This is a genomic window from Nocardia fodinahabitans, from assembly GCF_052983615.1.
This window is the reverse complement of sequence record NZ_JBRJJC010000001.1, coordinates 2,286,604-2,344,087: the sequence shown is the minus strand read 5'-3', so window position 1 is coordinate 2,344,087 and position 57,484 is coordinate 2,286,604. Positions and strand designations below refer to the sequence as shown.

At 64.2% G+C, this 57,484-nt stretch carries 54 protein-coding genes and 4 pseudogenes (2 of these 58 running past the window's edge); 21 read left to right on the top strand and 37 right to left on the bottom strand.

Going from position 1 to position 57,484, the window contains the following annotated elements; genetic code table 11:
* The 4 genes in view from NV348_RS11015 to NV348_RS11000 are tightly spaced (at most 11 nt apart) and all read left to right on the top strand, a layout consistent with a single transcriptional unit that may run on beyond the window.
* Positions 1–767, top strand: the 3' portion of a protein-coding gene (locus NV348_RS11015; RefSeq protein ID WP_218019991.1) for an NAD-dependent epimerase/dehydratase family protein. Its footprint begins 187 nt before the window's first position; the window shows 767 of its 954 coding nt (coding positions 188–954); the start codon falls outside the window, past its left edge; it ends in the stop codon at positions 765–767.
* Positions 764–1,033 carry a MoaD/ThiS family protein gene (locus NV348_RS11010; protein ID WP_157125492.1) on the top strand — a complete coding sequence of 90 codons (270 nt, stop codon included), beginning with the start codon at positions 764–766 and terminating at the stop codon, positions 1,031–1,033. Before NV348_RS11015 ends, NV348_RS11010 begins: the two co-directional genes overlap by 4 nt.
* Entirely contained in the window at positions 1,030–1,935 is a 906-nt protein-coding gene (locus tag NV348_RS11005) for a formylglycine-generating enzyme family protein (RefSeq protein WP_062990355.1), read from the top strand. Before NV348_RS11010 ends, NV348_RS11005 begins: the two co-directional genes overlap by 4 nt.
* Before the next feature lie 11 nt (positions 1,936–1,946).
* Positions 1,947–2,864 (top strand): NAD-dependent epimerase/dehydratase family protein, encoded by a 918-nt coding sequence (locus NV348_RS11000; protein WP_062990353.1) that lies wholly within the window; start codon positions 1,947–1,949, stop codon positions 2,862–2,864.
* 152 nt (positions 2,865–3,016) lie between these two features.
* Here NV348_RS11000 and NV348_RS10995 read toward each other — a convergent pair whose 3' ends face one another.
* Positions 3,017–3,301: a WD40 repeat domain-containing protein gene (locus tag NV348_RS10995; RefSeq protein ID WP_101465726.1), complete on the bottom strand. Its 285-nt coding sequence runs from the start codon at positions 3,299–3,301 to the stop codon at positions 3,017–3,019.
* Positions 3,302–4,224: 923 nt separating this feature from the next.
* On the opposite strand from NV348_RS10995, the gene NV348_RS10990 reads away from it, so the two are divergent.
* Entirely contained in the window at positions 4,225–5,256 is a 1,032-nt protein-coding gene (locus tag NV348_RS10990) for a hypothetical protein (protein WP_062990351.1), read from the top strand.
* Positions 5,257–5,336: 80 nt separating this feature from the next.
* On the opposite strand, the gene NV348_RS10985 is transcribed toward NV348_RS10990, so the two are convergent.
* The 15 genes and pseudogenes from NV348_RS10985 to NV348_RS10915 form a co-directional block, all read right to left on the bottom strand.
* A complete protein-coding gene (locus NV348_RS10985; RefSeq protein WP_143876015.1) occupies positions 5,337–5,801 on the bottom strand; it encodes a hypothetical protein in 465 nt (154 codons plus the stop codon).
* A gap of 46 nt (positions 5,802–5,847) precedes the next feature.
* Entirely contained in the window at positions 5,848–6,234 is a 387-nt protein-coding gene (locus NV348_RS10980) for a hypothetical protein (RefSeq protein ID WP_143876016.1), read from the bottom strand.
* 118 nt (positions 6,235–6,352) lie between these two features.
* Positions 6,353–6,789: pseudogene (locus tag NV348_RS10975) on the bottom strand (ribonucleotide-diphosphate reductase subunit beta); the annotation flags it as partial.
* Between the two features lie 162 nt (positions 6,790–6,951).
* Positions 6,952–7,827 (bottom strand): SAM-dependent methyltransferase, encoded by an 876-nt coding sequence (locus NV348_RS10970; RefSeq protein ID WP_062990347.1) that lies wholly within the window; start codon positions 7,825–7,827, stop codon positions 6,952–6,954.
* An 84-nt stretch (positions 7,828–7,911) separates the two neighbouring features.
* The gene (locus tag NV348_RS10965; protein WP_062990345.1) at positions 7,912–8,709 is read right to left on the bottom strand and encodes a DUF8176 domain-containing protein; all 798 of its coding nucleotides are present in this window, start codon (positions 8,707–8,709) and stop codon (positions 7,912–7,914) included.
* Positions 8,706–9,998: a hypothetical protein gene (locus NV348_RS10960; RefSeq protein WP_062990343.1), complete on the bottom strand. Its 1,293-nt coding sequence runs from the start codon at positions 9,996–9,998 to the stop codon at positions 8,706–8,708. The genes NV348_RS10965 and NV348_RS10960 overlap by 4 nt, the downstream gene beginning before the upstream one ends.
* Positions 9,998–10,303 carry a hypothetical protein gene (locus NV348_RS10955; RefSeq protein ID WP_062990341.1) on the bottom strand — a complete coding sequence of 102 codons (306 nt, stop codon included), beginning with the start codon at positions 10,301–10,303 and terminating at the stop codon, positions 9,998–10,000. The genes NV348_RS10960 and NV348_RS10955 overlap by 1 nt, the downstream gene beginning before the upstream one ends.
* A 62-nt stretch (positions 10,304–10,365) precedes the next feature.
* A complete protein-coding gene (locus NV348_RS10950) occupies positions 10,366–11,067 on the bottom strand; it encodes a hypothetical protein (RefSeq protein ID WP_143876017.1) in 702 nt (233 codons plus the stop codon).
* Complete coding sequence (locus NV348_RS10945; protein ID WP_062990336.1) at positions 11,064–11,606, bottom strand: hypothetical protein; 543 nt, start codon at positions 11,604–11,606, stop codon at positions 11,064–11,066. Before NV348_RS10945 ends, NV348_RS10950 begins: the two co-directional genes overlap by 4 nt.
* Before the next feature lie 73 nt (positions 11,607–11,679).
* Positions 11,680–13,422: a cutinase family protein gene (locus NV348_RS10940; RefSeq protein ID WP_101465727.1), complete on the bottom strand. Its 1,743-nt coding sequence runs from the start codon at positions 13,420–13,422 to the stop codon at positions 11,680–11,682.
* Positions 13,419–13,889 carry a DUF4254 domain-containing protein gene (locus NV348_RS10935; protein WP_143876018.1) on the bottom strand — a complete coding sequence of 157 codons (471 nt, stop codon included), beginning with the start codon at positions 13,887–13,889 and terminating at the stop codon, positions 13,419–13,421. Before NV348_RS10935 ends, NV348_RS10940 begins: the two co-directional genes overlap by 4 nt.
* A 136-nt stretch (positions 13,890–14,025) precedes the next feature.
* The gene (locus tag NV348_RS10930; RefSeq protein WP_062990330.1) at positions 14,026–14,625 is read right to left on the bottom strand and encodes a DUF5753 domain-containing protein; all 600 of its coding nucleotides are present in this window, start codon (positions 14,623–14,625) and stop codon (positions 14,026–14,028) included.
* 85 nt (positions 14,626–14,710) lie between these two features.
* A complete protein-coding gene (locus tag NV348_RS10925; protein ID WP_062990328.1) occupies positions 14,711–15,163 on the bottom strand; it encodes a hypothetical protein in 453 nt (150 codons plus the stop codon).
* Positions 15,164–15,386: 223 nt separating this feature from the next.
* Positions 15,387–15,767 (bottom strand): hypothetical protein, encoded by a 381-nt coding sequence (locus tag NV348_RS10920; RefSeq protein ID WP_062990323.1) that lies wholly within the window; start codon positions 15,765–15,767, stop codon positions 15,387–15,389.
* 1,044 nt (positions 15,768–16,811) lie between these two features.
* Positions 16,812–17,012 (bottom strand): annotated as a pseudogene (locus NV348_RS10915) (cold shock domain-containing protein); the annotation flags it as partial.
* A 210-nt stretch (positions 17,013–17,222) separates the two neighbouring features.
* Between NV348_RS10915 and NV348_RS10910 the strand changes: the two are divergent.
* The 8 genes from NV348_RS10910 (at position 17,223) to NV348_RS10875 (ending at position 24,753) form a co-directional block, all read left to right on the top strand.
* Positions 17,223–18,629, top strand: coding sequence for a helix-turn-helix domain-containing protein (locus NV348_RS10910; RefSeq protein ID WP_143876019.1), 1,407 nt, complete (start codon positions 17,223–17,225; stop codon positions 18,627–18,629).
* Entirely contained in the window at positions 18,620–19,327 is a 708-nt protein-coding gene (locus tag NV348_RS10905) for a creatininase family protein (RefSeq protein WP_062990319.1), read from the top strand. The genes NV348_RS10910 and NV348_RS10905 overlap by 10 nt, the downstream gene beginning before the upstream one ends.
* Positions 19,328–19,505: 178 nt before the next feature.
* On the top strand, positions 19,506–20,780 hold the full coding sequence (locus NV348_RS10900) for a helix-turn-helix domain-containing protein (RefSeq protein WP_062990317.1): 1,275 nt from the start codon (positions 19,506–19,508) through the stop codon (positions 20,778–20,780).
* 31 nt (positions 20,781–20,811) lie between these two features.
* Positions 20,812–21,261 carry an SAM-dependent methyltransferase gene (locus tag NV348_RS10895; protein ID WP_447146866.1) on the top strand — a complete coding sequence of 150 codons (450 nt, stop codon included), beginning with the start codon at positions 20,812–20,814 and terminating at the stop codon, positions 21,259–21,261.
* 79 nt (positions 21,262–21,340) lie between these two features.
* Entirely contained in the window at positions 21,341–21,628 is a 288-nt protein-coding gene (locus NV348_RS10890) for a hypothetical protein (protein ID WP_062990313.1), read from the top strand.
* A gap of 196 nt (positions 21,629–21,824) precedes the next feature.
* Positions 21,825–22,400, top strand: coding sequence for an NUDIX domain-containing protein (locus NV348_RS10885; protein WP_062990311.1), 576 nt, complete (start codon positions 21,825–21,827; stop codon positions 22,398–22,400).
* A complete protein-coding gene (locus NV348_RS10880; RefSeq protein ID WP_062990309.1) occupies positions 22,397–22,906 on the top strand; it encodes a P-loop NTPase family protein in 510 nt (169 codons plus the stop codon). The genes NV348_RS10885 and NV348_RS10880 overlap by 4 nt, the downstream gene beginning before the upstream one ends.
* Before the next feature lie 476 nt (positions 22,907–23,382).
* On the top strand, positions 23,383–24,753 hold the full coding sequence (locus NV348_RS10875) for a hypothetical protein (protein WP_143876020.1): 1,371 nt from the start codon (positions 23,383–23,385) through the stop codon (positions 24,751–24,753).
* Positions 24,754–24,799: 46 nt separating this feature from the next.
* Here NV348_RS10875 and NV348_RS10870 read toward each other — a convergent pair.
* A protein-coding gene (locus tag NV348_RS10870; protein ID WP_447150999.1) for an IS5 family transposase occupies positions 24,800–25,718 on the bottom strand; the annotation gives its coding sequence in 2 pieces (ribosomal slippage) (positions 24,800–25,345 and positions 25,347–25,718; 918 coding nt in all).
* A gap of 313 nt (positions 25,719–26,031) precedes the next feature.
* Between NV348_RS10870 and NV348_RS10865 the strand changes: the two genes are divergently transcribed.
* Positions 26,032–26,757 (top strand): DUF4145 domain-containing protein, encoded by a 726-nt coding sequence (locus NV348_RS10865; RefSeq protein WP_084504680.1) that lies wholly within the window; start codon positions 26,032–26,034, stop codon positions 26,755–26,757.
* Positions 26,758–26,927: 170 nt separating this feature from the next.
* On the opposite strand, the gene NV348_RS10860 is transcribed toward NV348_RS10865, so the two are convergent.
* The 3 genes from NV348_RS10860 to NV348_RS10850 all read right to left on the bottom strand — a co-directional run bounded on the left by NV348_RS10860 (position 26,928) and on the right by NV348_RS10850 (position 29,641).
* Positions 26,928–27,422 (bottom strand): hypothetical protein, encoded by a 495-nt coding sequence (locus NV348_RS10860; RefSeq protein ID WP_447146865.1) that lies wholly within the window; start codon positions 27,420–27,422, stop codon positions 26,928–26,930.
* A gap of 29 nt (positions 27,423–27,451) precedes the next feature.
* Positions 27,452–28,584, bottom strand: a protein-coding gene (locus tag NV348_RS10855) for an IS3 family transposase (RefSeq protein WP_447145096.1) whose coding sequence is annotated in 2 segments (ribosomal slippage) — positions 27,452–28,323 and positions 28,323–28,584 — 1,134 coding nt in all. Because the reading frame shifts where the segments join, the coding sequence is not laid out codon by codon here.
* Positions 28,585–28,648: 64 nt separating this feature from the next.
* Positions 28,649–29,641, bottom strand: a complete 993-nt coding sequence (locus tag NV348_RS10850) for a hypothetical protein (protein WP_447146864.1) — start codon at positions 29,639–29,641, stop codon at positions 28,649–28,651.
* A gap of 323 nt (positions 29,642–29,964) precedes the next feature.
* On the opposite strand from NV348_RS10850, the gene NV348_RS10845 reads away from it, so the two are divergent.
* Entirely contained in the window at positions 29,965–30,189 is a 225-nt protein-coding gene (locus NV348_RS10845; protein ID WP_143876021.1) for a hypothetical protein, read from the top strand.
* Between the two features lie 279 nt (positions 30,190–30,468).
* Here NV348_RS10845 and mobF read toward each other — a convergent pair whose 3' ends face one another.
* From mobF to NV348_RS10815, 6 genes are all read right to left on the bottom strand, one after another.
* Positions 30,469–36,441: a MobF family relaxase gene (mobF, locus tag NV348_RS10840; protein WP_447146863.1), complete on the bottom strand. Its 5,973-nt coding sequence runs from the start codon at positions 36,439–36,441 to the stop codon at positions 30,469–30,471.
* Between the two features lie 254 nt (positions 36,442–36,695).
* Positions 36,696–37,124 (bottom strand): hypothetical protein, encoded by a 429-nt coding sequence (locus tag NV348_RS10835; protein ID WP_062990297.1) that lies wholly within the window; start codon positions 37,122–37,124, stop codon positions 36,696–36,698.
* A gap of 80 nt (positions 37,125–37,204) precedes the next feature.
* Entirely contained in the window at positions 37,205–37,696 is a 492-nt protein-coding gene (locus NV348_RS10830) for a hypothetical protein (protein WP_062990295.1), read from the bottom strand.
* Between the two features lie 50 nt (positions 37,697–37,746).
* The gene (locus tag NV348_RS10825; RefSeq protein ID WP_062990293.1) at positions 37,747–38,175 is read right to left on the bottom strand and encodes a hypothetical protein; all 429 of its coding nucleotides are present in this window, start codon (positions 38,173–38,175) and stop codon (positions 37,747–37,749) included.
* 76 nt (positions 38,176–38,251) lie between these two features.
* Positions 38,252–39,868: a hypothetical protein gene (locus NV348_RS10820; RefSeq protein WP_062990291.1), complete on the bottom strand. Its 1,617-nt coding sequence runs from the start codon at positions 39,866–39,868 to the stop codon at positions 38,252–38,254.
* A gap of 386 nt (positions 39,869–40,254) precedes the next feature.
* A complete protein-coding gene (locus NV348_RS10815) occupies positions 40,255–40,578 on the bottom strand; it encodes a single stranded DNA-binding domain-containing protein (RefSeq protein ID WP_447146862.1) in 324 nt (107 codons plus the stop codon).
* 143 nt (positions 40,579–40,721) lie between these two features.
* On the opposite strand from NV348_RS10815, the gene NV348_RS10810 reads away from it, so the two are divergent.
* The 3 genes from NV348_RS10810 to NV348_RS10800 all read left to right on the top strand — a co-directional run bounded on the left by NV348_RS10810 (position 40,722) and on the right by NV348_RS10800 (position 44,495).
* On the top strand, positions 40,722–41,846 hold the full coding sequence (locus NV348_RS10810) for a tyrosine-type recombinase/integrase (protein ID WP_447146861.1): 1,125 nt from the start codon (positions 40,722–40,724) through the stop codon (positions 41,844–41,846).
* Positions 41,847–42,403: 557 nt separating this feature from the next.
* A complete protein-coding gene (locus tag NV348_RS10805; protein ID WP_447146860.1) occupies positions 42,404–44,119 on the top strand; it encodes a tyrosine-type recombinase/integrase in 1,716 nt (571 codons plus the stop codon).
* On the top strand, positions 44,106–44,495 hold the full coding sequence (locus NV348_RS10800; RefSeq protein WP_447146859.1) for a DUF6262 family protein: 390 nt from the start codon (positions 44,106–44,108) through the stop codon (positions 44,493–44,495). Before NV348_RS10805 ends, NV348_RS10800 begins: the two co-directional genes overlap by 14 nt.
* Positions 44,496–44,541: 46 nt before the next feature.
* Here the strand turns inward: NV348_RS10800 and NV348_RS10795 are convergent, their stop codons facing one another.
* The 9 genes and pseudogenes from NV348_RS10795 to NV348_RS10755 form a co-directional block, all read right to left on the bottom strand.
* Positions 44,542–45,042 (bottom strand): single-stranded DNA-binding protein, encoded by a 501-nt coding sequence (locus NV348_RS10795; protein WP_447146858.1) that lies wholly within the window; start codon positions 45,040–45,042, stop codon positions 44,542–44,544.
* A 287-nt stretch (positions 45,043–45,329) separates the two neighbouring features.
* Complete coding sequence (locus NV348_RS10790; protein WP_447146857.1) at positions 45,330–45,887, bottom strand: Pycsar system effector family protein; 558 nt, start codon at positions 45,885–45,887, stop codon at positions 45,330–45,332.
* Positions 45,868–46,467 carry a type II CBASS E2 protein gene (locus NV348_RS10785; protein ID WP_447146856.1) on the bottom strand — a complete coding sequence of 200 codons (600 nt, stop codon included), beginning with the start codon at positions 46,465–46,467 and terminating at the stop codon, positions 45,868–45,870. Before NV348_RS10785 ends, NV348_RS10790 begins: the two co-directional genes overlap by 20 nt.
* The gene (locus tag NV348_RS10780; protein ID WP_447146855.1) at positions 46,464–47,267 is read right to left on the bottom strand and encodes an adenylate/guanylate cyclase domain-containing protein; all 804 of its coding nucleotides are present in this window, start codon (positions 47,265–47,267) and stop codon (positions 46,464–46,466) included. The genes NV348_RS10785 and NV348_RS10780 overlap by 4 nt, the downstream gene beginning before the upstream one ends.
* Positions 47,268–47,893: 626 nt before the next feature.
* Positions 47,894–47,986: pseudogene (locus NV348_RS10775) on the bottom strand (hypothetical protein); the annotation flags it as partial.
* 147 nt (positions 47,987–48,133) lie between these two features.
* Positions 48,134–48,346, bottom strand: a pseudogene (locus NV348_RS10770) (single-stranded DNA-binding protein); the annotation flags it as partial.
* Between the two features lie 119 nt (positions 48,347–48,465).
* Entirely contained in the window at positions 48,466–48,900 is a 435-nt protein-coding gene (locus NV348_RS10765; protein WP_062990287.1) for a hypothetical protein, read from the bottom strand.
* Positions 48,884–49,600 (bottom strand): hypothetical protein, encoded by a 717-nt coding sequence (locus tag NV348_RS10760; protein ID WP_218721761.1) that lies wholly within the window; start codon positions 49,598–49,600, stop codon positions 48,884–48,886. Before NV348_RS10760 ends, NV348_RS10765 begins: the two co-directional genes overlap by 17 nt.
* An 89-nt stretch (positions 49,601–49,689) precedes the next feature.
* Complete coding sequence (locus NV348_RS10755; RefSeq protein WP_062990280.1) at positions 49,690–50,802, bottom strand: DUF4192 domain-containing protein; 1,113 nt, start codon at positions 50,800–50,802, stop codon at positions 49,690–49,692.
* Between the two features lie 249 nt (positions 50,803–51,051).
* Here NV348_RS10755 and NV348_RS10750 point away from each other — a divergent pair, with 249 nt between their 5' ends.
* Positions 51,052–51,573: a hypothetical protein gene (locus NV348_RS10750; RefSeq protein ID WP_062990278.1), complete on the top strand. Its 522-nt coding sequence runs from the start codon at positions 51,052–51,054 to the stop codon at positions 51,571–51,573.
* Positions 51,574–51,946: 373 nt separating this feature from the next.
* Here NV348_RS10750 and NV348_RS10745 read toward each other — a convergent pair whose 3' ends face one another.
* Positions 51,947–53,680 carry a ParB N-terminal domain-containing protein gene (locus NV348_RS10745; RefSeq protein WP_062990274.1) on the bottom strand — a complete coding sequence of 578 codons (1,734 nt, stop codon included), beginning with the start codon at positions 53,678–53,680 and terminating at the stop codon, positions 51,947–51,949.
* Between the two features lie 79 nt (positions 53,681–53,759).
* Positions 53,760–54,044, bottom strand: a complete 285-nt coding sequence (locus NV348_RS10740; protein ID WP_062990272.1) for a hypothetical protein — start codon at positions 54,042–54,044, stop codon at positions 53,760–53,762.
* Positions 54,045–54,331: 287 nt separating this feature from the next.
* Here NV348_RS10740 and NV348_RS10735 point away from each other — a divergent pair, with 287 nt between their 5' ends.
* The gene (locus NV348_RS10735; protein ID WP_218721763.1) at positions 54,332–55,615 is read left to right on the top strand and encodes a tyrosine-type recombinase/integrase; all 1,284 of its coding nucleotides are present in this window, start codon (positions 54,332–54,334) and stop codon (positions 55,613–55,615) included.
* Between the two features lie 161 nt (positions 55,616–55,776).
* Positions 55,777–57,484 carry the 5' portion of a tyrosine-type recombinase/integrase gene (locus NV348_RS10730; RefSeq protein WP_245914564.1) on the top strand. 626 nt of this gene lie beyond the right edge of the window, so the window shows 1,708 of its 2,334 coding nt (coding positions 1–1,708); the start codon lies at positions 55,777–55,779; its stop codon lies beyond the right edge, outside the window.

Sequence of the window (57,484 nt, the reverse complement as noted above, 5' to 3'; positions counted from 1 at the left end):
ACGCACCGGTCAGCTTCGCCGCGATCACCGGGGCAACCCACCTCGTCCATCTTGCCTGCCCGGCCTCGCCCAAGGCGAACACCGCGATGCCACTGGCAACCCTGCGCACCGCCACCGTCGGGACGATGAACGTCCTCGAATGCGCGCACCGCGCCGGGATCCGAGCCATCGTGGCCTCGTCCTCGGAGATCTACGGTGACCCGTTGGTCCATCCGCAGACCGAGGACTACCGGGGCAACGCAGACCCGATCGGAGCACACTCGGCCTACACCGAAGGCAAACGCGCCACCGAAGCCGCCGCCGCGGCCTACCACCGGATGGGCGCTGATGTCGGGATCGTGCGCCCGTTCAATGTCTACGGACCATTCATGTGGCCCGACGACGGCCGGGTGGTCGCTGCGTTCTGCGCCGCGGCCCTGGCCGGTGAGACGCTCCAACTCCAGGGAGGCGGCACCCAAACCCGATCCCTGGTCTGGGTCGGTGATTTCGTGACCGGGCTGCTCGCGATGCTCGACAGCACCGAATTCGGGCCGATCAACCTCGGCTCCGAACACGAGATCACGATCCGCGATCTCGCCCAGCTGATCATCGACCAGGCCGGCTCAGGCTCCCTCGATATCGTCGCGGGTCGCAGCGACGTGGTCACGGTGCGCCGACCAGACACCACCCGTGCCCGCAAACTTCTGGACTGGCAACCCGAAACCCCGTTGGACGTCGGCGTCGCCGCGACGCTGGCGTGGATGCGCACCGTGGCGGTGCCGTCATGACCGTCCGATTCGTCTTGCCACCGAGCTGGCCCACACTGGTCGGAGCAGACCTGTCCGAACTGAGCACCCAGGCCACCACCATCGGGCAAGCCCTGACCTGGCTGGTGGGTCAGCACCCGATATTCGGTGAACGCATCTTCGACGGTGAGCGACTCGCACCGTGGACAATCGTGTGCCTCAACAACACTCACATCCTGGACCTCGACACCCCGATTCCTGCCGGAGATCACGAGCTCCAGATCATCCCGGCGTTGGTGGGCGGGTGAACGTGCCCGAGATGATCGCGATCCCGGCCGCCCAGGTGGCGGTCGGGTCACCCGAATCGCACCTGGACACCGTCGCCGCCTCCCAGCACTACCCTCGGACCTGGTTCGAGGACGAAACACCGCAGCACACCATCACACTGCCCGCGTTCGAGATCGACCGGACACCGGTCACCAACAGCATGTTCGCGGAATTCGTGACGATGACCGGGCATGTGAGCGCCGCCGAGCGACGCGGCTACGCCCTGGTCTACGGGCCCGACTACTGGACCACCATGGACGGCATCTCCTGGCGCCACCCCCGCCCCGACCTCGACGCGGTCACCGACCGACCACACCACCCGGTGGTGCACCTGGACCACACCGACGCCACTACTTACGCCATCTGGGCAGGCAAACGACTGCCCAGCGAAGCCGAATGGGAGTACGCCGCCCACGGCCCCCAGTGGCGGCCGTGGCCGTGGGGCCCGAGCTGGGACAGCGCCCGCGCCAATACCGCCGAACACTGGGCAGGCCAACCGATCCACGATCTGGCCACTTGGAAAGCGTGGTGGCGAACTCACTACGCCGAGCACGGGCCCGCCCCCGCTACCACCGAAGTCGGAGCATTCACCGACGGAAGTTCCCCTTTCGGGCTGGTGGACATGGCGGGCAACGTCTCCGAATGGACCGCGTCGTCGTATCTGCTCTACGACCGCCACCGCCGCTACGACCCCAGCTATCACGCCGTCGCCGACCACGGTCACATCACGGTGCGCGGCGGCGGTTGGAAGTCGTTCCGATGGCAAACCCGCACCAGCGAACGTATCGCGTGCAGCCCCGACTACTCCGGACCAGACCTCGGATTCCGTTGCGCCCGTGACCTACCCGAAACCACCACCAACGTGCTCTCACTCATCAGATAGGGTCTCCAGCCATGCGCGCACTCATCACCGGCGGTGCCGGATTCATCGGATCCCACCTGCTCGATCGGCTGGTCGCGGACGGGCACACCGTCACCGTCATCGACGACCTCTCCAGCGGCGACCGAACACGCATCCCAGACCAGGTCACGCTGCACACGGTCGACGTCGTCGATACCGCCGCGGTCACCGCGATCATCGAACAAGCGCGCCCCGAGGTGATCTACCACCTCGCAGCGCAGATCAGCGTCCGGTACTCGGTCGCCGACCCCCACCGCGACGCGCTCGTCAACATCAACGGCACCCTCAACGTCGTGGCCGCGGCCACCGCCGTCGGCGCCCGCGTCATCATGGCTTCCACCGGCGGCGCGATGTACGGCGACGGCGTGCAGATGCCGACGCCGGAAACGGTGCTTCCGCAAACCCAAGCACCGTATGGGATTTCGAAGTACTGCGCTGAGCAGTACTTGACTCTGCACAACCGGCTGTACGGCGGCCGCCACATCGCCCTGCGTCTGGGCAATGTGTTCGGACCGCGCCAGGACCCGCACGGTGAGGCAGGTGTAGTCGCGATCTTCTGCGGTCTCGCCGCCGCTGGTAAGGCACCCACGGTTTTCGGTGACGGCAAACAGACTCGCGACTATTTGTACATCGCTGACATTGTCGACGCGTTCGTGGCCGCAGGCAGCTACACCGGCACCACAGCAGTGTTCAATATCGGCTCTGGTACAGGCACTTCCGTGCTCGAACTGCTCGACGCGGTCAACGCAGCCGCCGGTACTGATCTCTCCCCTGAATTCGCTCCGGCCCGCGAGGGTGAGTGGTTGCACGGCGCACTCGACTCGACTGTGGCCGCAAGCGAACTCGGTTGGCGTGCCACCATTTCCATCCCCGACGGTATCGGGCGCACGTACACCGAACTGACCATGTAGGAAGCCACGGCCACGCTTGCCCGGGGCGCAGACCAAGCACAGTGCGAGGCTGCGTGTCGGCGGCGCGGCACAAACCGGCCGTCACTGATTACGTCACCGCAGCACCGACGTCGCCGGGCACAGACGTGAACTGCGGGCAGTCGGCCCAGGCGCTACGCGGGCCCGGCCACCCTCCAAATCCGCGCAGTGCGGTCATTGCTGCCGGTCGCCAGCTGGCTGCCATCAGGGCTGAACGCCACCGAATTCACGCTGCCTGTGTGTTCGCGGTAGGGCCCTCCGACCTGCCAATGGGTACTGAGATCCCAAATCCGCACCGTGCTGTCTTTGCTGCCAGTGGCGAGCTGGCCCCCGTCGGGGCTGAACGCCACCGAAACCACCCAGTCAGTGTGGCCGGTGAGGGGTCGCCCGACCTGATGATGGGTGCGCGCATCCCAGATCCGTGCTGTGCTGTCCCTTTCTCACAACGCCCAACTTGGCGATAGTGACAACGCTGTTAAGCGGAGGAACCTCGGCCAGCGCTCCCCTCGGTCACCATGGATAACGACGGTCATAGATCGTCGGAGGGCGAGGACGGTAGTAGTTCTCGGGGTGACCAGTTCTGATCTCGTGCGGGACCGGAAGGCCCGCACGCGGATTCACCTTACCTCGGCTTTCGTCGCGGCTCGCCCTGCCCACCTCGCTGCGTCGAACAACTCGTGGATACCGGTACGCGCTCCAGAAGGCGATGGAGAGGGGCACCGCCAACAGCAGGAGGTCAAAGCTCATCGGTCAAGTATCCGCATCGCCACCTCGGTGGCGAGCTGAATTCCAGGGGCCTGTACATGTTTGGGCGCTTGGGCCATGTCTCCCAAGACGGCGCGAGGGCTGTCTGCGGTGCGGAACCGGGCGGGCCGACCCAAGTCATTCACTGCTGCCAAAAGTAATGCGGCGATTGTTTCGACCCAGTTGTCAGTGCTGATGGAACCAAGGTTGCATTTCAATACTCGGATCACGGCGTGAAGGCGATATATGTCGTTAGTCGTTAATTCGAACGATGAATCTGTGTTCACAAGGCTCGATGTGAAGGGGTTGACCTCGGAACGATTGCGTTGTTGTATTGGATGTGATCCGGGATGCGGTTGAATCCAGGCAAGGAGCGGGTCGAGCCGGGGCGCCAAGCATTGGAGTCGTGGGGGACGATCTTGAACACGCTTGTGACCACGACTTGGCTGTCACGGTCGCCACGGCGCCGATTCTCGCACTCGCACTCAAGCTCTTCGCGGAATTTAGAGTGCTTTGTCACGGTGACGGCAACCAACCATGGTCATGCCGCCTGAAAATCAGATGAGGTATGGGATAGACGATCATGTACTGTCCATCCATGTCCAAGGCCCAAGACCGCGCGTTCCGCACGATAGCCGCCGCGGCTTGGCGCACGGTGCAGCAGAACGGTTCGCTCGCGGCTATTCTCAAGGCGCACGACGAGCGTATGCGGATGTTCACGCCACCACCACTATTCGACCAGTTGCGCCTTCCTCCGATGACTACCGCGATGAGCACGTACACCAGCGTGCTCCCCACTATTGACCTCGGTCGGCAGTTTTTTGAGCTGAACCACCTGCGCACCGCTGACTTCGACACCTACACATCGACCTTGTCGAAGCTGCGTATGGACCTTGCCCCGGTCATGAACACCTCACGCCTGTTTGTGGATTACTTTCCAAGCATCGGGTTGCCCGAGTCCATCGTCACGCCGGCCGTCAGCGATCTCCTACGCAGCCTGGCCAAGCGGTATCCGAGCAACTGGCCCGAGGACGACGCACTAGATTTCGAGCTTGCCCGCGAGATCGTCGAGGACGATGGAATCCCGATCGCGTACATCCCTCGAGCAGAGATAGTTGCTGATCTGGCTGAGGCGGATGATCGCGTCGGCCGCGTCGAAATACTGGTCGCCCGCACCGCGGACATCGTGGACGATTGCCGTGAAGCCCTCGATCGTCGAGTGCATCCCAAGGTAGCCGCCCAGAAGGTGCTGCTCGAACGGGCCATCGAAACCCTCGAGCAGGGACACCTCGAGTCGGCGCAAGCGCTCGCCGTCAATATCTGCGACACATTGATCACTGAACACATCAACGAATCGCACGGAAAGGCCAAGAATCAGTGCGTCGTCAAGAATCTGGCCGAGGCCTTCGCAACGAACACGCTGCGGTACACGTTGGGGGTTGCGCCGGTGGTGAACCTGCTGACTGAGTGGAGCCCAAAGAGCGGTAAGCCACGCCCGGCGCCGCTGTCCCGTCACGTCAGCGTCCACCGTGCGCATCCCGAGCACTACACGCCAGAGAACGCAGTTCTCGCGGTGATGGTCGCAACCAGCCTGGCCCTCGCTCTCAATGAGCGAAATTCCTGGGACTGAAGCCTAGATTCCGCGCCCCCGCGGTCTCGACAGCCTTCTCGATGACGTAACCCGCGCCGACGACCCCCGAGAAGGACCCGCTAGCCCCTCCCAAATGCCGCCACGCGAAATTCAATCCACCCGTAGGTCTGGCTGTTGCCTCCGATTACTCCGTCGGCATTCCCCCGCACGCCCGGCAGTAGTTTATCTCCGCGCACTACCCGGTCTTCTACTTTTATTAGCGGATGCTCATAAACAGCGAGATGCGCGCTTCCCGGAACATACGAAAGGGTGGTAGGTTTTGTCGAAAGGATTTTGCATCCATTCCATACTGTGATGGCATTGTCTGCGGAGAGTGTGACATTCAATACGGGATTGAAGACTGGCTTGGATTCGACCAGCAAGTCCATCCGAGCACCCCTTATGGCCTGGTCAGGGAGCGAACTGGAATTGTCAATCAATACCATAACTGAAATTTCAACATCGCCACTGATCGCGACCTCATCCGCGTACATGTTCTTGCTATCCGCCACACGGCAGTGCACATAATTTCGTTCGTCGCCCATCTGCTTATTGTCAGCAAGGCTATTGAAGACTGCGGTAGGGGAGGGTTCATTTTTGGTGTACATCTCCCGCATCGGCCCCCATCCATAGTTGTTGTTGCCAACGCCAATACCAGGTGCCGGATTCGCGGTGGATGCGATCGACGTGGTTGGCGAATTTGTCGCAGATCCGATCTTGAAGTCGACTGTGTCGCGAAAGAGCGCGAGTACGGCAGCAACGGCCCCGACCAGTCCCGCTACCCCGAGAACAACACTGTTCTTCCACCACGGGGTTGGTGGCGTGGCCGGCGAGGGTGTTGGCGACGACGCTGCGGGTGGAGGTGTCGACGAAGGCGGAGGTGTCGACGAAGAGGGGGGCGGAGTCGTCGGGTTCGACATACGGCCATTCTTGACGATTTTTCCGACGCGCATAACCCACTTGAGCGACATCGGCCATCGTTGGCGCCCTTCGCCAGGCCGACACGCTCGGCCTCCCTTCGCGAAGGAAAGATCCGCAGGGCGTCACCGAATAGCCTGGGCTACAAGCTCACCGGGAACCGGTAGATCGGTGACGGTCAAAATTCCCAGTCGTCATCCTCCGCCTCGACACCCTTCCTGATGTCGTAGCTCGACCCGGACCCAGAGAAGAAGTCGTGGTTCTCGTCGGCGTTGGGCCAGAGGGCGGACAGGATCGCGGGGTTGACCTCGCGGTCGTCGCGTGGGAACAGGCGTTCGTAGCCGAGGTTCATCAGGGCCTTGTTCGCGTTGTACCGCAGGAACTTCTCGACATCGCTGGTGACCCGATCGGGCCGTAGAGGTCGCGCGCGTACTCGACTTCGTTCTCGTAGAGCTCGTACACCAGTTCTTGCGCATCGGCTTGCTCGTCGTCGAGCTGGCCGACGCCGAGCTGGCCGACGCCGAGCTGGCCGACGCCGAGCTGGAACTTGTATCCGAAGTAGTAACCGTGGACTGCTTCGTCGCGGACGATGAGGCGGATCATGTCGGCGGTGTTTGGTGATCGTCCCCAGTCGTGGCTATTCAGAGTGGGGAACGAGGTAGTCGTCCAAGAGGACTGTCCTTCCGATGAACTCACGATGGGTGTGCTCCGCTGAACCATGCCGATGCTATCCATCACACCGGCAGAAGGTCCGTCCCCGGTTGCACAAGCCGCCGGTCACCGAGGACCCCTCAGGTGGAGCTGGCCGATGGCAGCGTAGGCGCTCAGGTCCCACGCCCCGCGATGGCGTGGTGCGGCGGGCGACAGCCTCCGTACTCTGTCGCGGTCGTCGCCCTCGCCGTCCTCGTTCCCATTCCGGTTGTCGTCGTCGCGGCTGAGGGCTGGTACCCACCGGTGCGGGGCGATCAGACCGGGCGCGAGGAGTTGGTACTCGGCGAGCATGGCCGTGATCTCGTCTCGTCCGCGTGGGTGGTACGGGATGCCCGCGCGGCGCAGGGTTTCGGCGGCGGCCTGGACGTGCTGGGGGTAGAACTCGTCGGTGACGTGGGTGAACACGAGCCATGTCCCGACCGGGAACCGGGCGGTCAACGCCGCGAGCACGGCAGGGGCGTCACTAATCCATTCTGCGGTGCCCGACACGCACACCGCCAACGGTGCCGTCATGTCCATCACGGCGGCGACATCGCCCACGATCGTGTCAGCGTCGGTGATGTCGGTATCGGTGAAGAACCGGGTAGGTGGTTCGTGCAGCAGCGCACGCCCATGCGCGGCCACGACGGTGTCGGAGTCGACATACAACGTCTTTGCGCTGCTGTTCGCTCGTTCGGCGATGTCGTGGATATTCGGGAAGTGGGGAATGCCGCACCCGAGTTCGACGAACTGAGACACCTCGTGATGGTCGGACAGGTACTCGACCGCGCGTCGGGTGAATCGACGGGATTCGGCGACCGCGGGCCGGATCGTGCTGCTCGCCAAGGCGTCGGCTAGCACCTTGTCAGGGTCGTAGTGGTCCTTCCCGCCGAGGAACGCGCTGTGCAGGCGTGCGGGGGTCGGCTGGTCGGGGTCGATCAGGTTTGGTGGACGGGTGGTCACGGTGGGGGCTCCTGCCGCGTTCGGTGCTCGTTCATCTCGGTGTCTGTTGGTGTCGGAGGTGTGGGGTGGTGGTTGTTGGGCGGGTCATGGTGCCGCGCTGATCGCGGTGATCGTGGCTGTGCCGTCGGGCTCGGTCGCGGTGGTGATGATCAAGGCCGCCAACAGCTCTGGGGTTTTGTTCGGCCATTGCTCACGGATCTGGACCTGCCACCGGCCCGGTGCGGTCGGCACGACGGTGGCGCAGTAGCGGGTTCCGACGGGCACGGAATCTATGCCGCCCTGAATGTGCTGCGTGGATGGGACTTTCGCGTCGGCGGTGACGTATTCGCGTGCTTTAGTGGCGGATCGTTGGACGTAGTAGGCGTATTGGAAGGCGAAGATCACGCTGACCGCGCTGGTGGTGTCGCCGGGGTCGGCGCCCGAAGACAGAGCGGTGCTGCGTTTGTGGGGGCAGTCGGCGATCGCGTGTGGCGCGGTGGTCGTTGTCGGGACCGCGTGGACCATCCCGGTCAACGGTGCGGGCAAAGGCGTGCTCGCAGCTGTGTTGGATTGTTCGTCGGTGTCGGGCAGCGACTCGAGCACGACCAACACAACGATGATCACGACCGCGAAGACCGCGCCGAGGGTGGCGATGACTCGTCCGGTGCCGGGCTGGTCGGGGCGTGCGGGTGCGTAGTTACGTCCGACCTGCCGAAACCCGGGCGGCGCCTTCGGTTCGTCGGGGTCGGCGTCGGTGGGGTCCATCCAGGCCGACCAGTCGCTGGAGCGGTCGTAGTCGTCGTAGTCGTCGTCCTCGTCGAACCCGTGGTCGGCGTCGCTACTGAGATCGTCAGGTCCGGTCGGAGGGTCGGGTCGGCGCAGATCGAGTGGGTTGTCGGTCATGTCCCCACAGCTCCGATGACGGGAACCACCACCGCGACAACGTCACCGGCGATTGCTGATGGTGAGGTCGTGCCGGCTTGTGCACGCGGTTTGTGCTCGCCGTCAGTCCCGGCGGCTTGACCCGCAGCAGGCGGCACCACAGCGCCGGTGCTCGAATTCTGGCCAGGCGACACAGCGGGGCCAGGCGCGGGGGAGGGCTGGGGTTTCTGGTCGCCGTCACTGGTGGGCGCGTCTGGTTTCGGCGTGATCGGCGCGGCACCGGTATTCGATCCTGTACCGGTACTGGCACCGTTCGCGCCAGTGGCAGGTTTGTCGGAACCACCGAAGTTGAACAGCGGTGCCCCGCTACCGGTGCCGCCGTTACTGGGCACGTTCGAACCGGTCCCGGTTCCGTTCGCCGTGGGCGCGGTGCCTGTGCTGTCACCGGTATTGCCGGTGAGTGCGGCGGTGATCGTTTCACCGGCTTCGTCGCCGAGGACGTCGATGGCGTGGGTCGCGACCCCGGCGGCTTCGGTGATCAGGGTGGTCAGCACTTCGGCCCCGGAGGTGATCAATTGGGTGCCGAGGGTGGTCGCGGCGTCGATGCCGGCGGTGGCGAGGGTTTGCTGCATCGCGATGACCGGATCGGTCGATGTCGAGCTACTGCCGGTGTCGTCGATGCCTGTGTCGGTGTCGTCGTCGCTGGTCAGGGATGGGTCGCCGGTGGAAGGGCCGCCGCCGGTTCCGAGGCTGGATTTCGGTGTCGTGTAGTCGGTTTCGCGCAGCTTGCTGGTGTAGGTGTCGTAGTCGGCTTGCGCGTTGTCGACTGCGGAGAGGGAGTTGCTGTACATCTGTCGGGCCAGCTCGATGACGGTGGTGACGCCTTGCTCGTTCGGTGAAGCTTTCAGAATCCGGCGGGCTCGGGTTTCGAAGTCGTCGAGTTCGGCATCGATCGCCGCGGCGGCGGTGGTGTTGGTGCCGACTGCGGCGTCGATCAGCGTGGCGAACTCTCCAGTTTGGTCGCTGCCCTCGACCAGGCTGGTGCGGGAGGCGCGGATCGCGGGGATCGCGGAGTTAGCAGCTGTGGAGCTCCAGCTCGATTCGAGATCGGTTGCCTGCAGGCGGTAGGGCGCCTCGGTCGAGTCGAGTTGGCTGATCGCGTTGTTGAGCAGGCCCAGTGCCTCGGCTGGGTCGCCGGTGCCGTCCACGCTGGTGCGCAGCTCGCGGATCGGTGCCGACAGGTAGGCGATGATCGCATCGGGATCTGGCGCCACCTGGCTGCTGGTCGAGGTTTTCACACGCCCGGCCATCACAACTGCCCGATGTTGTCGAGGCCGTCGCCGATGCGCTGATCGAGCCCGCTGATCTGGGCGCGGTAGGTCGCGACGTGGTCGGCTTGATCGGTCACCGTGTGCGCGCAGCCGCCGAGATGGTTGGCGTGGTTGGTCATCGCGGTGATCAGCAAAGCCCGAAAGTCTTCGCCGATCAGCCCCAACCCGGGCACCGCGTCGACCGCTGCGGTGGTGGTGTTCGTGGCGTGGGATACCTCGGCGGCGATGTATGTGCCGGTGGTGGCGAATTGGTGTGCGGTGGCGGGATCGAAGTCCAGTGTCATGTGGTGGCCCCCTGGCAGTGGTACGGGTGTAGGTAGGTAGGACGGGTGACGGTGTGTGAAGGTCAGCGTGCGGTCAGCTCGACACGGCGCGGCCGAGCCTGATGAAGCGGCGGAGCCTGATGAGAGATGAGGGCTGTCGAAGACCGTGCGGGCGGTTCGATCTGGTCGAGCAGGGCCACGATGTCGAGGTCGGTCGAATCGAGGAGTTTCAGGTGGCGTGCACCCTGGGCGGCGGCGGCGAACGCTTCGACGAGGACCGTGCGTTCGGCCAGCTGTTCGGGTGGGGTGCCGGGTGCGAACCCGTGTGCGATCACCGCGTTCAACAGCTCTGCGCCGGCCTCGGGGATGTCGTAGGCGAGATCGATCATCGTCATGATTTCCGATTCGAACCCCGTCCGGAACTTCCAGAGCCCGGCCAGATCGGAGAGCACTTGCGATCCGTAATAGCAGCGCAGATCCGGCACCGGATTGTGCGCTGCCAGCGCGCGGGCGTGGCGCCAGCATTGATCGATGCGGGCAGAGAGAAGTCGGCGTGCTTGCTGGTGGAGTCCGTGGTGGATGACGATGTCGCATCCGACTTCCACCCCGACCGAGCGCGAACCCCTGGTCACGGTGCGGACGCGGGGATGCACGGTGAGGTAGACCAGGGCGAGGCAGGTGGGGTTGAACGCGAGCCCGACAACGGTGTCGGGGCCGTGTCGGACCATCGCTGCGGTGGGGGCGCTGATGTTGCTGTAGTGCAACATCGGGCGAGTAGTCGTCATGGTTGGCTGCTTCGGGGCACGGCGCCCAGCTCGATGCGCTGCGGTCGGGGGACCGGCGGCAAACCGTCGCAACGGCGACGAGGCTGGCGACGACCTTTGGCCAGGCCCCGCATCAGCTTGTCGAACTGTCGGCCGGATTCGAGGAACGCCGGACCGAGCGGGCACTGGCCCAGGTGCGGCGGCCATTTGTCGAAGAGCACGGTGAACATAGCGATGCGACCGACCAGTTCCCCGGCGGTGACGAGCTCGGGGGAGTCGTCGTCGATCAGGACCGCTGTGTCGTGTCGGTTCCCGATATGCCAGCTGATCTCGTCATCGATCACCCGGGCGATGGTGCGACTGAGATCGGTCGCGGCTTTGGGGATCTCGTAGTGCTGCCATTCACTGATGGTCGCCGGGTCCACGTCTGTGAGGTAGATCGTCCACATCGTGACGAAGACGTGCGTGGCGTGCTCGAGCGAGGTCGTCGACTTTTGCGCGCCGTTCCACACCGTGAGCAACCGGTTGGTGTCGGGCAACGGTGCGATTCTTCTGTTCATCGGTCTCCGATCGATCGGTGAGGACTGCTGGTTACGGGCAGTGCGCTGCCAGACAGCGGAGGGGTTGGGGGAGTTAGCGAGTGGGGTCGGTGATGCCGGGCTGGCGGGCAACGGTCGAGCTAGTCGGGGGGTGGGTCGCGTCGGCGCTGACGCCGGGCTGGCTTGGGCCGACCACGGTCACCGGAACGGTGGCCGGTAGTTGTGGCAGCTCGGTGGGTGGTGCCGCGATGTGTTGGGGGGCTCCCACCACCTCGACCGGCAAGGGGCTCGGTCCTCGTGAGGTGGTGGGAGCTGGAAGGTCCACGCTGAACGGCGCGGACGAGGTCGAGACGAGCACCGAGCGCGTGAGGGTAGCGGTCGGCGACGGAGGTGAAACTTCACCAGTGCGCGCCGGTAACAAGGGTGCGGCGGCGGCGTCGTGGGCGACGGCGGCAAGCCACGCTCCCGCCCACGCGGCAGGGGAGGGCCCGTCACCGACGGCATGGGAGTAGGCGTCGTGCCGCATTCCGGTTTCCCAGATCCGCACCCACGTGGTGAGGTCGAGCAGGTCGCGGTTGTCGGCAACCTCGCGCCGCACGACATCGAATGCCGTCGAGATCAGTCGATCTCCGGTCGTCGGCGCCACCAGGTCGGCGACCGCACTGGTGAACTTCTCGCCCAGCATGACGACAGCGGCGGCCGGATTGGACAGTGCGACAGCCGCCAGCTGGGTGAGGGCGGCGGGGTTGAGCACCGACGCGACAACAGCGTTGACCGCGTCGAACCCGATAGTTCCGACACGTGTCACGGCGGCGAGGGCGGCGTTGACATCCAACCCGGCCCGCGGGTCCGAGGCATCCGCGAGGCGCTGCGATATCGACTTCTGCGGTGAAATGCTCAGCGTGCCATATGAGTCAACAACAGCGATGTCGTCGAGGACGGTGGCTGCTGCGTTGAGCGAGGTGTAGGCGAGGGCTTGCCCGATCGAGATCAGCGAGCCGATCGGGTCCCCGGTCGAAATCAGCGACTGCGAAGCCACCCCCGCGGCGGCACGCAAGATCGCCGACCCCTCGGGGGTGTCGCAGGCCAGATCACCGGAGACGCAGACACTGGCCACTCGGCCGGTCAGTGCGCCGAAATCTTCGGCGATGTCACGCTGCGGGCCGATCCCACCACCCGCAACCCCTGATCGGACCGGCGCTGCGGGCAGTGCTGCCAGATGTTTTCCACTGGTTCCTGGCGCCGGGGCCGGTGCGGAGGCTTCGGTGCCAGGGAACAATCCCGTGCCGGGGCTTCGGGTCGGGTCGGCCATCAAGATCACCGCCGCGATCACACTGGGATCGACGACCCCGTGGCCCGCACCGATCTGCTGGGCCACGATCGAGGCGACATGCGAGCCCTGCGAATAGCTCACCAACCCCACCCTGGTTCGCGGACACACCGAATGAAGCTGCGCCATCATCGATTCCGTGCGCACCACGCCGGTAGCGACCGATTCGGCGTACGGAACGAGCGAGGCACCGACCGCGCCACCGAAGCCCGCCGGATAAGGCACATAGGCGCGATCGACCAGACCCGGATCGGAAGCGGCGGCCATCATCGGCCGCATCACCAGCGACAACATCCCGGTGTCAGTGCTCGGCGCGGCATCCGGTGAGGACTCACCGGTGCCCTGAACAGCGAACACATACAGCGCTGGACATTTCGTGAGCGACAGCGACGTCGAAGGGGCCGGTGTCGTCGTCGGTGACGCCGAGGCCACGCACACCTCAGGTGCGCCCGAGACGAAGACCGCGACGCAAGCGACGATCGCCGCGGTCCTTCGGGTGAGTGTCATCGCTTCTCCTGCAAGGGAATCAAGTCGGAGCGGGTGCTCCACCAGATGCTCAACGGGACCCGCCGACGTCCGGCGAGCAGATCGTCGGTGAGCGCGTCGAGCCCGCGCACCAGCTCATCGAGCGGGCCCCACACCGCAGACAACCGGTCGAGGTCGACGGGGCGGCCCGGCGACGCGGCGTGGTCGGCCATCCTGACCAGCACCATCGAGACCGTTTCGGTGTGCAGCACCGCTGACTCGACCGGGATCGGCAGGACCTGATCGACGTAGGTGTCGATGCGCCGCATCTGCCCGATCCGCGCCCTGCTGACTTCGTCGTCGGCGGCGCGGGTGGCCAGACGGACCAGCTCGGCCGCGGCGGCGAGGAGAGGATGGGTCAGCTGGTGGCTGCTGGCCCGTCCGAACATCGCTTGCAGCACGACCCGCCCTGATGGAAGCGACGGTGACGGCTCGTTTGCGCTGGTCATCGACGAAGCTCCTTGCGAACAGCGCACACTCGCGACCTTGCGGCGTCGGTGTGGTGGTGAATCAGATCGGGGGCAGAACAACTCGCGACCACGCCGCCGTCGAGCCGGTTGGCTCGGCGGTGGACGACGGTGACGGCTAGTCGGTGTGGGTAGCTAGTGCTCGGGTGAGCAGGACCCGCGCGTCGTCGCCGTAGACGGCTTGGTTCTGGAGCAGGGCGAAGGTGCGCTCAGCGAGTGCGATGTCGTCGGGGCGGGTGGCGATGACTTCACCGGTGACGGTTTCGATCTCGACCGCAGAGCTGTCGTGGATAACGAAAGCCAAGGTGGCGGCTACGAATTCGGCGCTGAGCGCGACGATCCCGATGCGAAGGTTCGGGCGGGAGTCCAGGTCATCGATCAACGCCTTGATCTGAGCGCGCATCACCGCGGCGCTACCGACCGTGCGATGCAAGGCCCACTCGCCGATGAGGAACTCGAACGTGTGGGGTTCGCGGTCGAGGATCAGTTGGCGTTGCATCCGGGCCGCGACGACCTCGTCGAGATCGTTCGGAACGCCCAGGACTCCGATGCAGGCGGTCAGGACCGCCCGTGCGTAGTCCTCGGTCTGGGCCAGTCCGATGACCAATTCCGGGTTCCATGCGCGCTGGCGGGTGACACCACTCTCGATGTCGATCAGGCTGCGCTGCAGCGCAGCCAGGCCGGACTCGGTCCGGGCGTACCAACTCGCATAGGTCATGTCAGTTCCGTATCTGTGTGGTGGTGGGGACGCCGGTCGGCGCCCGGCGAATCGGGGATGTTGGTTCAGTTGGCGTGGTGGTCGGTCACGCGGCGTGCAGCGCGGCGCGCGCGGCGTCGAGGGTGAAGCTGATCAGCAACTCGAAATCGGCGAGACTGTCCGGGCGGGGTTCATCGAGCCAGACACGGGTCTCGTCTCCCGGGGTGGGCAGTGGGATCGGGGAACCGGGGGCGGTACGGATGGCCTGCACCGTCGAGGTAGGCGGAAACAAGCTGATCGCCCGGGTATCGCCGACCTTGGGCGCGGTGGTCAAGAAGGTGCGGGTCCGGGTGGCGACGTTGTCCACGACCGGCGTGATCACCCTGCTGTGGCGCAGCGTGTCCAGGACCAGGTCCGCCAATCCCGAACACACTTGGATCCCGTGAACAGTCTTGGCGGGCAGGATGATCTGGTCGTATCCGTCGAGCTCGACGCGCCAACCAAGGCTCCGGTAGGCGATGCAGCGATCGGCAGGGGTTTGGGTCAGGGGTGTAGCCACAGTTCCTCGCAGGGCATTCGGTTTATCGGGAGAAATCCGTCCCGAATCTCGGTAGCGGTGATGGATGGATGGGGATGGGAAAGCCAGTCACGCAGAAAGTTCCGCACCGCGGTGCGGCAGCCGCGGAAGTCGACCACCAGCCCGGCGCTGATCACCCGTAGGTGGGTGTCGGGTTCGTCGGGGCGAGGTGATCGCGGCAGCGGCATAGCGAACCTCCGGTGCCCTACCGGCACGCCAAGATCGCGGTGACGACGACCTCGGCGGTAGGCCGATACGGATCCAGTGGTTCGAACGGCAGCCAGCGTCGCGCGGGATCACGTGGTGAGGGCAGTAGCACCTCGTCACCGTCGGGCATCAGCACGGCCTCGACGGCCGATAGTGCCGCATAGGTACTCGAGCTACGCAGGTATGACGGTGGCGGCCTGGTCATCATTGTCGCCACAGGACGGCGGGAGCTGGTGTCGAGGATGACTGGTCCCGGCCACGCCATCTCCGCAACGACTCGCTGACACAGCGCAGACGGCAACACGATCGCGCCGATGGTGCCGGTCCGCACGACGATCTGGCCGGTGGATTCCCGGGCGAACGCATCGAATCCACACACCTGCCGGTAAACGGTCGCCTGACGAATAACCTTGTCGGTCGCTAGAACTCGTCCGCGAGTCATCGTGATTCGCCCCGTTCTACACAGGCACGCACCGCACGCAGAACCGTTGTGGTCCCCGGGCGCTGCGGGCTATGTGGTGGCAGCTCCCAAAGACGGACAGGGTCGTCGTTTCTCGCGGTCGGCGTCGGAAGTCCGATCTGCACGCCGGAAGCCATGACCACCACGTTGTGGTCCCACAACGAGGCGGCCTCGGCGGCGGGGATATCGAGTCGGAATTCGGATCTGGTGAGGAAGGTCCACGACCCTGACTGGGGATGGGACACGATCGGTCCACATTCTTCAGCTCGTCTGTCCAACTCCGCGCGCATTCGTCGACCGAGAGGGGCAGGGACCATGACCGCCTGTACACGACCCGCGATGACGACGATCTGGTCGGTAAGGGGGTCGAGGACGGCTGGAAGCTGGCAGACCTCTCGGTAGTAGGTGCAACGCGATGCCGCGGTGACGCCCACGAAATCCAACACAGTGTCGCCGGAAGTCGTTGTGCACGGGGGGTGGTCCATGGGAGCTGTGGATGGTGTCCGCGCCGGAAACGCGTTCATTCGTTGCCTCCACGGACGTAGCCGGTTCTCACTGTCGAGCGCGCAATGATGGCCAGGAGTCGATGTCGGGTGGCCGGTCCGGTGGTGATGGCTGTCAAAGCCTTGTCTACTGCTGCGGATCGGCGGGTCCTCGCTCGCCACCGAAGCCGACCTGTGGGTTCGGATTTGAGTTCGGTGACGCAGGCTTCCAGCTCGTCCGGACGATGGCGGGCCGCCCATCGCAGGATGGCTTGTAGCTCATGGCTTCTTCTGTTCCACACCGCCTCGACCCCCAACTGGTATGCGCGTGTTTGGTTTCGTTCAGACAACCAGCGGCAGGTGGTGCCGACTAGAGATTTGGTGTCCACAGCGCATCCACATCCGCGGCTGGTGTTGTGGTGGCCGTCGGGAATTCAGTGCCCGTTGCTGGATCCGGTTGCTGATCGGAGGGGCCGGTGTCGATCAGCCGCACGTCGGCTGCCTGGGGACCACGGCTGCCTTTGGTGATCTCGAACTGCACGGGCGCACCGTCGGCGAGGCTTCGGTAGCCTTGGCCGATGATGCCGGAGTAGTGGACGAAGACATCAGGGCCGTCTGCGCGGGAAATGAACCCGAACCCCTTTTCGGCGCTGAACCACTTCACAATTCCGTTGGTGGACATCTGATACGGCCTCCTTGATCCTGTTCGGTCTCCCCGTCGCCGGTCTTCCGATGTGAGGAGCTACGCAAATTCCGGGTTGCTGGCGGCGAATTGACCTGCCGTCAGGCTTTAGCGCTGGTAGTCATCGTGGGCGTTGGTCGGCTCCGGCTGTAGTGCTCGGGTGAATAGGTTTGATTCACTGCGAGATCGGTCGAGGATTAGGGTGGACAGATGGCGTCATCGCCTGGGTTCCGAGGCTGCGTTCGGTGCCGACGGCCCGCCGTCGGCACCGACGCGCGTTCGCTGTGCGTCGACTGCGCGCACGCGTCATACGCCTCACGGTTGCCCGCCGCGCAGTGGTGGACCGGTGAGTTGCGAGATGCTCTGCGCAGCAGGGATATCGGGTCGATCCTCGCGGCGTACCGGCATCACCCCGCGCACGGGCACCGCCCGCTGCCGCAATCGGAGTTGGCGCGCTGGCTGGGCATCTCGCAGCCGCGACTGTGCCGGCTCGAAAACCACCGTGCCCAACTCGATGACACGGTCTTGGCGACGATCGCCCACATCCTCGGAATCCCAGAAGAGCTTCTCTGGTTCGACCTCCAGTCGAAAACGCCTCCGGCACAGGGCATCGCGCCGGTGCGGCTCCCTAGCGGCCAAACGGTCCCAGCATCGAACGCAGCGACGGAGGACCCGCTCGCCGAAACGCACCTCGCGACGCTGACCCACTACGCGAATCTCGACATGCTCGCAGGTCCGCACGATCTGCTCGATGTCGTCGAAAGCCAGTTCGCAACAATAGATTCCGCGATGCGAACCAGTCGGGGGCGGCGTCACGAGAAGCTGCTCTACACTTCCGCCCGGTTCGCCGAATTCCTGGGCTGGCTGCACCAAGACGCCGGAAACCTCAACACCGCGATGAGATGGTCGAACGAAGCCCAGAATCGTGCGGAGCAGAGCGGCGACGTCCAACTGCGGGCTTACGTCCTGATGCGCAAATCCAACATCGCAGCCGACTCCGACAACACCACCTTGGCAGTCGATCTGGTCGACGAAGCACTCACCAGAACAGTCGGACTGACCGTGCGGCAACGCTCGGTCCTGTTGCGGCAAAAAGGTCACGCCTACGCACAACGAACCGCGATCACCGGCGACCGAAGAGACCGCCGAACATGTGTCGATGCACTGGCGGAGGCCGCGACGCTCGCTTCCGACGACAACACGGATCCCAACGACTTGGCGCAATACTGTTCATCGGGCTATATCGCGATGGAAGCCGCACACTGCTGGGTCCAACTCGGCCGCCCCGAGAAGGCCCTGGCGACCCTCGAATCAGGCCTCGCGGATTGGACACCCGGCAACCACCGCGACCTCGGGATGGGCTTTGCCCGGCTCGCGACCGCCTACGCTGGCGTCAGCCAACCCGACCAAGCCCTCGACGTCGCCAGGCATGCGCTGACAATCCACTCCGACACCGGCTCACACCGGACGATCCAGCAGTTGAAGCAAGTAGGCGTCGCGCTCGCGGCCCGAGGACACCGCAGCCACATCCTCGACTTCGCCGCTATGCTGCGCGCACACATGGCGACAGCCCAGGTCGCCTCAGTAACCCACGATGAGGAGTTCGAGTGGAGCTGATCACGACTGCCACCTCGACCGACGTCGCACGTCTCGACAGTACGGTCGCGGTCCTGCCCGTCGGCAGCTTCGAACAACACGGCGATCACCTCCCGTTGATCACCGACACAGCCATCGCCTGCCTGATCGCCGAACGAATCGCCACCACATATCAACTCGTGCTGCTGCCGCCGATCACCTTTTCCTGCAGCCACGAACACGAGACCTTCCCCGGCACTGTCAGCATCAGCGCATCCACCCTGACGGTGATGATCGACGACATCAGAACTTCCCTAAAGAGAAGCGCAATCACCACCCTGGTCATCGTCAACGGCCACGGCGGAAACTATGTCCTGTCCAACATCGCCGCCGAAGCCAACGTCAGCGGCCGTAACGTCGCGCTCTACCCCGGTCGCGTGGACTGGGAAGCTGCTCGAACGCAAGCGGCGATGGTGAGCGACATGCACGACGACATGCACGGCGGCGAGCTCGAAACATCAATCCTGTTGTATGCCCGCCCGGAACTGGTGCGTGACTCCTATCGCGACGCCGATCACCTCGCAACAGAACGACGGCACTTCCTCCTGACTGGAATGGCCGAATACACCCCCACAGGCATCATTGGTCTCCCCTCGGCCGCCACCGCCGCCAAAGGCGAAGCCGCGCTCGCGAGCCTCACCGATTCGTTTGCGAGCTACCTTGAAGCAACCAAACGATAGCTACTTGATCTTGTGAAGCTGCCGGGTTCTCGCCGAAAACTGAGCTGCGGACATCTTGAAAAACTGTGCTGTACAACTGATTCCTAGCGGTCGAGAGCACCAGTGTGTCGCTAGGACGCAGGTTCACTGCACGGAGCGTTATCCACAACGTGTCCACAGAATGGCATGATTCGACAGCATGGACAGTCACGCCGCTATCGTCGGTGCGCAGCTCCGAGCCGCCCGCGAGGCCGCAGGCGTTTCGTTGGCTGCGTTGGCGGCCGAAATTCACCGGGGGAAGTCCGCGCTGGCCTACTACGAGACCGGTGAGCGCACACCGCCGCCGGATGTCATAGCGTGTTACGAGAAGCGATTCGGTGGCCTTCAAGATCCAGTCGCTACCCTCGCCGACCTTGGAAAGGCTGACGTGGAAAGACGCGCGTTCCTGCGTGGCGGGTACTCGACAGCGCTGGGCGCCTCGGTATTGCGGCCTGGATGGCTGGACACCTCCGCACCAGTATCAAGAGCGCAGAGCGCGATCCGGCACGTCGGATCTTCCGATGTCACCGACGTCCGCAACGTCATGACGCTGTTCTCCCAGATCGAACAGCGCATGGGGGGTGGCCACGGGCGACGCGCTGTTGTCCAGTACCTCAGCAGTGAGGTCGTCGACTACCTCAACGGCACCTACACCGACGAAGTCGTGCGCCGAGATATGTTCTCGGCAGCGGCCGAGATGGCGTACTTGGCAGGTTGGATGGCCTTCGACAACGACGAGCATTCCGCGGCTCAGCGCTATTTCGCGACGGCGACCAAACTCGCCGCCGAGGCGGAGGATGCGCCGTTGACCGGCCACATCTTGCGTGCGATGGCGCACCAGGCGATCGACCTCGGACACGCCGCAGAGGGGCTCGAATTGGCCGCGGCTTCCGTCGCTGGCTCCCGGTACAGCACTGCTACCCCCCGCGAGCGAGCATTGCTCAAGATTGTCCACGCGAAAGCCCTCAGCGTTGCCGGCCGACGTTCGGAGGCTGCGAAGGCTGTGATTGTCGCCGAACAGGACCTCGCCTCGGCATCGAGCTCAATCGCTGAACCCTCGCGGGTGTTCTTCTTCACCGAGGCCAGCCTGGCCCACGAAACTGCGTGTGTTCTCCGTGACTCCGGTGACCTGCACGGCGCTGCTGAACAGTTCGACCGCAGTGTGCGCAAACGGAAAGCACAGGCATTTGCACGAACTCATGCGGTCACCCTCGGCTACCTAGGGGCGGTGCAAGCGAGACAGGGCGACCTCGAAGTAGCTTGCGCAACATGGAAGTCCGCGCTGGTGTCGATGGGTCAGGTTCAATCTGGTCGCACACGCGCCGTGGCACACGGTATCCGGGCGGCCGTCGCGCCGCATCGTGGTTCGGCGGTGGAGGGGCTGGCCGAAATCGATAACCGAGCCTCTGAATACCTGCAAGCACAAGGGAAATAGGAACGCAGCAATGACTGATGAGAAGTTCGAAGTGGTACCGATCGCGCACGTGGTCGGTGGGCGCCGTGAACCCACGGACGATCAGTGGGGTGACACAGAGACGATCATCAGGATCGATGACCCTCGGTTCAGTGAAGATTCCGTCAAGGGGCTCGACCAATTTTCCCATGTTGAGGTCGTGTTCCGGTTCCATCTGACCGATCAATCCGATCTCCACTTAGGTGCCCGCAGCGCGCGCGACAACCCTGAGTGGCCCGAGGTCGGGATCTTCGGGCACCGCAACATGCGTCGCGTCAACTGGCTCGGAGTCTCCCGCGCCCGACTGCTTCGCATCGACGGTCTCGACCTCCACGTCGCTGAACTAGACGCCGTCGACGGCACTCCCGTGTTCGATATCAAGCCGTGGTTCGCCGAGTTCGGGCCTCGCGGCGACGTCGAGCAGGCGCCCTGGTCGACCGAGATGCTCAAGAACTACTTCTAACCGTGCGATCTGCTCCCGGCGCGGCCAGCAACGCTGAGGAGCCTCTGCTCGAAGACAAATGCCGGAAAGGCGCAGCCGCATGGGCGATCAGGACGGCATCGACTTCAATGGTGCAAGCACCGGGGACGACTATTGCGTTCTCCCTGATGGTCGGGTGCCGTTCTGGGTGATGCTGACCGTGGGCGATGACGCTCACTGCGTGACGCCATGGCACACGCACCAGGCCCCGTTGATCCTGTCAGCCGCGGTGATCGGCCGCGACTGCACCATCCCGGCCGGCGAAGCCATCGGCCGGGAGTTCACCGCCGCTGGCGGCCGGGGCGAACCATTGCACGACTTCCGGCTTGTGCACGATCCACGACTGTAGGGCTCCGAACTCGCAGGACCTCGCACCTGGCGACGTGGCTGGACCTTGCCGGAGGGCTGTTGGTCGACAGAGGATGCACTGTTGCTCGGTCACCTCAACACTCAGAACGAGGGAAACTGGCTCGAACCGAGTAGGTCGCGTCAGGTGCTGACGGACCCCGGATTGGTGTCGGAGGCCGCGGCTATCCTCGCGCGCCATGGACCCCTCTACCGCTGCCGTCGCCGAGCTGATCGCCGCGATGGCCCCGTTCGACGATCTCGAACAGCAACACATCGAACAGACCCTGGACTGGCTCGCCGCAACGACCGATGTTTACCGTCGCATTTCGCCTGCGACGCCATCGCCGCACCTGGTGGCCTATGTGGTCTTGGTCGACCCCACCGAGCGTGGCCTTTACCTCGGTCAGCACCGCAAGTCCGGCCTTCACCTCCCGATGGGCGGGCATCTAGATCCCTTCGAGCATCCGTTCGCCGCAGCGCGCCGAGAAGCCCGTGAGGAACTGGGCATCGACGCGAGCTTCGATGTCGTCGGCCAACGGCCACTGCTTCTGACCGTGACTTCGACCATCGGCCCCACCACCGGACACGTGGACGTTTCGCTGTGGTTCGTCGCCCGTGGCGATCGGACCAGCCGCCCAGATCTCGACCCGGGCGAGTTCGACGGTGGTCAGTGGTGGGATCTCGACCCCCACGGCCTACCCGATACGGACCCACACCTCGGCCGGTTCATCCGCAAGCTCGACACCGTCCTGCAACCCACGACCGTCCGATGAAACCACTGGTAGTGATCCGTGGAAACTCGGCCTCGGGCAAATCGACCACCGCGATCGCAGTCCAGCGCCGATTCGAACATGGGCAATGCGCGGTGATCTCCCAGGATCTGGTGCGGCGGAACATGCTCCGGGAACCGGACGAGGCGGGCGCGTTCAACATCGACCTGATCGAGGAGATCGCCCGTTCGTGTTCGGGGCGGGGGATGGTGGTGATCATCGAGGGAATCCTCCATGCCCACCGGTACGGGAGCATGCTCGGCCGGCTCACACATTGGGTGGAAAGGTCGTTGTTCTACAGTTTCGATCTCACCTTCGCCCAGACCCTGGACCGTCACGCGGGGCGCCCACAGGCGGCGACGATTCCACCGGAGCAGATGGCCTCGTGGTATCACGGCTGGCAGCCGCTGCCGTTCGTCGAAGAAGTCCGCATCGATGCGAGCTGGACTCTCGATGCCGCGACAGACCGGATCTATCGCGACATCGAACACAGCCGTGGCCCAGCGTGATGAGCGGAGTCGCAGGCTGTTGGGCAGTGCGGGGCAACCAGTCGAGGATCTCGATGCGATCCAGCGACCGCTCGCCGGTGAAGACCTTACCTACTTCGAGTCCCTGTCGTCGGTGTGCTGGCGCGGATCGGCCTGTCACAGTGGTGGCCGTGGCGTATGTCGTTGTCGGCAAAGAGGACTGGCTGGTGTGGGGCTCTCGTGTGGTTGCCGACGAACCCGGGTTCTGTGAGGTGCGAGGTTCGGGAATCGTGGCGCCGCGCGCGGGTTGATGCGGTCGTGGCGGTTGCTCGCGACCTGGGCTGCTTGCGCTACTGGCGCAAGGTCGAAGTCGACGGTCTGGATGGAATTTGGGCATTGTGTAGACGCGGCCGGTGCGCTTTGACATCGAGTAGTTGGTCGCGCGATGATCATGCAGCGTTCATTGACGAGCGCGTGTTACGGCATTTTCTTCATGGGGGTTAATAATAAGTACCAGCGTGCCCGAGAGTGCGGCGAATAGCGGATCCAGTGAATTGGCTGACCATCGAGATGTCGCACCTTTTGTAGACAATCACTTGAGTAGCTCGACATCGCGAACGGCTGTCTTTTTGATCAGCGCGTCTGTGATTTACGGCGTGCTCACTATCGGTCTCCTCATATTATCGCGGACGAGCCCGGACCGCGCCCGTGAGCTCAGCCTCAAACTCACCATCGACACCTCGACGGGCATTGACCTGCTCGCAGTCATCGCGACGGTTGTCGTCGCGCTCAACATCGCCGCGTGGTGGACTCGAACCTCAAGCCCGTCGCAGGCAACCGCAACCGCATCCGAAAGCACGGAGAGGCTGAAGGGGCGGGCAGCTGAATTCGCGCGACATCTGCACTTCTCCGATGCTGCGTTGGCGTTGGGATTGACCGCTGCGGTCGTCGGCCTTGCATCGCTCGCCGATGCTGTCCATGACGACAACCTGCTAACCGGAGTCGTGATCGTTGTTATTGCTACGGCGATCTCGATTATCAGCATCGACTCACAGTCAGGGCTCCGTGACAGTCTGGCGCTCAGTAGGGCGTTGACCAGGCATCGTCAGAGGTCCGACCTAGCTAGGCTCAACAACATCGTCCGTGAGCCGACAACAGGAGATGATGAGTCTCCTCCGAGATGGTCAGATCTTGCAACGTCGGCCCGCTGGGCAGGCCACGCATGGAGCCGACGGCTCTGGTGGGCATACGAAGTCATCGTCGTTGTCTCGATAACGGTTGCTGGTCCAGCGGTGGTTGTCGGCACCGATCGGCTGATCCGCTCGGATACCGAAGGCTATTGGCAAGGGTTGGTGTGGCTTATCGTCGCAACCCTCGGGTATTGGGCAATTGTGTCAGTTCTCATCCTCATGCCACTTTGGTTGATTGTGTGTCGCCCCGTTTTCACTGCGAGGGCGATAGCAGCTATCTGCGCTGGTTTGCTTGCCCTCTTCATCGCTTTGCCGTTCGTCTACATCGGTACTGCCGATGACTCGATCGTGGTCCGTTTGACACAGGGTGCTGCCAGCTCATGGTGGATTCTTGCACCCATTATTATCATGATTCGCTCCCTGGTGACACGCGATGACCATGTGCGATGGTTCCCCGCGAGGTTTGCTAGACGCGCGCTCAGACGCTTGATCTGCCTACAGATCGCCAGTCTCAAGAAGCAGCTCGGAATTGGGACGCAGGAATCAGGATCGTCGGGCGCGGCTATCCCGAATTGGCTTCAGTTCTGGACGATCCCGATGTTGTTGGTCTCAGCGTCGCGAAGATGGTACCGGTCGGCATCCGGAATGGAGATACCGCAACCGCAACCGCAACGGCCTACCGACCTCGCATCATCATGACCGTGTGGGACCGCGGCGCGTAGCGCTACGAACCGATGGTGGCCGACTAGGTCATGTCTCCCAATAGCTTCAGCCATTCGACGATGAGGGCCATGACGATCCCGGCCCGGTAAGTGCAGGCCAGCTTGTCGTAACGAGTCGCGACACCACGCCAATGCTTGGCCTTGTTGAACGCTCGCTCGACCACGTTGCGACCCTTGTAAGCATCGGGGTCGAACCCGGGCGGCCGGCCACCGACGCGACCTCGGCGTTTCCGATTGGCCATTTGATCGGATCGTTGCGGGATCACCGCCACGATCCGTCTGCTCCGCAACAGTTTTCGATTCGCCGCCGAGGAATACGCCTTATCAGCGAGCACACGATCGGGGTTGCGCCGCGGCGGGCCACCGACCAGCCTCGGGACCGCGATCGCGTCGAGCACCGCCGGCATCACCGGGCAGTCTGCGGCCTGACCCGCAGTGATCAACACCGCCAACCCGCGACCGTTGCCATCGGTCGCCAGATGAGCTTTGGTCGTCAGCCCGCCCCGAGACCGGCCGATCCCGTGATCAGCCGGCTCATAACTCACCATCCGGGCCGGCAACCGCGCCGCCGCTACGACGGGTGTTGGCGCCGTGTTGATGCACCCGCACGATCGTCGAATCGACCGAAACCACCCAATCGAGATTCCCGGTCGCATCCGCCAACGCGGTCAATGCGACCAGCACCCGATCCCAGGTTCCGTCGGCGGCATAACGGCGGTGACGTTTCCACACCGTCTGCCACGGACCGAACACCTCGGGCAGGTCCCGCCACGGCATCCCGGTCCGCAACCGAAACAACATTCCCTCCACGACCTGTCGGTTGTTGGAGAAGTTACGGCCTACGCGCCCATCGGATTTCGGTAACAGCAGCTCGAGCAGTTCCCACTGGTTGTCCGTCAGAACCTGATGCCGATCACCGACAGTCTCCGCCACGGCGAACATGATGCCCGACATGACGGACTACCGTCCGTGAACTGAAAATCCGATTGGGAGACATGACCTAGTCCCCACCATACTGGGCGGCTACAGAGCTGAATACGAACGTGCTGCAGTACCAAACGATCTCGCGGTGCACAGGCGGCCGCTAAGCGGTGGTGGGCATCGGGGGCCTCCAACAACGAGTGTGCTCCGTCTCGGGCCGACAGTAGGGTACCGAGTCCTGCAGACTGGGACATCGACGAATCGCAGCTCGTAGGCTAGGACGTCGCTGTCAGTCTGTCGCGACTGGATGATGGATCACTGAGATAGGGATGCCGTGGACGATCAGGTTCGCCTTCTGACTGGCTGGTTTCGTACCGGGAATTGGCCGGTACTGCCATGTCCCGCGTGCTCGAAAGGCAAGCTGACGGCCGACGATGAACATCTGAAGCACCTTCAGAGCCCAAGCACGTATGGCTGGGAGAGCGGTGGTGATCCCACCGATATCCGCGGGATCTTCCATGGCTTCCTCTTCTGCAACGCTCAGGCATGCCGGGAGCGGGTCGCCGTTGTCGGCGACTACGCAGTCCAGTACGACATCGACGACAATCTCGATCACTACTTCCGCGTGCGGGTGCTCCATCCCCCAGTTCCAGTTGTTGAAATTCCTGATTCGGTCCCAGGTTCTATCCGACAAACCCTCCTGCGTGCTGCTGGGGTGGCGTGGAGCGATCCATCGGCGGGGATAGCGCTGCTGCGCCAGAGCATCGAGCGTCTGATGGACGAGCAAGGGATTGCCGCCACAACGACAAATGACAAATTTCGGCCGCTACACCAGCGCCTCACCGACTTTCGGGCGATCGAATCCGAAGTGGCAGACCTGTTGGAGGCCGTCAAATGGGTTGGGAACGAAGGTACTCATCCTGGAGGACTGGACGCAGTTGACTTCGTCGAAGCTGCTGAACTCGTCGAGCTAGCGCTGAAATTGCTCTTCAAGTCTGACACGTCTGCCCTACACGAACGAGCGCGCCGTGTGGTCCAAGCGAAGCGGTGGGTGCCGTAACTCAGCTCGGCTGCGCCGTCAGTGTCGTGTCGGTGCTGGCGGCGATGACCGGCGAACCACACCACCTCGCCGGTCAGTACGCCGACGGCCACGGACTCACACAATTGTCCTGCCAACGTAGTCGCGTTCTAGCTGGTCCAGACGGAGGAGGCCTGGCAGCCATCATCGAGCTAGCGCTCAGATCGACTCAGCGCGTATTCGACCGCAGTTGCCCGGTTTGCTGCCTCTCCGACTCCGATCTCGGCAAGGTGAGTTCGCCAGTACGATCGCCAAACCTCACGTGAGCTGTCGTCGCTGAGAATGGCATCAACCGCAGTCGGCTTGTCGCCGAGTGGCCAGTGCGGGATCGGATCGGGCCCCGTGGCGAGACAGAGCCGAGCGAGGATGGCTCGCCTCACGATGTCACGCAGCCGATCAATCGCGTATCCGAGGTTCACTGTGAGTTTCACATCGTCGCTGGTATCCGATGTCGTCGAGACCGATGCGAGGGTCTTCCGGAGCGCCTTCTCGGTGAGTTCGCCTCCATGCACGATTGTCGAGCGCAGACCGTACAGCGCTTTCACATCCCCGAAGATGCCGCGTGCAGAGTCGTCGTCGGCAGCAAGCAACGCGGATACACGCGTGCACAATCGAAGCGTAAGTCCCTCCCCCTCGTTGGTGCCCACTGACTGGGCCCCGTCGGTGGGTCCACCGGCTATGCGAGTTGTAGCTGCTGCTGAAACTCGGTCGGTGACCACTGCTCACGGAACGCTTCCGGGCTGAGAAAGCCCAACGACCCGTGGGGTCGGTAACTGTTGTACTCGATCCGCCAGTCCTCGGCAAGAACACGGACCTCGGTCAACGAATGAAACACCTCGCACGACAAGAACTCGTCGCGGAAACGCCCGTTGAACGACTCGCAGATCCCGTTCTGCCACGGCGATCCCGGATCGATGAACGACGCGTCGACACCGGTGAACCGGCACCAATCCCGCATCGCGTGCGCGGTCATCTCCGTGCCGTTGTCCATCCGGATATGGACTGGCCGCCGGCCTGTGTCCGCGATGATCTCATCGAGCACCCCGACCAACTGATCCGACGTGCACGACCGAAATGCTCTGGTAGCCAACGCTTCCCGCGTGAACTCATCGACGATGTTGAGGAACCGGACCTGGCGCCCGTCGACGGTGACATCAACCTGGAAATCCAACGCCCACATCTGATCAGGTGCGGTTGCCCGCAACCGTTGATTGCGGCCTGCCCCGATCCGCCGTTTCTTCCGGACCCGGAATGGTCGTTTCAGACCTTCCTCGCGCCAAAGCCGTTGGGTCCGTTTGTGGTTGGTGACCATGCCCTCGCCGCGGCAAAGTGCGTGGGCTTTGCGCCATCCCCACCGCGGGTGCTTGGCCGAGATCTCGCGTAACCGCGCCCGTAAAGCCCGGTCGAGCTCAGTGATCGTGGGTGGTCGGCGTTGCACTGATCGGGGTTGCCCCACGACCGCGCACGCGCGTCGCTGTGACACCCGAAACCGTTGTTGCAGAAACACGACGGCTCTGCGGCGTCGGTCCGGGCTCAGAAGTTTCCCCGGTTCACTTCCTTGAGCATGTCGATATCGAGGGCTTGCTCGGCGACCATCTTCTTCAGCCGCGCGTTCTCGCGTTCGAGCTCTTTGAGCCGTTTCGCGTCGTCGGACTTCATGCCGCCGTATTGGGCTTGCCAGCGGTGCCAGGAGGCGTCGGAGATCTCGAGGTGTTTACAGACCTCTTCGATCGAGAAGCCCTGCCCGATCAGCTTCTCGCCTTCGCGGAGCTTCCGGATGACCTGCTCGGGGGTGTGTCGTCGTGCCATGGTGTGTTCTCGTCCTCCTGCACCCATTCTGGTGCATCAGAACTCTCACAACCACTGGACCTGCTCAAAGGGATCCAGTCACCACCATGACGCCCTCCAGCGCGGTGGCCAGATCAACCAACTGCTCGAACGCGTCAGTCGTGTGATCGAATCCGCCGAACTTCTTGAGCGCCAGGCCGAAGGAGGTGTGAATCTTGCCTTCGTGTCCAGGATCTGCCGATCGAACGAGTGCTGAAAGCGCATCGAGAGCTGGGCCGTGCGCGTCATTCAACCGGATCACTCGACGAGCCACTGTGATCGACCCATCGTTCATCAACTCCCGGAGCCTGGCCGGAACCTGAGTCACCGCCGTGGACATCCCCGTAACCTCATAGACAGGTTGAGCGGTTCCATTGGTGAGAAGCGAGGCGATCAAGATGAAGTGGTCAAGCTTTCGACTGAGTTCTCTGCCGGTGTGAAAACCGGGCGTATCGAGTGTCTGGCGAAGGACTAGCAGACTCCGCGGCGTGAGTCCCTTGACGGACGGCCGACGCTGCAAGACGTGTGCCGAGTCCGGAATCTGTCTGCGGATCACGATATTTGACGCTGACCCGACCTGATCGGGTATGACCTTGATGCCTTCGAGCTCGATCGACGCACCCGACTCCGTTGTCAGGTGGGAAACCAATCGTGCTACGACAAAGTCTCCCGGTGCCCCAGTGAGGACCCGTTCGAGTTCATCCATGACCTCCTTCACCGGCGCTCCGGTCGGCGAAAAATCATCCGCATAACCACACTGGTAGAGAACTTCCTCAAGGAAGGTATCGATATACTGCTGAACAGTAAACGACTTGAAGAAGTCATCAAGGTCGTCGAACAGGGCGGGAAAGGACTGGAGGAGCTCGTCCTTGAGCGCGGTGTACTCTGACCGACTTCGGATTCGATCGGCATCGAAGTCGATATCCGCCTGGAGTCTCGGAGCATCAGACCACATCGGAATCACTCGATCAGACGTCAGCTCCTCGAAGGCTGCGGCAACGAGGGCGCTACACAGCTCCCGAATACGTGTCTCACTCACCAGTCACTATCTACCACAGAAGATTCAGCGTCGATGCCTTCATCGGTAGCTCAGCGGCTATCGCTCGCACTGGGTCTTGCGTACAGACCGGCGGTTGGCCGCGGTTTCCGCTGAGACCGAGCGAGATATCCGGTCGCCTAGTGAGGTGTCGTCGATGATGTCGGCGGCTACTCTTGCGGGGCATCCGCCTACCCATCACGACAGCGGCGGTACGAAATCCGACGCCGACGCGGGCGGAGGGTGCGACGACGTCGCGCCGACCTGTGTTGTGTCGCAGTATAGTTCAAACCAGTGGGTACCGTTTCTCTCTGTAATCTTGTGTTATGGCGGACAATGCGGATAGTGACTGGACGTGGACCTGTAACCTGTGCCAGGTCAATACCACCACTGAATGGGATGACGAACTTGAGCAGGACATTGGCCTACCTGCCTTCGCTGCGCCGTTCTCTGATCGCGTGATCAATATTTGTGATGCGTGTGCAGGAATTCGAGGACCGCACGAGCTGACCGAGTTGGCGCGCACCCTCGCCGAGAACTCTGAACGGTGAAAGAGGCTGCGGCGCAACCTTGGTAGCCAGCGAGCTGAAGGCGGGTCGATCGGGAGTGCCGTCGCGTTGTCCCTCTGCTGCACCGACTTCCCGAAACCGAGGTCTGGCGGGGTCGAGTTGGTACTGCGATCGCGCCGGTTGGTTGTGCGGCGGCAGGATGGCCGCAGCGCGAGCGCGTGATTGCTGTGGAGGCGGATCCGAAACACCTTTGGATCGGCGGCGGGATCCTAAGTGGCGAGGAAGAACACCCAGCTCTAGCCCCGGCTCCTGGTTTGGCGCCTAGAGACCCATGCCCGATCGGTAGTCAGGCCCGGTGCCCTCTACTGCAGAGCGTTCCTCGACCGTGAACTCATCGGCGGTGGCCGCATGTTGTTGGCGCGCGCGTTCCTCCAGCTGCCGTTGAGGATTGGTCAGATTCTGTCGCCTGTTGTGTTCTGTGCGATGAGCAGCGAGCTCGGATTCGAGCCGTTGGTGGAGCGCCTCAACGGTGGCATCGCGTGCGACAGTGTTTTCGGCTGCGGCTCGAGCTTGTTCACCGCTTCGGCGCGTCTCGTCGTCGGCAGCGGAGCGCTCGGCCTGGGCGATCAGTTCGTTGGCGTGTCGGTTCGCCGCACGGGCGATGTCGCGGGCCTGTTGATGTTCCCCGCGGCGCTCGCGATGTTCTCGAGACAAGTCGTTGATACGGCTCTGAATGGTCTGGCGTGCCGCACGTCGGATCAGCGGCAGCGCGTCGAGCGCTTCGCGGGCAGTATCGAGCGCGTCGCTGGTAATGCGGAGTCGCCGGATGGCGCTGTCGAGTTCGTCGGCACGCATTCGTGCGGTGTCGCGGGCAGTGTCGGCAGCATCCTGGTGTGCGACCACGATCGGGTCGGGCCCGGGGTCGAAGCCGTCGTGTCGGATGGGTGCGAAGAATTCAGCCTCGGTTGCGGAGTTGCCGAGCCGTTGGGCAAGTCCGTCGATCGCGTCGGCGAGGTCACGTTCGGTCAAACGCTGCAGCGGCTCGAGGACCGGGAGTGGCTGTTCGGTGAGGGGATTGTCGGTCAGCCATTGCTGGATGACAGCGCGCCCGGCTTGGTCGAGTGTGCGCCAGTCACGGCGGAGCATCGCTAGCGCCGCAGGCGCAGGATGTGTTTCGGCGATGTGCGCGCATCGCGCGACGAGGTGATCGGCAGGGTTGTGGTCGGGGATACCTGGCCGTTCGTTGTCGCGGCAGTCGAGGCACAGACCGTCGTCGGAGTGTCGTGGAGGTACGGGGGAGCTGGCGTTGCGGGGACGTTCGGTGCTGCAGTCGACGCACGGGAGGCCAACGATGGCGGGCATCGCGGCCAAGTCGTAGTCGATCGGGTAACCAGCGCCTGCTGGTCTTTGCCGCTCTCCCGTTAGTGCCATATAGCGGCTGTCGAAACGTTCGGCGTCGTCGAGGTAGGTGTCAAAGGCGTCGTTGCCGGCGGCCTGAATCGGGTCGAACAGTGCCGGTGTGATCGTGGGGTCGACGTGTTCGCGGTGGTCGTAGACAGGGTGGGGTCGGCCACGCTCGGGTTCGGTATCGCGGTGGAAGGTTTGCGGATCGGTCGAGGGTGTGCACGCGTGGATCAGCGCGCGGTGTTGCGGGAATTGTTGCTCGGCCCAGCGCAGTCGAGCCAGAGCGACGGGGAAGCTGTACTGGTAGAGGGTTTCTGAGACTGCGGTGAGGACCGCTTGTTCGTCGTCGGACAGCTCGGTTCTGAAGCCCCGGTATGCGGCGACAGCGTCAGCGACTCGCCCTGTCGCGAACAATCGGGCGATGCCTTCGATACCGGTGACGAGGTCTTCCTCGAGTGGGTCGCTGATAACGGTGACGACAGGAGCGGCGTCGTGTTCATTTGTGGCCGACGCGGCGGTAGCAGAACTGGCCGAGGGCTCCCTCTCGGCGTCTGGGGCGGTCGGTTCACGCGCGAATGGTTCATGGCCTTGGGTGGGTTGTTGCTCTGTCGGGGTGTGGTGGTGCAGTGCGTCGATGCGCCAGGCCAGTGCGGCGGCGAGTTGGTCGGCGCGCAGCGGTGCGGCGTCGTCGGGTTGCGCGCCTTGGAGAAGTTCGTAGGCAGTGACGAGTAGATCGCGGGGTGACCAGGTGCTGGTGGCGCGTTCGACGGCGGCGACGACGCGAGGCCAGGCCGGTTCGGTAGTGACTTGTTCGGTCATGTCGGTGCCCAGAACGGCTTCGAGGTCGGGTAGCCAGTCGGGTCGGAGTAGGTCAGTGCTGGTGGTATCGAGGGCGGAAGGTTCCAGTTCCAGGCGCGCCCACAATGCTGCGGCGGGCATCTCGTCGGGCAATGGCCGCTGTGCGGCCGCGTCGGTCAGCAGGACGGTGATGTCGAGTCCGGAACGTGCGGCGAGGTCGATCTTGTCAGCCACGACCGACCACAACGCATCGGTGCTGATACGAGAATCGAGGTCATCGACGACGTCGGCCCACCGATTGCGGGGGAGTGCCGGGTCACCGTAGGCGTCGATGACGCGTTGTTGCAGGCGTTTCTGGTGTAGGCGTTCGAGGTCGGTGTAGCGGGCAGGGCCGGTGGGTCGGGTGTCGGTGTCGGGGACGTGGAGTCCGGCCCGCCACACCGAGAGCTCGCCCAGCAATGAGGGATCGGTGCCCAGCAGTGGGCGCGCCCACGCGGGTGCGGTGGCCGGTGTCCACCCTGCCGCGGCATCACGGATCTGTTCGGCAAGGGCAGACACGATCCGTTCGCGTGCCCGAACAGGTTCAGCGAGAGCCTGATCGGCGACACCGGTGGGGAGCCCTGGCGTCCAGGACAGAGGCCCGCTACCGGTGGAATGTGCTCCAGAGGGATCCAGACGCCAGTCCAGCACCGCGGCAGGATCGTCGGCGGTGTCGAGCTCGCGGGCAGTAGCCGCAGCGCGAAGTGCGGCTACTGGATCGGCGCCGGTGAGTGCGATCAGGGCCAGGTGTTGACGGAGCACCGGGTAAGCGGGACTCTCGGTCAGGTCGGGATGGATGGTGTCGGCGGCACGGTCGAGTTCTGCGAGACGGTCGGTGTCGAGGGCGTGTTCGGCGGCCAGGCCGAGGGTGTCGAGGTAGATATCGACTGCCCGCCCGATCCGCAAAGCCGGGTCGAGGGCGTCACGAAGCTCGGTGTGCGCTGACTTCTGGGCCCCGTCGCGAGCCAACACTCGCTGCAGAACTTCGACTGCGGTGCGCGGGTAGACGGCAGGTTCGGTGTAGATCGAGCCTTCGGCGCCGTCGAGGGCGGTGGCGATGTAGGCGTGGTTGGCGTGGATTCCGCGGGTCATCGCGACGTAGAACTGTTGGCGGGATTCGAGCCCGGATAGCGCGACATGGCAGGCGTCGGCGGTGATTCCTTGCGCGGAATCGATCGTCGCGGCGTATCCGAGGTGCACGTGGACGCGCACATACTCGACCGGAAGTCGTACGGTTTTGTCGCTGTCGGTGCCGCCGCGTCGATGCGAAACGGTCAGTGAACCGTCCTCATGGACGGCGGTGATGGTCCACGAGTAGCCGTTGCGAACCCAGTCCGTCTGGCCGAAACGCAGCTTCGGGTTGTTGCGTCGGGTGCGCACGGTGTCACCGACGGAGCCGGAAAGACCGTCCACGAGGGCCACTTCAGTATCGGGTTTCGTGCCGGTTCGGGTGAGTCTGTCGGCGCGGGCGCGTGCGTTGAGCGCGCTCACGACCTTGTGTGTGGGCGCCAACATGACCGCGTCGCGACCGGCAACGTTGTCAGCGGCCCATGCTGTGTAGGTGTCGTCGTAGACCGATCCGGTGTGCCCGGCGTGGATGCGGTCGTTGTCCAGATACCAGGCCAGCGCGGCCGGGTCGCCCTCGCGTAGCCCGATCGACGCCGTTGCTTCGCCGGTGGATGCGAACCGGACGACGTGCGACAGCGTCAAGGTCTGTTCGGGGGAGGCGGCGTTCATGTCGGCGTCGGCGCCACCGGCGTCGATCGCGGGCAGTTGTCGGTCGTCGCCGATGCAGCGCACCGTCGCGCCGCGCTGGGAGAGGAACTGCAGCAGTTGGAGACGTTTGGTGTTGCCGAGTTTGACGTGCTCGTCGACGATCACCAGCGTTCGGTCGTCGATGTCGAGGACCCATTGCGGCAACGACGGCGGATGATCCCGCACGATCGTGGGCGAATCCGGGCGGCGGGAGTGGCGGTCGATGACGTCGAGAAGCTTGTCGACGGTCTCGGCACGGGTGCCGATCGACTCCCCGAGAACAGCGGCCGCGGCAGCGGTGGGCGCCATGCCGAGGACGGTGCCGCCGCTGGAATGCCATGCGCTGGTGAGGACTTGCATGGCAGTGGTCTTGCCGGTTCCGGCAGGGGCGTTGGCGGTATGCACGCGCAACCCGGAGGTGGCGAAGGAAGAGATGACACCAACCTGGCCGGCATTGAGCGGCCGATCAGGATGCGCGGTGTTGTAGTCAGCGACCGCGCTGGTCAGCAGTGCGGAGTCCAGGGTGCGGGCGCCGGGCTCGATCGACAGCTCGATGAGTGCGGCTTCGACGTCGAGAGTGGCTTCGGTGGTGTAGATCTGGGAGTTCGGTCGAACGTGAACGGGGCTGCCGTCGCGGTGGCGCAACCAGGCGGGCACCGCCCGCAGCCCGGGCTCTTCGGTGAGGTCGGGATCACCGCGCGCAACCGCCGACCGTGGCGAGAGCGCGGCGACGACGACTTTGTCGGGAACCCAGTCCCAGTCGGCCGGGCTGATCTGGCCGCGCAGTTGGCGTTCGATCTCGGCCCGCAGATTGAACGGCCGCCATGTCGAGCGTCGCTGCGACGCTGCGGCCAGCGCGCGCTCGGCGGTCGCGGCGATGAATACGGCGTCCGGGTCCGGGCGAGGTATCCGCGGCACCGCCACCACGCGTATCGCTACCGCTTCAACCGGCTCACGGCCACCGAGCAACGTGGTGGCCTGGGCCAACCAGGTCTCACTTTGCTGGGTGTGCGATTCCGGAAGGTGTTTGGCCGGACGGGTATCCAACGTCGCCCGGTCGGCGAGACCGTAGACCTCCTCCGGGGTCGGTTCGCGGCCGAAGGTTGTCTGGAAATCGGCGGTGAGTTGGTCCAGGCGCGCGTTGATCGCGGTGCCTCGCTGCGACCAGGCGTGGATCAGTTCCAGCGGGACGCCGATGACCTCACGGACGGGGACTTGGTGGATGTTGCGGTCGGGGCGGGTTTCGAACTGCAGGTTGAGAGCGAGTTCGAGATGGTGCTCGAGGCGGGAGTCGTAGATCTCCGAGACCGTGACAGCGGCTTCGTGGAACAGCCGGGAGTCGATCGTGCGCCATTTCCCGTCCAGGGTGCGGACCTTGTTGGCGATCAGGACGTGGGTGTGTAGGTCGGGATCGCCTGCGCGGCTGTCGCGATGGGTGAAACAGGCCGCGACGATCCCCTCGACTTCGACGTGGCGGACCCCGTTACGGCCGAGCCGGGTTAACAAGCCGTTGCGCTCCAACCACGTCAACGCATCACCGATCGCACGCTGGTGGGCGGCCTCGATCCGGGCTGCCATGTCCGGTGGGGCCAACGCCCACAGCACCGACACACTCTTCACCGGGGAGAAGGCGATCTCGAGACCTGCCAGCGCGGCCTGGTTCGCGCGCGAGTTTTTGGCGACCCATCCCGACAACTCTCGTGCGTTCAGAGGTGGGCGGCCGTACTCGTCAGTGAACATTCCGGTCGCGAGTCGTGTACGAATGCGCGCACGTTCATCATCGGGAATTGCGGCAGTGGGCTCGAGATTTCGTTCTGAATTGTGCGCACGGTAGGCCTCGGAACAGCGCTTCCGATACTCCGAACGGACCTTGTAGATGGCGAATTTGTTGCCTAATTTGGTTGCCTTCTCAGCCGTGCGGGTGGCGTCGCGGTCGTTGGCGCCGAGCGCAATCTGGCGTTGGAAGACCTCGGTCTTGATCTGCTCGGCGTTCGGGTGAAGGCCCTGCCCGAACAGCGACTTCATCTGTTCCTCGGTCACTTCCGTACCAGCGGCGATGCCGAGCGAGGTTAGTCCGGTGCCATGCCAACGTCCGGGTGCTTCGCCGTGGTCGGAGTAGTACTGCGACAGCGATGACCGCCCGCGAGCTGTCCTATCGTTGGCGGCGGTTTTGCGCAGATAATATTGGTAGCCGTTTCCTGCGGCGACTCGATGAATGGTCGCGACCATGCCTCCATGAAGCATCGCGAATTCCCTTGCCGCAAGGGGCAATTTATTCGCTTGGTCTACGCTGGACAACGATGGACAACTATCGACACGGGCGTTATCGGATCGGTATCCGAGATGCCAGATGTCTGCATGTTAAAAGGGGCGGAGAGAAGCGAGGAGAGGTGTGTGGGAGCGTGAAAGAGGGTGCGGGAGTAGTGGCGAGAGGTGCGGCGTAGGGCAGGCATGGGCTGGAGGCAGCGGTGGTGAGTATGGCGGGCTACTGCGGGGTGCTTCGGGTGGGGATCAACGGGTGGAACGCGGTTGATCCCCACCCGTCGGCGGGCTCAGTCCGGCGCTGCGATCGGTTCCCAGCCGATCGGCGCGCAGGCGTAGTGGCGTCCGCTGAGCGCGACGACGTCGCCGACCGAGAGCGAGCGGCGTCCGCCGCTGTACCAGCGGGTGGTGAGGTGTTCGTCGCCGGGTTCGGGGTGGTCGTTGAGTGCATCGAAGATCCGGCCGAGCACGACGTCGTCGGGACCGCCGGTGTCGCGGGCGAAGACTCGCTCGAGCAAGGCGGTGTCGGCGAGGCGGGGTGTGAGGTCGAGATCGAACCGGTCGGCGAGGGTGAGTGCGGTGCCGGGGGTGTAGCCGGTGATGAGCGCGAGTGGGTCGTTGGCGAGATAGACGGTGACGAGGACCGATCGGTGTCGGCGCAGGGCGCGGGCAGCGACGACGCCCAGTCGTGTGAGGTAGCGGCGGGCTCGGTGGAACACGAATACCTCCGGTGAGAGTGGAATGGGTTGGGACACCAACTCGCGGTCCGGTGACGGTGCGGCCGGGTGGCGGCGCTGGGTCAGACGAACCAGGCGCGGAACTGGATTTCGGTGTATCCGGTGGGCGCGGTGTCAGCGACGCTGATGCGTTGGCGCGCCCAGGATCCGATCAGGCCGTGTTCGTCTTCGAGGTAGCCCTCACCGCCTTCGACGGTGAGCGCGGCCAAGGGATGGGCCTCGTCCTCGGTCGTGGAGTCGTCGAGGAGGTACACGCGGCGGTCGTGGTTGATCAGGTACGGGCCGCTCGCGCGATCGGGGACCGGCGTCTGAGGGAGCGCGTGGGAGAGCTGACGGAGGTTAGCCGGTGGCTGGGTGCCAGGTTCTGGGTCGGCGGACGCGCCGACCCAGACGATGCGCGTCGGTGTCGTGAGGATTCGTGCGACGTCGGAGACGAACCAGTCGTCTTGTCGGGTGGCGTGCTCGGCGAGTTTGTAGAAGATCTCTGGATCGAGGTGGCCGATGACTGTGTCGGAGTCCTCGGCGAGGAAGACAGGTTTGAAGGGTTGGCCCATCGCGGTTCACCTTTCGGATCGGGTGTAGGTGCAGTGGTGAGAGCTGGGGGTCAGCCGGGTGGCGGGACGTGCAGCCACCCGAGCGCGGTACAGGCGTAGTGACGTGAGCCCAGCGCGATGACGTCTCCGACCATCAGGCGTCGGCGCGCGGGGCTGTAGCCACGGCGAGTGCTGTGGTCGTAGGTGTCGGGGCGTCCATCGCGGACAGCGTTGGCGTGCTCGGTCACCGCCCGGTCGTCGAAGCTGGCGAACATGTCGTGGAGGATCTCGACGTCGGTGTTGCGCGCTGAGACGTTGACGAGGAAACGGTCGGTGAGGACCAAGGTCATGCCGGGCGGGTACCCGCGGAGCATGGTGTGCGGTTCGGTGGCCAGATACGCGGTCACGCAGAGCTGCCGCAGCGCGGTACCGCTGGGTTGTGGTCGGAATCGGCGGCGGGCGCGGGGGTGATGGGCACGGCCGAACACGGGAACCTCCATCGGGTGAGCGGTTGGGGCACCCAGTCGCGCGGTGCCCCAACCGACTACGGAGAAAACGGGTCGGGCGAGGACGAGATCAGGCGGCGGTGTTGTCCCGCGCCGCCGGCACGTACAGGCCGAGGTAGACCCGGCACTGAGTGCAGAATCCGTCGTCGTGGACGGGCAGGTACTGGGTGCAGCCCTCGCACCGCCCCGCACGCTGGCCGGGGGGAAGTGCCCGCGCTTGCCTGCGCGGCGCGGGCCGCACCGGCGCGGACTCGTCTTCGAGGTCGGCGAGGGTGGGCGCGCCGGGCAGATCCGGATGCGTGGCGAGGAATCCGTCGACGACACGGATCAACCACTCGGGTGCCCGTCGACGTACCTCGGCGAGGAGCGCGCACGCCGCGTCGCGGTAGTGCTCGGCGAAGTAGGTGCAGTACGCGGTGGCGAGTTCGGACAGTTCGAACCCGGACTCGAGTTCGGGCAGACCGGTGCGGTTGTCGCTGCGGCAGTAGTCACACAGCCCGTCATCAGAGCGCAGCACTCCGTCACGGGTGTGGATGGGGCGTTGGTCGGTGGCGGCGCGTTCGACAAAGCACGACACGCACCGCCATCCCGCGACGGGGTTCATGGCGGTGCGGAAGTCATCGAGCCCGTTGCCTTGGAACATATAGGAGTCACGACGATCCGAGCGAGAGCCCAGTCCGGTGCGCCGCTCTGCCCACAGCAAGGAGTGTTCGTGCGATTTCACGGGGGCACCGGCCTCGGCGCGGTCGAGGTCGTGTTGGTCGGCGACGAACGCACAGTACTGGTGATCCCAGATCGCTTCGGAGACCTCGGTGGGCAGCGGTGCACGCTCGCCAGGGCGGCGCGGTGTCCAGCCCGGCTGGGTTCCGGTGAATCGGACACCGCGCGCGATCAGTTCGGCCATGCGTTGGCGCAACCTGGCTTGGGTGTCGACTTCGGTGTCGACGAACAACGACTCGGCGACGTAGTCGGCGACTTCGAACGGCTCCGCCTCGGCGGGCCGTCGTTTGCCCCGCGCGCCGACACGGGCACGGATCTGCTCGGGCCGCAACCTGGAGGCATCGACGGCCCGGGAAGCGGGCAACGTCAGTCGGGGCAACGGGTTGCGCCACAGGCGGATCGATTGGCGTGGCATTTCGGCGGCGAGGAGTTGGACGTGGAGCTTGGCGAACTCGTCGGCCGCGGTGGTCTCGGGATCAGGGTTGGCTTTGGCCCGGGCTTCCAGGATTTGGGCGAGGTCGTGGTCGGCGTGGGAGTGCAGGACCGGGTCGGTGTCGGGGACCAACCGCACCAACCGTGCCCGCTCGAGGTCGTCACCGGCAGCCCACCGCGCGCGCAAGCGCCGCAACGCTGCCTCACGCGGGTAGAGGGTGAAGACTTCGACCATGTAGTCGAGCACGTCCCAGTCGGCGTCGGTCGCCAGGTCAAGCGCGCCGCGGAACGCACGCTTGGCGGCGCGACGGTCACGCTCGAAGGTGAGCCCGATCGCGGAGATCGCATCGAGGAACGCCGCGGTGCCCGGCTCCGGCACCGGCTCGACAGCGGGATCGGGAGTGACGGTGGCGAACTCGGCCGGTGTGACGAGTGTCGGACCGATGAAGGTGCTCGGGTCGAACTCGGGCTCGACGACTTGAGTGGCAACGGCACCTGTGGGCACAGGGGTGTGAGGGGCTACGAGGGTGGACACAGCAGATCTCCTGACTAGGACGAGAGATTCGACGGCACCCGGGCGCGCTGGAACTGCCACGCTTTTCGCACAAAAGAGGGTGCCGGGCTGGGGTGGGCCCAGCCGAGGGCTACCGACCAGGACCGTGGGCGACACGACGGCGGGAACGCGCCTGGGCGTGCGGAAACGAATTCCCCGCGCTGACAGCAAGACCAGTGGGTGGGGCTGGTGGTGGCGCGGGGAATTCGTTTGTGCCGGGCGCGGGCCCGATGGCGTGGCGCACGCGGTCCTGGTAGCCCTCGATCGGCTGGGCCCACCCCAGACCGTCACCCGGACACACCACCTCCCGACAACCTCACGACCGTCGGCCGCCGACCTATCCGGATGCGGTCAGGAGACCGGCGCGCTCAGAACGGTGGTTCGCCGAAACCTGCACCGGCACCAGCGAGTACAGGCGTTTCCCACGACTCACGCCGATCATCACGATCGGTGGCGTCACCGGCCCATGGAGCCGCGGGCCCGCTCGCCGTGGGGGTCTCGCTGCTCGTATGGGTGGTGGGTACCGTGGCGTCGCGCTGGCCGAACCCACCGCCGCTAGTCCGGCCGGTGGTGCGGGTAACTTGGGCGCGGGCGAAACGCAAGCTGGGCCCGAGCTCGTCGACCTCGATCTCGTAGATGGTGCGCTTGTCGCCCTCGCGGGTTTCGTAGCTGCGCTGCTTGAGCCGTCCCATCACCAGAACTCGCGCGCCCCTGGACAACGTTAAGTAGACCTCTTCCGGCACTGTCCATAACGTCCGTACGGTTTGTATTCGGTCGGCAGTTCCTGCTACATAGACACCTGGTCTTGTTGTGTCGTTGTGGAGGAGGGTGGCCGGTGTCGCTACGGGTGCAGCGTTTGCGGGCACCGGATTCGGGGCGGCGTTCGTTCACGGTGGTCGACGTGGCTGGTGTGCCGGTGTGGCCGATCGAGGAGTTTCTGTCGCATCTGGTGGCGGTGGGTAAGGCGCCGAACACAGTGCAGGGCTACGCCTACGACCTGCGGGATCTGTTCGTGTGGTTGGGGCAGCGGGGTTGGGACTTCCGGGAACTGAATCTGGAGCAGTTGTCGGAGTTCTTCTGGTGGTTGCAGCGTCCGAAGTCGACTCGGCAACCCGGGGTGTTCGTGTTGCCTGGTACCGCGGCGGCGGTCGAGCGAACGACGTTGGTCCGTAAGCGTTCCGCGGTGGCATCGTTCTACCGATTCCATGCCCGCCGAGACGATTCGGTACCTGCATTGTTGGGAGAGCTGGTCGGCCCGCGCCCTACGGGTGGGTACGTGCCGTTGCTGGCGCACACCCGGCGGGGCGCGCCGAATGCTGATTCCTACGGCCCGATCCGGCTGCATGTTCATCGCAAGCCCGCGAAGACGGTGACTGTCCCCCAGCAGCGGGCCCTGATGGATGCGTGCACGCGATTACGGGATCGCTTCCTGCTCCTGCTGTGGTTCGAGACTGGGCTTCGGTTGGGAGAATCGCTGGGGCTGCGTCACTCGGATCTGCGGTTGCGAGCGGGTGAGGTTCACGTGGTGCCGCGTGAGGACAACGTGAACGACGCGCGGGTCAAGCGACTCAAGTCTCGCGTTGTTCCGGCCGCCGCCGAGGTGTTCGACCTCTACGCCGAATACATGGAGGTCGAATATGGCTGCCTGGACAGCGATTTCGTATTCGTGAACCTGTTCCGGGCGCCGGTCGGCGCACCGATGACGGAGACGAACGTCCACAAGCTGATCGAGCGGCTCCGGGATCGCTCAGGCGTCGGCTTTTTCGCGCCCCACATCGCCCGCCACACCTACGCGACCCGACTGCTCCGTGCTGGGGTCCGCATCGAGATCGTCGCTGAATTGCTGGGTCACTCGAGTTCGCAGACGACGGAGATGACGTACTCGCATCTGACGGTCGAGGACCACCGCCACGCCCTCGTCGCCGCGGGGATTCTCCGGGAAGGTACCGAACAACATTGACTACACCGCACGAGTTGCCGACCACCTCGGGGTTGCTGGAGCGGCTGATGCAGACCGTCGACCCGATGTTCCGCGGGGAGATATTCTTCCCGCCCACCGACAATCGGGTGTTCGTACAGGACATGTGTCGGATCCGATCCTGCGGCATCGCGCTGAGCTACGCTTCGCGGCGTTTGTGTCAGGGCCATTACCTGCGATGGACGGCGGCTGGACGGCCCGATCTGGAGCAGTGGACCTCCATCGAGGAGTTGGCGACTGAGCAACGGCGGATCATTGCCTGCTGTGTGGTCCGTGAATGCAACCGGGCCGCGAAGTCGAACGGGTTGTGCCATCGGCATGCAAACCAGTGGTCCCATTACGGCCGCCCGGATTTGGATGAATGGTTGGCGCGGACTCTCTATCACCCGCCACGCGGCTCGTTCGAGACCGATTGCCAGTTCCCAGGTTGCGCCCGTTGGTGTGACGGTCCGAGCAGATCGATGTGTCGGCCGCACTGGGACAGCTGGCTACGCGCGGGTCGAATGCCGATGGCGGAGTGGCTCGTTCACCTCGAGCGGATGCGCAACCCGCGTGTGAAGCTGCACCGATTGAGCGGGCAGGTGCGGTTGGAGATCGGCTATGGGTTGCAACGCCGACACGAGCTGGGCCATCAGCACACCGCACCTCGGGTCGTGACCAAAGCCATCGGGTGGGTTCGGTCAGCGGGCGTGCACAGTCTGTTGGACTGGGACGATGACGAATGGAGAGTGTTCTCCCGTCCTCGGGAGGCGAACTACGACACACTGTCGCTGGCATTCATCAAGGACACCCGCTTCGAGTTACAGGCATTGCTCATCGACGCCGACCCCTGGGCCGACCAATACCCGCGCGACACCTGGGATCTCAAACATGTTGGCCTGAACACCAGCGACGTTCGGTTCCTGCGGTTCGGCGCCATCGCGCAACCGTGGCTGAAAGAACTGGTCAAGCGCTGGTGCCGATGGCGCCTGAGCCGCGAGCTGAGCCCGTCGACGGTCGCCATCAACGTCCGAGCCTGCGTCCGGTTGGCCCAATACCTGCACCACGCGCTCGGCTCTGACGCGAAACCCGCGGACCTGACCCGCATCCGCCTGGAGGGGTGGCTGGCCGAACTCCAGACCAAGGTTCCAGAACCGACGACCCGTGGCGCGGCGATCGCGTCGATCAGTGGATTCCTCAAAGACGTGCACCGGCACGAGTGGCAACCCGATCTGGCTCGTAATGCCTTCATCTACGACGACATGCCCCGGCGGTCGCACCCCAAGCCGCGGTTCATCCCCGAGCAGGTCATGGCACAGTTGGAAACTCCGCGAGCATTGGCGCAGTTCCCGTCGCCGGACGGGAAGCTGATGGTGGAACTTCTCATCGCCTGTGGGCTGCGGCTCAAGGACGCGCGCACGTTGCCGTTCGACTGCATCGTCCGCGACGCTGACAACAATCCCTACCTCGCGTGGCTCAACCGCAAGATGGCCGATCGCCCGGCGTTCTTCCCGCTCGCAGAAGAGCTGGCTGCGAAGATCGTCACCCAGCAGCGAGCTGTGCTCGACCGATTCTGCGCGGGGTCACCGTGGTTGTTCCCGGCGATCCACAGCAACGTCGACGGCAGCCGATACGCCAGCGGCACCCGCCTGCGTGAGCAATTGGAGCGCTGGCTCGAAGCATTGGACATCGTCGATGAGCACGGCCGGCTGATCCGGGTCACCTTCCACCAATTCCGGCACACAGTCGGCACCAGGCTGATCAATGCCGATGTCCCGCAACCAGTGGTCCAGGCGTTACTGGATCACATGTCGCCCGACATGACCGCGGTCTACGCTCGATTGCACAACGAAACACTGCGTGAGCATTGGCTCAAGGCGGTGAAGGTCAATGCCGATGGTGAACCCGCCACGATCACTGCCGATCACCCACTCGCCGACGCGGCCTGGGCCAAGCTGAGCATGGTCCGCGCGAAAGTGACACTGCCGAACGGATACTGCGGAGCTCCGGTCCAAACCGACTGCGAATACGCCAACCCATGTCTGGACTGCCGATTCTTCATCACGACCACCGAATTCCTCGGCCAACATCGTCGTCAACGCGACGACACCGCACGCATGATCGACGATGCCGAAGCTGCCGGGCACCGGAGAGTCGTCGAGAAGAACACTCGCACCCTGATCAAGCTCGACACCATTATCGAAGCACTCGAATCCACGCGTGACGGCCAGATCGTGGCCGGGGGAAAGGTCGAAGAACTCGATGCCGCTGGCTGACAACACCCGATTCCTCCTCGAAGCCACCCGGCAGCGCAGCACGGACGCACGCAAACGAGCCGAGGCCGCGATCACTACGGCGACCCGCGGCACAGGTCGCATCACCGTGGCCGGGATAGCCAAGACCGCAGGCGTTTCACGGTCCTGGATCTACACCCAACCCGACCTCGTTGACGCGATAGCTGCTCTGCAACAACGGAATCCGACGACGGACCGGATGGTGACTACCTCAGCGACGGTGGAGTCGTTGCAGACCCGGCTAGAGGCAGCCAACGAACGCAGCAAACAGTTGCGCACGCAAATCGCGCAGCTGACAGCCCAACTTGAATCCGCATACGGCGAGATCCGGGCACTGCGCAACGCTGCGCCGAATTGACCAGGACTGCGGCACGATCGGTTTGGTCAGAGCAGATTGGTGCGGGTCAGACGGCTGAATCCTCGCGGACGCCGCGATTGCCGAAACCTGTAGTTGCACTGGCGAATACGGCTTCTTGGTCGGGCGCATAGCCTCGCGGATCAGCACCCCCACTGCTGCCGAAGCCGTTGCTGCGGTCGTTGCGGTTGACCCGGCTTACCTTCGCAGTCGCATATCGCAGTGAGGGGCCGAGCTCGTCGACCTCAAGCTCGACCACCTGACGCTTCTCACCTTCGCGAGTTTCATACGAGCGTTGTTTGAGTCTCCCGCTGACGATCACGCGCGAGCCCCTGGCCAGGCTCTCGGCAGCATTCTCCGCTGCCTCGCGCCAAATATTGCAACGCATGAAGAGCGCTTCGGCGTCCTTCCACTCGTTGGCGCTTCGGTCGAACACGCGAGGAGTCGAAGCGACGGTGAAGTTTGCCACCGGCACGCCCGCTGGTGTGTACCTCAGCTCTGGCGCGGCCGTCAGATTACCTATGACAGTAATGACCGTATCTCCGGACACGATGGTCCTCCCAGGATTGTAGTGGACGGTGCTTTTCCCGGTTGCGCTGGGCAGCAGGGGATTTGAGGAACACCCGCGGAATTCCCGAACTCGCGGTCAGATATCTCCGTCGTCGGGGCGGCGCACTTCAGTTAATGTGCGAGTCGCCTCGGGGTCGAGTGAAATACGAAGAAGAACCCCGGATTGAGTTCAATCCGGGGTTCTCTTGTTCGCGTAAGGGCGCAAGCCGGGAGGGCTTACCGTGCATGCGCACAGCATGTTTGGCGTGGTCTGGTTATCGCTCGGTACTATGTGGGTGGCGAACTCGCACCCCATGTGGCAATTGCGATCGCAGCTGCGCTTAGGCCCAAGACGAACCCGAATGCACGAAGGGCATTCTTGAATGCTGAATATTTGCTCAGGGCGATCTGAGCGAGCGTGTGATTCTGTCGCCAAGCTTCCTCGATGACGGTCAGCCGGTCTAGATCCGCGGGAGGGTGGGGCATGGCTGCAATGGCGGGCCACGCGAACCGGTTGCTTTCTGCCGATGTCGTGCGCGGTATCAACGCTTGATAGACAAACGCTGCAGTAGTCATCGCAGCCACTGCCCAAAGGGCCAGGGCGGTGATCAAGACCCATTTGCAGGAGAAGTTGGGATTGCTGAGAGTGCTTCGAAATACATCGGCTTTGGACGCAGTCGCGGTAATCACGACACCGAGGCCGGCGGCCAGAACTGTGACCTTCGTGTCGGCGTTCTTGATCCAGTTGCCAAACTCCTGCATGGCAAACTTGGCGTCCTCCCAGCCTGCGACGGCCTCCTTTTCAGGGGGTTGAGATACTGCCCTCCTACGCAGCATGTGAGACATAGCTTTCCGTCGGCCATTTTCCTGTATAGACCCACTCGACGTAGCACGCATGCCAGTGGGCTGCCCACCCGACTACTGTTGCGGCGGTGTCGGTGGAGGGGTCCCAATCCTCCTGCGCTGCTACGCAGAGAAAACCACTCAAGTAGAGGTGGGGCGCGAGGAGGTGTATCCGCCCGACTCGCCTTCGGCGCGGTTTTGGATCGATTGGCGCAACATCGGGAAGCCCATGGCTGTAGCGATGCATCACCGCAATCTTGAACTCGGCATTGTTGGTTCGCACTGAGCCGATCCATGCCGGAGGTGAGTCCGCATCGCCAACGACGAGTTGGAAGCCGGGGAAGTTCTTGCTCATCGCCTCTGTTTCCGCGTCGAGCGCTCCCTCGGAGAGCCACCATCCTGGTGATTCCTGGGTGTCCTGTGGGGCTTCACCTCCGTGGAAGGTGTGTGACTTCAGCGGCATGGCTGAAGCGGCCTGTCTGATCTCAGCGGAGGTATCGAAAACGAGCAGGCCGTTTGGGAGAACGCGCCGCGTCAAATTATGTCCATGGATCCTGAGCAGATTTGAGATTGTCACCGTCATATCCTTCCGAGTACTGATTCGAGAGGCCTACCGCTAATCTCGGACATCGCCGAATCTATCTCGGGTAGTATGCGCTGCCAGGAGTGCTGATAGTAACTGTAGCGACGGACATCCGTGCCTCGGGAATACCGCTTGGGTGAATCCTCATGGGCTGTCAGAAGATCCGGAGAGTTGATGTATTCCGCGAATCCTTCGCCAACTACCAGTTCCCATGACTTCGCCGCCTTTTCGCACTTGGCAGCGAAGTTCGAGGCGAATCCTACGATGTTGATTTCATTCGCCGTGGGTGTCCCGGACCGGACGAAAGTCGCCTTACCGTAGTCGGCACCTGCTCGTGCCTGTACGGGCTCGATTCCCCAGGTCTTCAACTGGGGGTTTAGGTAGTTGCGAGTCGCATCCAGGGCAGCTGCGCAGGCTGCCGCCGCAACTACGACAACCGCCTCTGGCTGAGGCGCGGGGCCGAAGCCAGCAAAGAGTCCATCACCACGAAGGCCGAGCACGTGCCCGCCAAAACGCTTTACGACAAGCGTGAAGCCGGATAGCACTGCGTGTGCGAGGCGGGTCATGTCTTCGGGGTCGTCCCAGAACGTGCGGGCCGTGAAGTTGGTCAGATCAAGGAACACCGACGCCATGTCGCAGCTACTCGATTGCCCCACCGCAAGATCTGCGAACCGAGGGTGTCCGGTGACTATCTGTCCTGCGGAGGCAGTCAGGGGAGCACTCGCTTCTGCCTTGCTCTCCACCGCGCTTCGGTAGCTGGAGAGCACTTGGTTGGAGAACTCGTTCCCCATCTGCGTCATGGATGCCTCGATCGCTGATTGTGCACTGCTTGACGTGGGCCTGTTCGCGGCTCGACCCGGGCGGAACGGGGTAACTTCGAACCGTGTAGTTACATCTACGCAATTTACTGCCACCACTATAGCTAGTGCCATGAGTATGGTGCAAGCACGACATGTTGTGTCTCTGCCTCATGGGCCTTGCTGATCGGCATTCCGTAGGTTGCTGTGGTCTGGAGGCGGTCTCAGCGCGAGCTGGCCGAGCGGCGGTAGCCCGATGTGGGCGATGGCTCCGGCCCGTGGTGATTGGTTCCGGCTCAACGATAGAGCGGTGGTGAGACGCACCATCGATTCATCCAGCGATGTGGGTATGCACGCTGAGAAGGCGCTGGTAGGGGCATCTATTGCTCTTCAGATCTCATTGGTCCAGCTCTCGGCGGCATCCTCGAAGGGTCGTTCCCGGCGCTGAACCGAAAGAACAACCCTGCTTTTTGTCGAGACCGACCCTCTCACCTGGCGTCGAACTGGCGAGCGGTGACGCCATCGCGAACGACAGGACCGTTGTGCGCTGAGTTGGAACACCTCGGGTTCGCGAACCGACGAGTCAGATCGACGAGTCGTCGGCGACGCTCACGTCAGTTCCGCGCAACAGGCACTTCGGCTTTCGTGAACTGACGGGAAACGGACGTGAATCTCAACTCTGGTGCGGATGTCAGATTTCCGATGACCGTGTCTCCAGCCATAAGGAGCTCTACTCAAGATCGACGATGGATGCGCTGAGCGTGTCGTTATGCGGCGAGGGCTACGGCATGACGCGTGCTCGACATGGACATGTCCACGCCGCAAATTTCCTGGTAGGTAGTATGTTTCAATTTTGAGATCCACATAAACAACGACTCCGCGGCATTCTCGGCGGCCTCGCGCCAGATGTTGCAACGCAGGAACAACGGGTCACCGTCACGCCATTGGCCGGTGTTGCGGTCGAAGACCCGTGGCGTGGAAGCGACGGTGAAGTGGGCCACCGCCACACCCGCAGGTGTGAAAGTGAGCTCTATCTCGGAGGCCAAGTTGCCTACCAAGGGCAGTGTCGGCTCGCTGGGCATAGTCGGACCTTTCTGATCGTGAGGACACATCGAGGACGTCAGGCAGTTGGCCAGGCGTCGGAGCCCGACCGGTGATGGGTGAGGGCGGACCCACAGGTGGATACCGGCACAGGGCGTTGCTATTTGACGAGGTCGTTGTAGAGGTTGTTGATGGTGTCGGGGGCATGGGGCAGGTGCGCGCGGACACCGGCGGGTATCGGGGCCGTACCTTTGTTGCTCCCGGCGAAGTAGTGGGGTGCGAGCACGAGCTGGCTGCTCGGTCGGTGGAACCAGACCGGGACGAGGCTGCCGGTGAACCTGCTGCTCGAGGCATCAGGTGGCCGCCGCATTTCCTCAGGGCTGGCCAACACCACCGACTGATCCCAATACGACAAGACCAACGCGACAGGCTCGTGGGAGGTGCGGGTCCACTGGTGGAAATCGATTTCGGGGAACGGGGTGACCACCGCGCCTTGCGGTGCGTCGCAGTCGTGAGTGAGCACGTGACCGACGATCACCAGGTCACGTTGAGTCCCGGTGATGCGGGTCGTGAAGTCCTCAGGGTTGTTCGGCATCGGGCTCCTGTGGGTGTACGGGCGCGATGGTCGGGCCGTGGTGGTCGGTCAGGTCGTAGGCGTCGGGCAGGTGTCGCAGGAGTTCACCGAGGGTGAGTGAGATCAGGTGGGGCTCGTGGCACACACGGTGACCAGCGACCGAGGTGGCACCGTCGAGTTCGATCGTTTGCGCTGCGAGCCAGTCGATGTCGCCGGTCTCGGTACGCGGCACCGTGACCGGCAACCACGCCTCGACGTGGCTGGCGATGGACTGCCATGCGCTGTGGGTGAGGATCCGTATGTACTTCGCGGAGGCGAAGGTGCCGCGGGGGCCTGCGACGTGCAGGCAGTAGTCGTACACGGCCAGGTTGGAGGGGCCGTCGATCCAACGAATCGACACCGACCTGTCGCCGATCGGCATGACAGTGAACGCGGCGTCGGGCCAGCGGCGGCGCAGTGCCGCGGCGAGCAGTTGGGTGTTGGCGTCGGCGTCATCGGGTTGGACCGGCAGGATCCGGTACCAGGTATAGAAACTCGGCCCCTGGACTCGGGCCCGCTCCCAGAATCGGCATATCCCCACGGTCGGATCGGTGTCGCTGTGATCGGTGAGGATCTGCTCCAGCGTCGCGTGGACCTCCTCGACCGACAAGCCGTCGGCGACGATGGTGCGCGCGGACTCGTCCAGGACGCGGAATCGGTCATTGATGTGTAGTCGTGGCATCAGCTGGTCCTGTTCGATACCGCCGGTGTCCGGCATTGGCTCGGATGTGGCGAAGGTTGTGCCGAACGCGCGGATCTGAGAGCCGCCAATCAGGTGATGTCGAGGCAGAGGTCGGCCGCGACCACCACTCCGGCCTCGGCCAGGCTCCGGATCTCTTCGGGGGGCAGGTGCTCGTCGAGCGCGATCGCCAGCAGTTCCGCCATGGCGTGGGTCGGCTCAGCGTCGAGTGCGGTCGCGATCGCGATCCCAGCGAGCACGGTGTTCGCGCGGTGGTAGGCGCTGTAGGCGAACATGGTGGCGGCCTCGGCGCGGTCGAGACCGTCGGTCGCCGACGCGATCTGGCGCCATAGCGCCTCTGCCGCGCTGTGGTACTGGCTGCGGGCGAGGCCGTACATGATGTCGCGGATGGTCCGGTCGCGCAGCAGCGCGACAACCATGGCGAGATCCTGTGCGCTGGGCCGCTCTTCTTCCGCTGTGCTGATCTGAGACAGGACCCACAGAATGCGGTCACGTCGGAGCTCGCGCACGCGATCGGGGGTGCGCGCGGCGGCGAGGTCGTCGCGGTAGCGGGCAACAGCGCCACCGCGATAGGGCAAAACCTGCTGGGCGAGGACCGGGTCTGAGTCGAGCAGGTCGGCGAGTTCGTGACGTGCGGCGTAGATCTGGTGGCCGCAGACGACCCGAGCGAACGCGACGGTGGAGGCGCGAGGATCACCCACGCTGCCATCGCGGCCGTGTCTCAACAGGTCCCGGTACTCGACACCCGTCGCGATCTGCGCGACCCACCAAGCGTGACTGGGCTCGATCCCTGCTCGAGCGAGGTGGCCCAGCAGATATTCTGCGTTGGTCGACCAGGTCGGGCGGTCGTCGATGACGACGACCATCGTGGAACTGGAGTTCTGGCACTGACGTACCGATTCCAACATGCGCGCCAGACCACGGGCTTCGGCAGGGCCTGCGGCGGAGTCGATGTCGAACCGGGTCACGGCACCGATCACCTGGACGCCTTCGTTCTCAGGGTGGGAACCGAGCAACGCCACCACCAGTGACCGGGTGGGACAGAATCCGAGCATCGCCGGAATCGCGGAGATCAACTCCCCGGGATCGGCGACCCGGCCCAAAGCGATGTTGCCCTCCGCCGGATCGGGATCGCGGACGGGCTCATCGAACTCGGGGGCGCGGACTTCATCCTTGGCTTCCATGACAGGTCCCTTTCGGACTCGCGCACGATATTGCGGACGAATCCGCGTGAAGTTCTCGCCGGCCTACGTGGTCGGCGCCGACAGGACTGACCTTGCTGTGAACGGGCGTGTCTGCGCCGGGCTACGAGGCCGCGCAGAGTTATTGGTCTGGACCGGCTAGAGCCGCGCCGACAGGGTGATCGCTCATCGGATCTACACATCCACCGCGCGATCGGCCCGAGGTACCACCACAGTGGCGACAATGGCAGCATGCTGCCCGATGACGACTACGCGAGCTTGGTACCGAATCCGCCGACCATTTTCGGGTTGACCGAGCTACGCGATGCCTATATCGATGCGGTCGCCGACGAAGAGAATCCGCGCCCGATGGCCGAGGAGCGTCGTGCCTACTTCGACGGTCTGTGTGGACTGTTCGACTTCGATCTGCCGACCTCGCGCAAGGCCGTCGGTTGGAATCGGGCCCGGTATGTGCACGGCCTGGTCCTCAATGCCGCGAAGTCGTTGCTACGCACCGGCAGCCCGTGGGACGGCTACCTCGAAGCCGGGGCACTGCTCGAGGCGCTCGATGATCTCGGTATCGGTCAAGCACACCGGTCGATGGTGGTGGACCTGCGCACGACGGTGGAAGCGTCGCGGTCCAAGCATCGGGCGCTGTTGGACCTGTTGCTGACCGGGTTGCTGGGCGAGCGCGCGCAGCTGGTGTTCACGCTGGCAGATCTCGACGCCGCCGGTATCGAGCGTGCGGTGCCGATCCGCTATCTGCCTGACTGACCACGATCGGATCGGATCGGGCATACCGGGTTTCAGAACGCCTCGGCCACCGATTGCCGGGTCGACGTGGCACGAAGCGGCTCCGCTTCGCTGTGGCCACGTCGACCGGCCATCACTCGATCGCTGCGCAGCCAACGACCGAGCAGCAGTGATTCGCAGTCGGTGTCACGTTGGATCGGCGCGGTCGGACACTCGTCGTCAGTGGTGCCTGCGGAATGAAAGTTGCTAAGCCTCAACATCTTCCGCTACCAGCTGACAAAGAAATTGGCGGCAGGCGCGGGCACAACAATGTCGCTACGGTCAATGATGCCCCGGTCCAATCCCCTCCGGACCGGGGCGCAACACGCCCACCGTCTGCTGCAAGCCACCCAAATCAGGCGGCGAGGGCTTCGACCATTTCGTCCCCGACCGGCGCGGCGGCCGGGTTGTCGAGATCGATGTCGTTGTAGTCGATCTCGCCGGTGATAGCGCGTTCGACATCGACAAGCGCGAAGCCTTTCCTCGCGCCGAGGTCGGCGAGAAAGTTCAGATACCGGCCTGCCCCGGACGGGGGCCTGCGCCAGGAGTCCTTTTCGATCTGCGACTCGAGGGCACCGAGGACCAGTGCGAGCACGATTACCCACGCGCGCCCAGTCGCCGCTGCGGCGATCTTCTCGGTGAGTTCGCCGGTGCTGGTGACGCCCAAGAGTTTGTGTGTCGTGGTGGATGCGCCCCAGCTCGCGAGCAACCCTGGTTCCCGGTTCAGCGACGTGGCGACGAACATCGCGGTCCCGGGTGGGGCTGTCCGCGCGGTGAGCAGTTCGGTCAGGAACTCGATGCGGCGGATCTTGGCGGCCGAGCCCTGCTTGTTCAACTCGATCACCCGCCGCCGCGCCGCCCGCGCTGCCTCCCGGTCAGCCTGCTCGGTGTCGGTCGCGTCGACGGGATCGTCGGCACGGTCGACAACGGGCTCGGGGACAGGGACCTGGAGTCCGCTGGCAGGCAGGTGTTCGGCGAGCAGGTAGTAGGCGGGAACCCATCGCTGTCGGGTCACCAGCCCGTGAGCGCTGCGCAACCCCTCGCCCGGTTCTATACCGGGTTCGGTGGCGTCCCAGTCGACGGTGTCGGGATCGACGAGCTCCCCGGTGTCCTCGGCAATGAGATCAGCGTCGCTGTCGTCGACAACAACATAGACCGCCCACCGATAGGCATCGGCGTAGATCTCGGTCTCGGTCACCGTCTCACCCTCACCGGTGACAAGGTCGGTGGCAGGGATCAGGTTGGTGGGTTCGGTGGCGAGGTCGGGGTCCTCGGTCAGGACGCCGAACCCGATCTCGGCGTAGGGAAGTGCCGCGGCCAGCCGGGCACGGGTCATGGCTCGATCTTGCTCGATCAAGGTGGCGCGATATCTGAAGTTGATGCGGGGGAAACTGAGCTGGGCCACGGCGTCGGTGTCGCCGAGCGCCTCGTAGTGCGCGATCGTCTCGAGCTGAGGCAGCGAGTACTGGGAATCGTCGAGCAGCCCGCGTGCGGTGGCGGATCGACCGATCACCCCTGCGGTGCGGATCTTGGCGTGCTCGGTCTGCAATCCCTCGGCGATGCGGGTCACGCTGGCACCGAGGTCGAGCATCAACGCGACGCCGCCGGCGCGGTCGGCATCGGTGATCGGGATGCGCCGGTCGTTGAGATTGAGCTGACGCAGCGCCCGGGTGATCCGGCGTTCATTGATCTCGATGCTGGTGTCGACGTCGGTGATCCACACCGGCACCGTGCCCACACCTTCTGTGATGGCGATCAGGGTGCGGACCTGACCGTCGAGGACATGCAAGCTGCCGTCGGTCTCGCGTTCGACGAGTACCGGTGCCTGCACCCCGAACGCCTGGATCGAGGCGGCCTGCTTCGGATGGTCGGCGGGGTCGAACTCCTGGCGGATGTTCTCCCCGATCACCAGCTCACGAGGATCACGGAAACCGGCCTCGGCATTGAGCGGCGGCACCACCTCCAGCGCGGCGTTCGGCGAAGTAGTGGCGTCGGCGTCGGGGTTGTCCTCAGCGTCGCGTGGGTTGGGTTCGATCTGCTCGGTCTCGGTGAGCTCGTGGGTGCCGGGTTCGGCCAGGGTGGCGGGCATAGGAATTCCTTTCCGGAATACGAAACCAGCGCACCCACGGAGCCGGTGGGCGCGCTGGTCAGGTGGGTGTGGGACAGAGTCAGGCGCTGCGGCGACGGGCGGCACGAGCGACGTTGACCGGCCGTAGACGCAGAACACCGTCGTTGTCGGCGGTGTAGGTCCAGTGCCGTCCCCTCCACCGGGGATAGTCCGCGCGCCATCCAGCGATCGCCGTCTCGTCGGTCAGCGCGCTGATCGGGCCAGCGATGCCCAAATGCTCGCGTCTGACGAACTCCGCGCGCTCGATCGAGTCGACAACGCCCGGCACACCGGTGGTGGTTGCTGGGTCGGTCGGGGAAGCGATTTCGGTGGTGGATGTGGACATGACAGACCTCCTGAGCGTTGAGGAAATCTCGGCTTCGAACCGGTGGGGTTGTCCTGCGGCGTCGCGACAGCCGAGTGCGATAACCAGGGCATATGCTGAATGTTTGCTGACTGTGTCCGTGGGACTGATCAGGTGATGGCGAGGGCCGGATGACCCGATTGCCGCACTACGCCGCGATGCTGGCCACGGCGGGCCAACTGCCCGCCGACGATGACCGCTGGCGTGTTAACTGAACTAGCGTCGTAGTTATTGCAGGTCAACGCCGTTCGCTGATAGCTTCTGCCGCCATGCGCGATGACGAGCGGCCCAGAGACCTCGACGTGTTGGTGCTGCCTATGGTCGGCCGGTTGGAGCGGACGGATTCGGCGTGGGAGCCGTATCGCCTATTGGGTGCGGATGGTGAAGTGGTGTCTTCTGCCACACGATTCTTCGCGGAGTTGCAGGCATCGGATCGCTCGGTGTCGACAATCCGCTCCTATGGGCTGGATCTGTTGCGATGGTGGCGTTTCCTGACTGTGCTGGGGGTGGAATGGGACCGCGCGATGCCAGCGGATGGCCGCGATTTTGCGCGGTGGATGAAGATCGCCGACAAGCCCGTACGTCCACATTGGCGGCATCGCGGTGACGAAGCGGGGGCGGCCGGTCGGGGTGAGAAGGGCACGGAGACAACAGAGTTAGCGGTCCTGAATCCGGTCACCGGTAAACCTGGCCAGGGTGTGAAATTCTCGGCGGCCACGCGTGCTCACGCGGAGACGGTGTTGCGTTCGTTCTACGAGTTTCAGTTGGGCATCGGGTGCGGGCCGCTGGTCAATCCATTCCCGCTGGATCGGGTGCGCCGTGCTGGGCGCGTGCACGCGCACCACGATCCGTCCGATAGGTTCGGGAACGAACGCGTGGGCCGTTACCGTCCCACGGTGCCCAAGCGGATTCCGCGGAGGATTCCGGACGAGCAATTCAACGGCGTGTTCGCGGGGTTGCGGTCGACCCGGGATCGTGCGTTGTTGGCGTTCTGGGTGTCTACGGGTGTGCGTGCAGAGGAACTGTTGTCGTCCGGGCAAGACAGCCCGGATGTTGGTCAGCAGGTGATCGCGGTGACGCGCAAAGGTTCTGGTGCGGTCCAGCGAGTTCCGGCCTCGCCGGATGCGTTCGTGTGGTTGCGGATCTATCAGGAAGAGCTGTGGCGTCGCGGCGCGCCGCGGGGGCGGGGGTTTCCGCTGTGGTTCACATTGCGGCAACCGTGGCGGCGGCTGTCGTACCCGGCGGCGCGAGCAATGTTCACGCGGGCACAGGCGTTGCTCGGGTCGAATTGGACCCTGCACGATCTGCGTCACACAGCGGCGTACCGGATGGCCAGCGACCCGGAGCTGCCGTTGTTCGACGTGCAGGCGATCCTCGGCCACGTCTCCTTGACCACGACCCAGCTGTACCTCACGCCGAGCGAGGATGAGGTGATCGAGCACGCCCTGGCCCACTACGCCCGCCGCGCCAACACGCGTGCGGCAGCAGTGCCCGCGACTCCGGCGCCCGGCTACAACCCTGCCGCGCTCGATGTGCTGTTCGGGCGGCCGTGATGACTACCGTCAGGGGTCGCGGGGTCTCGAAGCTGCCCGCCAGCGCCGACCCGCACAGAGCCGTGGCGCCTCGCCATACCGGGCCGGTCGCTGAGCGCCTACTCACACGCTTCCCAGCCCGTCGAACCGCACCGCCGCGAAATACACACAGTGCAGGACAGGTGCTGGCGACGCTGAGCGGTCCGAGCTTTCTGCTGGCCGGCCAGGAATCGACGCAAGCGCTCGGTGTGCAGGGCGCGAGATGGCTGTTGGACTGGCTGGTCACGTTTTCGGGGACCACGTGGCAGCAGCGCTGGGATGCTAGCGGCGCGGCGCGCTGGGGATCGGAGTGGAGCACCCCGGTCCGGCGTTGGCTGCTCGCGCGGGGCATTGAGTGCGAACCAGTGATGATGTTGGATTGCGGGTTGGCGGGATTGTTCAGTGCCGACGTGGTGCGCCCGGGTTTGGAGTTCTTGTTGTCCCAGCGCCGTACGGCGTTTTGGCGGGAGTGGGCGGGCCCGTGTCGTGACCGTCGCGGGTTCGCGCGGTTGCAGGCAGGTACCGATGCGGCGATGTGGGATTCGATGCAGGGCCGCACTGCACGTTGGTATATCACCGCGCTGATACTGGTCAAAGGCGGTGGTATCTCGAAGATCACGGTCGGCGATTGCGTCCAGCTACGTATCGCCGAAAGGATCGTGTGCACACCAGGCAACAGCCGCCATGGCTTCTACATGGTGCTACGTGACATCGGTTGCTTTCCTGCCGATTCGCCACCGAGCCTGCATTGGGTAACTCGCCGCAAGGGCCAAGCCAGTGTGGAGGACATGGTCGACCGTTACCGCGTCGCCAACCCGGCTGTACGGGCGGTGTTCATCGACTATCTCTCCGAACGCCAACCCGCACTAGACTATTCGACGATCGAAGATCTCGCGCGCACGCTGGTGGGGCACTTCTGGGCGGACCTCGAAAAACATCATCCCGGCATCGACTCGTTCCGCCTCGACCGCGAGATGGCGACGGCATGGAAACGGCGTCTCCAGACCAGGCCCGTGCGCCGTCGACAACCCGATGGCTCGTTCGCCGAAATCCAGGTCCCTCGGGTCCAGTACATCAACCTGCTCACCGCGGTGCGCGCGTTCTATCTCGACCTGGCGTCGTGGTCGGCCGCGGATCCCGCGCGGTGGGCGTACTGGGTGGCTCCGTGTCCGATCACCCCGGCTGAAACCAGTAGCAAAAAGCTGGAACGCCGCCGAAAAGCGCGTATGGATCAACGCACACGCGAACGGCTTCCGATGCTGCCGACCCTGGTCCGTATCGCCGAGCAGCGTGCCTCCGACGCGAAGACTTTCGTCGCGGCGGCCTTGGCGGCGGCGCCGGGCGGCCGGTTCAGTGCAGGCGGACAGGTGTATGTCCGGTCCAAGCCGTGGACGCGTGCAGGGGCCAACGACATCCCAATCGTCTACGACGAAGCCGGTCGCAGAATCAAGCTCCGCGAGTTGGAGAACCGAGCGTTCTGGGCGTGGGCCAGTGTGGAAGTTTTGCGTCACACCGGTGTCCGGATAGAAGAACTGCTCGAGATCAGCCACCACAGCATCACGCAGTACACGCTGCCTAGTACCGGTGAGATCATCCCGTTGTTGCAGATCGCGCCATCGAAATCCGACGAGGAACGGGTTTTGGTCGTCGGCCCGGAACTGGCCGATGTGCTTTCGGCGATCGTGTGCAGAGTGCGAGGAACGGATGGACGGGTGCCGCTGGTGCCGTTCTACGACATCGCCGAGCGCGTCTGGAGCGAGCCCGCGCCACTGTTGTTCCAGTGGAACAACGGAGCGCAAGTCCGTCCCGTATCGGCCGGGATGATCCGCACGGCGCTGACCGAGCTACTGG

What these genes read in the sequence shown, in the direction of transcription:
- NV348_RS11010 (WP_157125492.1), top strand. Translation starts at nt 764, where the DNA reads ATGACCGTCCGATTCGTCTTGCCACCGAGCTGGCCCACACTGGTCGGA.
- NV348_RS11000 (WP_062990353.1), top strand. Translation starts at nt 1,947, where the DNA reads ATGCGCGCACTCATCACCGGCGGTGCCGGATTCATCGGATCCCACCTG.
- NV348_RS10990 (WP_062990351.1), top strand. Translation starts at nt 4,225, where the DNA reads ATGTCCAAGGCCCAAGACCGCGCGTTCCGCACGATAGCCGCCGCGGCT.
- NV348_RS10985 (WP_143876015.1), bottom strand. Translation starts at nt 5,801, where the DNA reads ATGGGCGACGAACGAAATTATGTGCACTGCCGTGTGGCGGATAGCAAG.
- NV348_RS10980 (WP_143876016.1), bottom strand. Translation starts at nt 6,234, where the DNA reads ATGGCCGATGTCGCTCAAGTGGGTTATGCGCGTCGGAAAAATCGTCAA.
- NV348_RS10965 (WP_062990345.1), bottom strand. Translation starts at nt 8,709, where the DNA reads ATGACCGACAACCCACTCGATCTGCGCCGACCCGACCCTCCGACCGGA.
- NV348_RS10960 (WP_062990343.1), bottom strand. Translation starts at nt 9,998, where the DNA reads ATGGCCGGGCGTGTGAAAACCTCGACCAGCAGCCAGGTGGCGCCAGAT.
- NV348_RS10955 (WP_062990341.1), bottom strand. Translation starts at nt 10,303, where the DNA reads ATGACACTGGACTTCGATCCCGCCACCGCACACCAATTCGCCACCACC.
- NV348_RS10950 (WP_143876017.1), bottom strand. Translation starts at nt 11,067, where the DNA reads ATGACGACTACTCGCCCGATGTTGCACTACAGCAACATCAGCGCCCCC.
- NV348_RS10945 (WP_062990336.1), bottom strand. Translation starts at nt 11,606, where the DNA reads ATGAACAGAAGAATCGCACCGTTGCCCGACACCAACCGGTTGCTCACG.
- NV348_RS10940 (WP_101465727.1), bottom strand. Translation starts at nt 13,422, where the DNA reads ATGACACTCACCCGAAGGACCGCGGCGATCGTCGCTTGCGTCGCGGTC.
- NV348_RS10935 (WP_143876018.1), bottom strand. Translation starts at nt 13,889, where the DNA reads ATGACCAGCGCAAACGAGCCGTCACCGTCGCTTCCATCAGGGCGGGTC.
- NV348_RS10930 (WP_062990330.1), bottom strand. Translation starts at nt 14,625, where the DNA reads ATGACCTATGCGAGTTGGTACGCCCGGACCGAGTCCGGCCTGGCTGCG.
- NV348_RS10910 (WP_143876019.1), top strand. Translation starts at nt 17,223, where the DNA reads ATGGCGTCATCGCCTGGGTTCCGAGGCTGCGTTCGGTGCCGACGGCCC.
- NV348_RS10900 (WP_062990317.1), top strand. Translation starts at nt 19,506, where the DNA reads ATGGACAGTCACGCCGCTATCGTCGGTGCGCAGCTCCGAGCCGCCCGC.
- NV348_RS10890 (WP_062990313.1), top strand. Translation starts at nt 21,341, where the DNA reads ATGGGCGATCAGGACGGCATCGACTTCAATGGTGCAAGCACCGGGGAC.
- NV348_RS10885 (WP_062990311.1), top strand. Translation starts at nt 21,825, where the DNA reads ATGGACCCCTCTACCGCTGCCGTCGCCGAGCTGATCGCCGCGATGGCC.
- NV348_RS10880 (WP_062990309.1), top strand. Translation starts at nt 22,397, where the DNA reads ATGAAACCACTGGTAGTGATCCGTGGAAACTCGGCCTCGGGCAAATCG.
- NV348_RS10845 (WP_143876021.1), top strand. Translation starts at nt 29,965, where the DNA reads ATGGCGGACAATGCGGATAGTGACTGGACGTGGACCTGTAACCTGTGC.
- NV348_RS10830 (WP_062990295.1), bottom strand. Translation starts at nt 37,696, where the DNA reads ATGGGCCAACCCTTCAAACCTGTCTTCCTCGCCGAGGACTCCGACACA.
- NV348_RS10825 (WP_062990293.1), bottom strand. Translation starts at nt 38,175, where the DNA reads ATGGAGGTTCCCGTGTTCGGCCGTGCCCATCACCCCCGCGCCCGCCGC.
- NV348_RS10815 (WP_447146862.1), bottom strand. Translation starts at nt 40,578, where the DNA reads ATGGGACGGCTCAAGCAGCGCAGCTACGAAACCCGCGAGGGCGACAAG.
- NV348_RS10805 (WP_447146860.1), top strand. Translation starts at nt 42,404, where the DNA reads ATGCGCAACCCGCGTGTGAAGCTGCACCGATTGAGCGGGCAGGTGCGG.
- NV348_RS10800 (WP_447146859.1), top strand. Translation starts at nt 44,106, where the DNA reads ATGCCGCTGGCTGACAACACCCGATTCCTCCTCGAAGCCACCCGGCAG.
- NV348_RS10790 (WP_447146857.1), bottom strand. Translation starts at nt 45,887, where the DNA reads ATGTCTCACATGCTGCGTAGGAGGGCAGTATCTCAACCCCCTGAAAAG.
- NV348_RS10785 (WP_447146856.1), bottom strand. Translation starts at nt 46,467, where the DNA reads ATGACGGTGACAATCTCAAATCTGCTCAGGATCCATGGACATAATTTG.
- NV348_RS10780 (WP_447146855.1), bottom strand. Translation starts at nt 47,267, where the DNA reads ATGACGCAGATGGGGAACGAGTTCTCCAACCAAGTGCTCTCCAGCTAC.
- NV348_RS10765 (WP_062990287.1), bottom strand. Translation starts at nt 48,900, where the DNA reads ATGCCGAACAACCCTGAGGACTTCACGACCCGCATCACCGGGACTCAA.
- NV348_RS10760 (WP_218721761.1), bottom strand. Translation starts at nt 49,600, where the DNA reads ATGCCACGACTACACATCAATGACCGATTCCGCGTCCTGGACGAGTCC.
- NV348_RS10755 (WP_062990280.1), bottom strand. Translation starts at nt 50,802, where the DNA reads ATGGAAGCCAAGGATGAAGTCCGCGCCCCCGAGTTCGATGAGCCCGTC.
- NV348_RS10750 (WP_062990278.1), top strand. Translation starts at nt 51,052, where the DNA reads ATGCTGCCCGATGACGACTACGCGAGCTTGGTACCGAATCCGCCGACC.
- NV348_RS10745 (WP_062990274.1), bottom strand. Translation starts at nt 53,680, where the DNA reads ATGCCCGCCACCCTGGCCGAACCCGGCACCCACGAGCTCACCGAGACC.
- NV348_RS10740 (WP_062990272.1), bottom strand. Translation starts at nt 54,044, where the DNA reads ATGTCCACATCCACCACCGAAATCGCTTCCCCGACCGACCCAGCAACC.
- NV348_RS10735 (WP_218721763.1), top strand. Translation starts at nt 54,332, where the DNA reads ATGCGCGATGACGAGCGGCCCAGAGACCTCGACGTGTTGGTGCTGCCT.